Source organism: Photobacterium kasasachensis (assembly GCF_050336885.1).
Taxonomy (GTDB): domain Bacteria; phylum Pseudomonadota; class Gammaproteobacteria; order Enterobacterales; family Vibrionaceae; genus Photobacterium; species Photobacterium kasasachensis.
The window spans coordinates 1-57,671 of the sequence record NZ_JAKJSH010000024.1 but is presented as its reverse complement, the minus strand read 5'-3'; the positions used below and the strand labels follow the sequence as shown (position 1 = coordinate 57,671).

The following is a 57,671-nucleotide window of genomic DNA, read 5'->3' as shown; positions in this document are numbered from 1 at the left end:
CGGTCATCCGCCGATGTTGTTGCTGCAGGTGCAGCAGGAGCCGCGACAGGTGCCGGGCCACCGGTAAAGCGCGTGTCTTCGAAAATGCTGGCCGGGGCACTTGCAGCCACGGCAGGAGCCGGAGCAGTAACAGGCGCAGCTTGTACTGGCTGTGCTAACTGTGCTGCTGGCGCGATAGACGCTTCCGGCTGGCGAAGGTCGTCAATATTGCAGACGCCGTAGCCGACCTTGCGGACATTGAGCAGGTTCATCGGGCCGACGTTATCTGAGCTCGAGCCGCCGCCAAGAGCGCCGCAACCTAGGGTCAGAGCCGGGATCAGGTTGGTTGTCGCACCAATGCCGCCAAGGGCTGCCGGGGTGTTTACCAGCATCCGGAATACCGGTTTTTCCAGTGCGAACTGGCGCACGATGTCCTGGTTCTGGGTGTGGATCACCAGGGTGTGGCCCATGCCTTCGTTGGTCAGCAGTTCCACCACGCGGTCACACGCCGAACGCCAGTCTTCCTCGATGTACAGGCCCAGTACCGGGCAGAGTTTTTCACGGGAATACGGGTTTTGATGAGATACGCTGTCCTGGCGCGAAATCAGTACCTTGGTGTTAGCCGGTACACTGAATCCGGCAATCTCTGCCAGTGATTGTGCGCACTTGCCGACGATAACCGGGTTAATCATGCCGTTCGGACGCAGCAGGATATTCGCCAGTTGTTGCGACTCCTGCTCATTCATGAAGTAAGCGCCCTGAGCCAGCAGCTCCTGATGCACCTGCTCATAAATGCAGCGTTCGGCGATGATGGATTGCTCGGAAGCACAGATCACACCGTTATCGAAGGTTTTACTGGTAATGATGTCGCTGACAGCCTGCTTGATATCGGCGGTACGCTCGATAAAGGCCGGACCATTACCCGGACCACCGCTGATTGTCGGTGTGCCCGATGCGTAAGCCGCACGCACCATGCCTTCGCCACCGGTTGCCAGGATCAACGAGACATCTTTGCTGTGCATCAGCTCTTTGGTGGCTTCCATCGTCAGCAGCGTCACGCCGTCGACGATACCGGCAGGGGCTCCGGCTTCCAGCGCAGCACGCTTGACCAGCTCAATGGCTTTCTGGCTACACGCCTTGGCATTCGGGTGCGGCGAGAAGATGATCGCATTACCGGCTTTGAGCGCGATCAGCGTCTTGTAGAAAATCGTTGATGTCGGGTTGGTCGACGGAACCAGCGCGGTGATCACCCCAAGAGGTACACCCACTTCCATCACCTTGTTCACCGGATCATCGGAAATGATGCCAACCGTTTTGATCGGCTTGATATGCTCGTGCACCTTGGTCGACGCAAAGGTGTTCTTCAGTACCTTGTCCTGCCAACGCCCGAAGCCGGTTTCCTCATGGGCCAGTTTCGCCAGCTCTTCGGCATGGCGAGCCGCTTCGGCAGCAATGTGCGCGACAATGCTGTCGACTTTTTCCTGCGAGAACTGCGCAAACTGGGCTTGTGCCTGTTTGGCCTGTTTTAGCAGCTCACGGGCTGCCTGGATGGATTGTAAATCCTTGTCTAAAGTCATGATCTCTAGTCCTTCACTAATGCGTGAATGAGGGGTAGAAGGATTGCCTTACAACAATTGGGTAAGGCAAACTCGCCCCGGCATCTTGCACAGCGGCAACGTTAGGCCTTGTGCTGGGATGCAATTTTCTCGATGTCATTGTGTGGGCGGGCAATCACGCGAGATGACACCACTTCACCCACTTTCTGAGCCGCTTCAATGCCTGACTCAACGGCAGCGTTTACCGCACCGACATCGCCTTTCACCATGACTGTAACCAGACCGGAACCGACATTTTCGTAACCAATCAGCTCGATATTGGCGGCTTTGCACATGGCATCAGCAGCTTCAATACTTGGAACCAAACCCTTTGTTTCGATAAGACCAAGTGCATCTTTCATAGAACTTTCCTTTTATTCAGTCACGGTGTACTGAGAGACAATTTTTTCGATATCGTTATGCGGACGGGCAATCACCAAAGACGTGACAACCTCACCGACGCGCTGCGCCGATTCCACACCGGAGTCCACTGCAGCCTTCACCGCACCGACATCACCACGGACCATGGCCGTTACCAGGCCAGAGCCCACGTTTTCATAGCCGATCAAATCTACGTTGGCGGCTTTGCACATCGCATCAGCGGCTTCGATACACGCAACCAGTCCCTTAGTCTCGATAAGCCCTAAAGCATCACTCATTGTCAGATCCTCCGTTAACGCTCTTATGCTTTGTGTTTAATAACGATTTTGTTGATATCGTTATGCGGACGAGCAATCACTAGCGAAGTCACCACTTCACCCACGCGCTGTGCCGATTCCACACCAGAGTCAACCGCCGCTTTCACCGCGCCGACATCGCCTTTCACCATCGCTGTTACCAGACCTGAACCGACGTTCTCGTAACCGATAAGTTCTACGTTTGCTGCCTTGCACATTGCATCTGCAGCTTCTACACAGGCAACCAGCCCTTTTGTTTCAATCAAACCTAATGCATCACCCATATTTATTTCCTCCGTACATAGGTCTCGAGTAAGCGTTATTGAGAAAAGGCCTCCAGGCCTTTTTATGTGGTTTTCTTATGGTTTTATTGGCCTGTTCCAACCACGAAAAACACTATATTCCTCATCAAAAACAAATGGCATTAAACTCCAAGAATATGGGCAACTTAGTTGTTTATTCTTCTGCAAGAGCGAGTTGACGCCCTGATTCACATAACTATCCTGATATTTATCTTTTAGCGATATTGGCAATTAACCTGAATAAGCAGCAAAAACGGAGCTAAATCACAGTAATGACAACCTTCGTTATAACCGAATAGTCAGCATGAAAATTCCGGCATGTTTACCCGGTGAAAGTGTTACCAATAAGCTAGGTCAAAAGCTAAAGCGGAAATAAAAGCAGCAGAGAGAGTAAATATTCATCAGAGAGATGAATTAAAAGAACCCAAAATAGAAGTAGAAGTAGAAGTAGAAGTAGAAGTAGAAGTAGAAGTAGATAATTAATTTGAAGGGTAAGCAAGGAAGAGGTTATACCGAAAGTCGGCCGTCAACAGGATATGTATACCCATCGACAAACAGTAGATTATTGACGGCAATAGATTCGTGAATGCCTGGCATCAAACCTGGCATTAACCACTTAGAGATTAAGCCCTAGATATAAATGCAATTAATAGCTGGAGATTGAATAATACAAATAAGAAAGAACTGGTCGCTCTATTTGTCACTTAGCGCGCAGACAAATAAAGGCGAGTTAATCGAGCTCAGCAATACGGTTCTGTAGCTAAGCTTTTCTACTTTGATCAGCAATTCGTTATGACTGTCAGACATTTCACGCATGAAATAATCAAACAGCACATCGGGAGATTCATCGATTGAGGATTTGGTCGAAGACCAGCTATGCACCTGATAATGGCGTTCATACCCTGAGACACGCTCACTGGTATACTCGAACTGAACATATCGTTGCAAATACAGCCAGCCCGCTTTGGAATCGGAATAGCCCTCGACAACCAAGGAGCCTTTGCCACGGTCGCCAAAGCGAAAATGAACATTCGCATTCACGGTTTCTGTCACCGTGTCTTCGAAGTGCATGATCGCCCGTGCCGTACAATTCAGATCACCAGATTGCGAGGGGATCACCTTTGAGACAAAGGGCAAAGTACAGAGGAAAAATAAAATCAGCGCGTAGAGAAAAAAAATCTTACCGCTTTTGCGTGTTAGCATTATTTCTTCCAAGAATAATAAAAATAGTTATCACAGTAGGCGTAGGGGTTATTTTCGTTTTCAGCACATCGCGCAATGTAGGTTCGCCCTAACCCATTGCTTTGCAACTTATCCCCATAGAAAAAAATGAATCTTTCATGCTTGGCACAAGACAGACCCAGCTTGTCACGCACGGCTTTGAAGTTGGTGACGTATTTATCTCCCATCGCACTGTTTATCATCAGTTCAGGCGAAAAGAGCTCGCACAGACCACTCTCGACCTCAGTCAGGCTGACAATATGCAGCGAGCGCTCGGTGATGATGGCCGTCCAAAGCAAGCCCAACGCAGCGATAAAGAGTGTTGCACTGGCAATCATCCAGTTCCGTTCCTGCTGCTCGGTTTGAGGCGGGAACTCTTGTTCCTTGATGCCTTTTACCAATGGTTCGGGGGCTATCTCTTTGTCATCACTCGCCTGCTGCAACAAAGGGTGCAGATGATTATCATCAACAACCTCAATCACCAGCTCGGGATTAAACTCCAGCCGCCCACGCGGAATGGTTACAATCACATTTTCAATATCGTAGCTGCGAAAAGATTTTCTCAACAAACTCAGGTACTGATTCAAATTACTGTTTGATGAAATAAGGCCGTTGTCATCCCATACCTTTTTCATCACTTCATCGCGCGTCAGCACGCCCGGGTGCTGAATTAAAAAAAACAATAATGCATTGGCGGTAATAGAAAGCTGAGTATCATCTGCCGCTTGTCCTTCAAGCTTTAGCGTGCCATCTATTGCATCGTAATATAGAAACCCATTTATTTTATACTTCATTGGTATAGGCTAATTCCGCTCAAAATGACCGCAATTCCCGTATCCTGACTCCTTTCCATGACAATAAAATATACAACTGCCACCAACCCTGTATTTATCAGAGTAAAATGGACCGTGAATAATAACAATCGCAGAATCTAATTGGAGTGGGGAATTAATCGAAGGTGAATCATACCGCCGGGATGAGAACTCTATTTTTGATGCAGATCAAGAGAAGCTGGTCAGACAAGATCACATCGTTCTATTATGTCTACCAAGTCACATGAAACTATTCACACTGACTGAAAAACAATCCACCGGATATTTATTTTCTATAATGAAATATATCAATATTCTTTATTGTGAARAAGTAAATGATATAAGCGGTTATCGAGTTAATGAACAGTAACTAACAACTCTTTTTATTTCCGCTCGATATTTTCAACATTATAACTTAGTTGTTACTTTTGCTGATTATACTTAAGCAACATCAAGAAGCTCGTTTCATGGCCCAAACCTCGATAAAGGTTTGCCAAAACGTATTTCGCAGTGATGGCAGCGTCAGGTTTACCTGCAAAACAATCATACCCTGTCAGTATCATTATGGTTTACCTCCACCAGCAAAATCAGCGTGATGAAAAGCGCTTAGCGACGATTAAATCACCAGCTTCAGCGTAAAAAAGCCAAAGAAAATAATCTTGAGCCAGCACCGGGCCGAGGCTCATTTTCTAGCCCAATTTATCCGTACTGGAACATAGAGCACTCTGATAACACAAAAAGACCAATAAAAACATGATCTTATATTGATTGATTGCTATTTTTCCGAACGCTTATTGTCATACATTGACAACAGGGCATGAACGTTCAGCGATCTTGCTTCCAGTTTCTTGTTTGCCGCCTGATCTTATTTCGCCGTCAGAAATTTGTTCCATTTTTTACCCATCACTACAAATAGGTATATTCCTTTAACGAAATCAATCGCACTTTTTATGCTTCATAGCTCCCTTCGAAATCGTTATCAGTAAAATAGTTTATAACTTTTAAGAATGCCATTTGCATTTAAATTCTGTGAGCAGGAAGCTAGAGATTATGGAATATTTAGAGAGAATTAAGCGATTAGCTAAAATCCAGGGGATCAGCCAAAAACAACTTGGCGAGGCTTTAGATCTTCAGCAAGGTACAATGAGCCGCAAACTATCGGGCAAGTACGGTATCGAAGTCCGTGAGCTTGAGAAAATTGCGCAGACCCTGAGCACGTCTATCAGCTACCTGCTTACCGGACAAATTGATACCGGTACTCAGGCCACAACGGCGATCTCCGACGAGTCGACCCAAGGTTCAACTAGCACTTATATCCCGATCATTCACCGCAAGGATTTTATTTCCTACAGTCAGGGCGGCTCTGTGGATGTCGTTAGCAAACGTGCCATTCCGCAGCACCTTGATCGCGAAGAGTGCCTGGGGCTGCTGGTCGACAACGAGAACATCTCCCAGTGTGCACCGGTAGGCAGCTACGCGCTGGCAACACGCAAGGCTTCATATCGTCCGAAGCAACCGGTTTTTGCTTCTGTACGCGGCAGCGAGCCGGATTTCTATCACATGACCCAACTGGCAGACGGTGTTGTTTTTTCAACCTCACAGCCAGATTTTCCCAACCTGTTTGTGAATAACGACGAGTTCCAAATCCACGGCTATATCATCCAGTCTGACTGGGCATACGACCGTTAAGACTTCTCTGTCTATTTACGTGACTTCATGCTGGCAAACCGTAAAATAGCCGGGTGGAGGTAATCGTATGTCATCAGTTATTGTCGCCTCAGCGAACCCGGCCAAGATATCGGCCGTCGCTGAGGCTTTTTCAGCCGCATTCCCAGACCAGATCTTCTCTTTTGAAGGGATCAGTGTCGCCAGCGAGGTTCGCGATCAGCCAATGTGTGCTGACGAGACCTTGTCCGGTGCCCGCAACCGAATCACCAATGCCCGCCGCAGCAAACCTGATGCCGACTACTATGTCAGTATCGAGGCCGGCATCGACGGCAACTTCACCTTTGCCTGGATGGTGATAGAAAACGCCTATCAGCGGGGCGAATCCCGCTCTGCCTCCCTGCCGCTGCCACCCGAGGCCCTGGAGAAAGTCCATCAGGGGATCGAGCTGGGTGATGTCATGGACGAAATGTTCAACCAGCACAACGTCAAACAGCAAGGCGGGGCAATTGCCATGCTGACCAACCATAAACTCAGCCGCAGCTCGGTCTACCAGCAGGCACTTATCCTGGCCCTGATCCCGTTTATGAACCAGGAACTCTTCCCGGTATAAAAACCAACCGGTGCCAGGCTTCTAGGTACCAGAATTCTAGGTACCAGGCTTCTATAAGAAAGCAGATATAAAAAACCCTGCCGAGTGGCAGGGTGATGTGTCCATGCAGCGCACCAGCGAAAAGCTGACACTAGGCAATCAAAGCGCCTTCTTGGCACTCTGCTGTTGTAGCAAATCTGACAACCAGGCTTTGGTTGCCTCATCATGATGCTTCAACTCATTGGATCCGCGGGTGATCGTCGCGACCCCCACCCCCAGCAGTTCACTGATCTTACGCTGGCTACGATTTCCATTTAACAGTTCATAGAAAATATTGATGCGGGACAGCAGCACCGTGCGCTCATCCGGTGTCAGCAGCAATTTCAGCAAGGTATCGTCTTTTTGCTCGGTTGCAGCCTGATGCAAAATATCGATCACCTGCTGCCAGTCAGTAAATTCAGGTGTTTCTGGAGTAGAAGACATTTAAACCTCATCAATGAGTACAGTTCTCAGTCAGGATTCTACCGCGTTCTGGATACGCAACCAAGCCAAGGTGACATATCGACTAGTACATGGCTTCTAATTCATTCGGCTTAAGCAACGGGTTTTTATCGCCGGTCAGATCGCCATAGTAGACTTCAAACATCAGAATGTTCTGCACATAGCCCCGGGTTTCGGTAAACGGGATCGCTTCAATAAACTCAAACACATCCAGTTGTTCATCGGTTTCCTGACGCCAGCGTTTCACCCGGCTCGGGCCGGCATTGTAGGCCGCAAAAGCAAAGATGCGGTTGTTGTCGTAACGCTCCAGCATCATCTTCAGATACCCGCTGCCGAGACGAATATTCACCCCGGGATCAAACAGGCTTTTCTTGCCCTTGTAGTTGCGTCCGAGCTTTTGTGCGGTCTCCTTTGCCGTGGCAGGCATTAGCTGCATCAGGCCACGCGCACCGACCGGTGATACCGCCTCGACATTGAGGGCACTTTCCTGACGGGCCAGCGCCATCATAGTCGTAGCAGGCAAATCCCGCTTCTTGCTGAAAAAGTCGAACCACCATTTATGGGCTATCGGGAACCGCAGCTCGACATAATCCCACAGCTGACCGGAGATCGTCGCCTGCACCGCAAAGTGATGCCATTTGTTGGCCGCGGCATAGGTGGCAAGCATCACCACCTCGTCATTATTCATATGGTCCAACAGGTAGTGCCATTCCCTGTCCGCAGCGAAAATCTTATCCAGTGCAATCAGCTCCTTGATTCGCCGCAGTGTCTTGCCGTACTCGTAGGTCAGCGACATCGACTGGTTAGGGTTCTTGACCGGATAAACAATGGGCTTGTTCAATACCGTGGCGGCCGCAGCACTGTAGAAATCACGCTGGCCGAGAATCGAGCGGTACAGCTCCTCAGCAGCGGCCTCATTCCCCGCTTTGGCCTGTAACTTGGCACGCCAGAAGGTCCAGCGCGTTGAATCCAAGGCCGCCTCGGGCAGGCGATTTATCCAAAGCCCGGCTTCTTTCCAGTCAGCCTTGCGAATAGCCACCCGGATCCGGCGCTCCAGCAGATTGGTACTGTTACTGGTGGCCACCTTGTCATCTCGCCAACGCAGTAACGCCTCGTCATCGGTAGAGAACAGCCGGCTGGCAGTATAGTCGGCCAGCAACTGGCGCTTGGCCTTGGAATAATGCTGACCGTCCATGGTGCGCTGGTATTGCTTGACGGCCTCCCTGACATCTTTCCGTACCAGACGCTTGTAGGCCAGTACGGTCAGGCTCTGGTTAAACGGGGTTACCTTGCTGCGTTTGGAAAAAGCCGCCACGCCATCGGGATCATCGTACAACGCCAGAACTTCTCTCCCTTTGGCTTTCCCGCTTCCCGACAGCTGCTTGTTGAGATACTTGAGGCGATTTCGGTGGCCTTCTTCATACACCAGCAACATACGATCGAGGATCAGGGTATTGGTTCTCTGACCTGCTTTCTGCCACTTGTTCAAAAGCGGATCGCACGCATCACTTAGCGACTTGCCGGTCAGCCAGAGTGACTCCGCGCCCTGCCAGGCCACTTCGGTATTACCCAGTTTGCTTTGGGCATAGTAATAGTGGCACTTCAGCACCTCCCCGCGGGGCGGCATCGGCTGCACCTCGACAAAGTTCTGCCAGCGCTTGGTACCGGCCAGGTACTCAAGATAACGGGACTTGATGGTGGTACTGAACGGCAGGTTTTTGTATTCCTCAATGAAGTCTTCCACCTGCTTGGGCGTCTTCATAAACAACAAACGAGAAAAGTCACGATAGTCGAGATAAGGGGTAAGAGGGTAATCGTCCAGCTTGTCCCTGAGCTTGCGGTACTCGTCGATATTGTCCTCTTCCAGCGCGATACCAGCTTGCTCATACCAGTCGCGCTGCTGCTCAAGATCGGCAGCCAAAGAGGTGGGGGCGGCAACGATGCCTGCTGTGATAATTACAACCGAGAATGCCTTACGAAGAAAATAGCCAATCACAACACAATCCTATTCTGGCCCTGCCAGCAGTGCCAACATCTATCCAATACTATGCCTTATACCCAAGCTACCTCAAGGTGTTGGCTTCAGCGAGAATTACTTGACTACTAGGCTAGGCACCGGTTTGAAAATCTAGTGGCTCTAAATTAATAACCGGTAACAACGCATAGAAGTCAAGTAAACTCGCCCTCTGGGAGTGAGCCAGCGAACCCATTTCTGTGTCAAATAACGTTGAAAGGGGTTACCATTCCTACCGTTATTTTCCTTGAACTGAGCACGCTGGGCACACTCTGAATCCTACACATTGAGGTAGCTTGGGTATTCACACTCTGCCCAGCACTACTTTCTTGGTTGCTTTAACAACAAGTGATAACACGATCCAGGAACCGGCTGGTATTTATTCATCTTAAACGCTAATTATGAACAATGCTGTTAAACTTATGTCCAGAACAGGTAAAATACCCCTCCACTTTATATTAGAGATTGCAAACGGATATGGCTGAATACGTCTATACCATGTCGCGCGTGGGCAAAATTGTTCCGCCTAAGCGCCAAATTCTGAAAGATATTTCCCTTAGCTTCTTCCCGGGCGCCAAAATTGGTGTTTTGGGCCTGAACGGTGCCGGTAAATCAACCCTGCTTCGCATCATGGCAGGTATCGATACCGATATCGAAGGTGAAGCTCGTCCACAGGCAGGCCTGAAAGTCGGCTACCTGCCTCAGGAGCCGGTACTGGATGAAGAAAAAACAGTCCGCGAAGTGGTTGAAGAAGCGGTATCAGACGTTAAAGAAGCGCTTGTACGCCTTGACGCAGTTTACGCCGCCTACGCCGAGCCGGATGCCGACTTCGACGTGCTGGCCAAAGAACAAGGTGAGCTGGAAGCCCTGATCGAAACCAAAGACGGTCACAACCTTGAAATGCAGCTAGAACGTGCGGCCGACGCACTGCGCCTGCCTGAGTGGGATGCCAAGATTAAGGTACTGTCCGGTGGTGAGCGTCGCCGTGTGGCTATCTGCCGCCTGCTACTCGACAAGCCAGATATGCTACTGCTCGATGAGCCGACTAACCACCTGGATGCAGAATCTGTTGCTTGGCTGGAACACTTCCTGGTCGACTACAACGGTACTGTTGTGGCAATTACCCACGACCGTTACTTCCTTGACAATGCTGCTGGCTGGATCCTGGAACTTGACCGTGGTGAAGGTATTCCATGGGAAGGTAACTACACCTCTTGGCTTGAGCAGAAAGATGCCCGTCTGAAGCAAGAGTCATCGCAAGAGAAAGCCCGTCAGAAAACGATCGAGAAAGAGCTTGAGTGGGTTCGCCAGAATCCAAAAGGCCGTCAGGCGAAATCAAAAGCACGTATGGCGCGCTTTGAAGAGCTTAACAACAACGATCACCAGAAACGTAACGAAACCAACGAGCTATTTATCCCGCCAGGTGAGCGCCTGGGTGATAAGGTGCTTGAGGTGAACAACCTGACCAAGTCATTCGGTGACCGCGTTCTGATCGACGATCTGTCTTTCAGCCTGCCGAAAGGCGCTATCGTCGGTATCATTGGTGCCAACGGTGCGGGTAAATCAACCCTGTTCAAGATGCTAAGTGGCGTTGAACAGCCAGATGCGGGTACGATCGAGTTGGGTGACACAGTTAGCCTGGCGTCAGTTGACCAGTTCCGTGACAGCATGAATGACAAGAACACGGTATACCAGGAAATATCGGAAGGTGCGGAAATCATCCGTATCAACAACTTCGAAATCCCTGCCCGTGCTTACGCGTCGCGCTTTAACTTCAAAGGTAGCGATCAGCAGAAACTGATTGGCGATCTGTCCGGTGGTGAGCGTAACCGTGTTCACCTGGCGAAGCTGCTTAAAGCCGGTGGCAACATGTTGCTACTCGATGAACCGACCAACGACCTGGACGTAGAAACCCTGCGTGCACTGGAAGAGGCGCTGCTTGAATTCCCTGGCTGTGCCATGGTTATCTCGCACGACCGCTGGTTCCTGGACCGTATCGCAACGCACATTCTTGACTACCGTGACGAAGGTCAGGTTAACTTCTACGAAGGTAACTACACCGAGTACACAGACTGGCTGAAGAAAACTCTGGGCGCGCAAGCAGCCGAGCCACACCGTATCAAGTACAAGCGTATCTCCAAGTAAGGGCTATCCCCTTTATCTTGTCAAAAGGCTGCATAATGCAGCCTTTTCTTATAAATAGCCTCTGCGATCAGACATTTCAATTGATCTCACTGCCGGACTAGCACATTTTTGTGATCCGATTCCTGGAGAAATGTCGCATTTCTCATTACACTTAAGTTACTAATAATCAAAAAAGTATTGTTATGGCTGAACGACGTCACTTCATACGCATCCTCTACCGGACTCCGGCTAAGCTACAGCAGGCACAGGAACAGTGGTCTGCCGAAGTGCGTGATCTGTCGCTACAGGGGATTCTGCTAACTTGCCCGCCGGACTGGACACCCAGACCGGAGGAGAACTACTGCATCAGTTTCTGCCTGCATGACTGTGATATCGAGCTGAAAATGGATACCCGGCTGGTACATCACGACAGCGACTATCTGCGCATGCAGATCCTCCATATCGATATCGAAAGCGCCAGCCACCTCAAGCGCCTAGTCGAACTCAATATCGGCACGGATGAACTATTACATCGAGAACTAGAACAACTGGCTGATTTAAAAAAGCACCTTAACGAGTAGTAGTCATTCACCATGTCGGAAAATATCTGTATCTCGGTCTCCGATCACCGAGGCACCTCTCATTACTTGATCAATCGCTTCAAGAAGCGCTACCTGGCTCTGACGATGAGCCTGATCCTGGCCATCATTGTGGCTGGCAGCTTCAGTGTCTATCAGCTCTATCAGCAGAACCAGCTTTCCAGCCAAAGGCTTAACGAGCTCAACCTCCAGACCGAGCAGCTCACCACCTCGCTGTCCGAAGAAAATGCGGCCAACCAGGCGCTGACCCAGGAGCTGGCGACCAAGAAAGCCGCCCTTGGCATGCTGACCCAACGTATTGATGACGTCGAAACGATCCTCGGGCTGCAGACCGGTGACGGCGATGGACTGCCGCTGGAGCAGCGCGTCGACAGTGCCGCCATCAGCTCGGCAGTCAGGGGAACGCTCTTCAGGCTGCTGCCAAACGGCAGCCCGACACCGGGGATCAGAATGTCATCCGGTTTTGGTACCCGTATCCACCCGGTAACCGGAAAACGCAAGCGCCACCGCGGGCTCGACTTTGCCGCCAATACCGGCACACCTATCTATGCACCGGCCGATGGCGTTATCGAGGTCACCCGCCCGAGTAACAAAGGATCGGGAAACTTTTTGAAACTCAACCACTCACTGGGATTTGCCACCACCTATTCCCACATGAGCAAATTCAATGTCAAACGCGGCAAGTTTGTTCGCAAGGGGGATTTGATTGGCTGGTCGGGAAACACGGGGCTGTCGACCGGACCGCACCTGCACTACGAGATCCGTTTCCTCGGCCGGGCCCTGAACCCGCGCCCGTTTGTCGAGTGGACGCCGGAAAACTTCGAATCCTTGTTTGAAAAAGAAAAAACCGTGCAATGGGCCTCCCTGCTGGAGATGATCAACAATGTGGTCTCGATGCAGGTCCAGCTGACCCATGCCCCAGAGCCCCTCGCCCCGATTGAAACGGCGAGCAATCAGGCGTTGGCTTCCGGTGAGCAGCGCAAGCTGTAGTACCGAGCAGATTTAACCAGTACAAAAACGAGAGCCAGTTTGGCTCTCGTTTTTTTATCCGGTACAGTCAGAACACACCGCTACAACCAAACAACTACGACCAACAGCTACATGGCAACGCGCTCAAACGCCGTCAGTGCCTCCTGCAGATCCTCCACCGCAATGATTTCGATCCCGTTGACCTTCCGGCTGGCATTGGCCTTTGGCACGATAGCACGGGTAAAGCCCTGCTTGGCCGCCTCACGGATCCGCTCAAGACCGTTGGCTGCCGGACGAATATCGGCATTGAGGCCAATTTCGCCGAACACCAGGACATCCTGCGGAATCGGGGCATTCTTGAAACTGGAGAAAATTGCCAGCAATACGGCCAAGTCCGCCGAGGTTTCCTCGATCTTGATCCCGCCGACACAGTTAACGAAAATATCCATGTCCGAGAGCATCACCCCGCCATGGCGCGCCAGAACCGCTATCGACATCGCCAGACGGTTGGAGTCATAACCTACCGTCAGGCGGCGCGGATTCTCCGTCACCGAGTTATTACACAGCGCCTGTACTTCCACCAGCAAAGGGCGCGTTCCTTCCCATAGCGTGGTACACACCGAACCGGCGTGGTTCTTGTCGGAACGGCTCAGGAAAATCGCCGACGGATTTTTTACCTGCTTCATACCGGTTTCCGTCATCGCAAAAAAGCATGACTCGGAATCGGCACCAAAACGGTTTTTCGAGGTCCGTAACACCCGAAACTTCTCATCCGATGTTGATGACAGTGCAAACAGACCATCCACAATATGGATCAGCTGCATCGGACCGGCAACATTGGAATCTTTGTTGATATGGCCAACAATAACGAAGGTCACACCCTCCGTCTTGGCAAAACGGGTTAGTGCTGCCGCCGACTCTTTCACCTGACTCGGACTGCCCGCTGCCGATTCGTTATGGGCAACCGTCATGGTCTGGATCGAGTCAATAATCACGAACTCCGCTTTTTGCTGGGTCACATGATTCAACACCTGCTCAACGGAGGTCTCGGCAACCACGCTGATCTTATCGATATTCTGGGTCCCCAACCGCTTGGCACGCTGCGAGATCTGATGGATTGATTCTTCGCCCGACACATACAGGGCAGATTTGTCTGCCGCTACCGCGCCGATGCTCTGCAGCAGCAGGGTCGATTTACCCGCACCGGGATCGCCGCACAGCAGAAGAACTGAGCCCGGTACGATACCGCTTCCCAGCACGCGGTCCAGTTCGGAGATCCCGGAACTGAAACGGGGAAGATCTTTGCTCTCGACTTCAGAGAGCTTCTGAATTTTTGTTGCAGCCCCGGCATAACTGCTTGTGGCGGCCTGAGCCCCGGTCCCGATTGCCGAGCGGGTCTTCGGAACGGTAAATTCTGTAATGGTATTCCAAGCGGCACAGGCACTACACTGCCCCTGCCATCGAGGAAAATCCGCACCGCAATCACTACACACATAGGCACGTTTTGTCTTGGCCATGTTTCCCCTTTACTCGTTGATCGTCAGCACACTATTTGCTGCAGGAATACCTTTACTGGTACATCCAGCAAGAAATACTAACGACAGACTAAACTTTTGCTGCAAAATGCAGATAATAGACTAAGGACTAATGTATCAGAAAGAGCTATGTTGCTGGACGATTATAAAGGATTGATTGAACAACTTATCCCTGTCTATGACAGTGAGGATTTTGAGGACGTCTTTCAGATGATGACCCAAGAGGCCAGTGGCCCGGCACGGCTCCAGATCAAAATGGAGCTAAACCGGATCATGGCCCCGTGTCATCAGCTTGTCGATCTTCGCGGCCGGGTCAAAGGGGAATGCCGCCCCTATGAGTTAAACGGCCTCAAACACTGGCTCGATGACGTCGCAATCAATACCTACCACAAGCGGATCAAGGTCTTTGGCGGCAAGTATCGAATCGGGCTATACGAAGCCCTGATGAATACCCGCAACAACTTCCGCGTTCTCCACCAGCAGGAAAAGCAAGATACCAATACCGCAGAGCAGCCTCAGCGAGATACCCAGTTTGATGCCAACCTTATACGCTTTGGCCACTATCTGACCCGGGGCGAGAACCGTCTTCAAATCACCACCCAGGTTAACCTGGCACTACCATTCAATCAGTCGGTTCACGGCGTGACCTCAGATTTGTCCTACTCCGGCGCCAAATTTAAAGTTCCAGCGGCATTTAAGTACAACCTCGGCCAGACCATTGTCGCCAAGTTTCCGAAAATGGCCGAGAAGTTCAATGATCCCCGGCTTGACCTCGGTACCGAATACCGAATTCTCGGCATTGACGACCACAAGGAAAATGACAGCTTCAAGTGGCTACGGCTTAAAATCACCAGCGACAACACCGTCATCAAACAGGCGATTGACCGTAGCCAGCAAGTCTTGCAGCGCCGTACCCGCAGAAACCATGAAGACAAGGTTATCCAGGTCAGAACCAAGGGCTACGAGCACTGCTACCTCAAACACACCACCAGCATGCCGATGTTTTTTGCCGGTGACGAGCTGAAGTATTGCCTGCTAACCGATCATAACCGGCACATCTGGGATAGCTGGCATGATGAGAGAAACCAGCCGGTCATCAACCACCTGCTTTCCAAAGAGCGCATGGCCAGCCTTGGCAAGGCCGGGCTCAAACAGTGCAGCACCTTGATTTATAGCTTCGCTCACGAACATGACCGTAAGCACTTTTTCTACTCGGCCGCCTTGCCGGAAATGAGCATAGAAGAACGTCACCTGTTCTGGCACGTCGGGGCAACCAGAAAAAGCTGGCAGGTGACCCGCCTGACCGTTCACCCTATCAGTGAAGAAGACCTGAAACGACTGCAGGATATTGCCCCCGAGATGTTTGACCAGCTGAGCAAGCTGACCCACATCGGCATTTTGCAGGATATCACCAATGAACAGGCGCAGCAGGACTACCGCCTGCCGGTCAAGCCCAAGCTGCCGGGCAAAGCCCTCCAGGCCTTCCGGCACGTCAGGAACCCGGTGTCGACAGCCAAGGCGATCTATTTTGATCCCAAGCCCCAGCGCAGCGAGTCGCGGTTTAAGTTCCAGACCCCAATAGAGCTGCATCACCCGGACTTTCCGGCTGTTACCGGTATTACCCTCGATTTCTCGATTCGCGGCCTGAACCTCGATCTCAGCCAGCCGCTCCCTATCAAGCGCGGCGATGAGGTCACCATCAAGTTTGTCGATCTGCTCAAGCTCGACAAAAATGCGCCGCTTAGTCATATGCCATATAAGGTGGTCAGGGTAAGCCCCGACTTTAGCAATATCCAGCTCACCACTGGCAGTGGTGACTGCGCATTGAAGGGAGAGCAGTTTCTGCGCCGCCTGATCCAGCACAACGAAAGCAAATTCAAGCTGCTGGAAGAGATCCTCCCGACCGGCGAGCTGCTATTGGCGATGCACCAGATGCTGCTAACCCGCCTCAACTGCATTCCGTACTTTACGGAAAAGCTCGACCACAAAATAAAGGTCAAGGCCATCGGCTGCAACTTCCCGATACCGACACTGCCGAAACTGTTCAACCAGGTGGCCGGCGGGCAGGATTACTCGCTTGAGCCTATCTTCAAAAACCGCCTCAAGCGGATGCTGGCCGAGACCATGCGCCCAGTCGAGATCCGCAAACCCTATGTTCACGAACTCTATCTATGGATAGAGAAAAAGGGTAATACCATCACCCGTCTGGACAGCAAGCTCACCGAAGAGTTTGGCACCATTGATGAACGGATCAATTTCATCAAGGGTGCCAAGGCGAAAGGGGTATTCATGGCACTTCGGGTAACGGCCGTGCCGGTGCTGAATCCGATGACGGCCCTGACCGGTATCGAACTCGGTGAACTGGCCCGAATGGCTCTGCACCGTGCCCGTGCGCTGGAAGTGGAATTCAACTCGCTCATCGGCTGTGGTGAGATTTATGATATTACCGATGAAGTGCAGATAAGGCTGGAAATCGGCTAAAGAAAGCTCCTCCCACTTTTCAAGGGGGAGGCTGGGACCACCCTAACCCTCCCCTTATAAGGGGAGGGAACAAGAGCTACATAGAACCTGTGATATCTACCAGCTGATCCCCTGTGGCATCAGTGAGGCAGACAAAATACACATCACCCCACCCAAATCGGCTTGGCGGATCACCGCCGGAGCCTCGGCCTCGACTTTCGGCTTGGCATGGTAGGCAACGCCCAATCCTGCAGCCTTGAGCATCACAAGGTCATTGGCACCGTCACCGACGGCAACGGTATTGTGCAGGGCAATCTCGTGCTGATCCGCTAACTCGCGCAAAATATCGGCTTTGACCTGCGCATCAACCACGTCGCCCAGCACCTTGCCGGTCAACTTGCCGTCGACAATTTCCAGCGTATTCGACTGGGCATGATCAAGCTGTAACTCTTGTTTGAGGTAGTCCGAAAAATAAGTAAACCCGCCCGAGGCAATGGCGACTTTCCAGCCATAGTGGTGGAGGGTTGCAACCAGCTCGCGCAGCTCCGGCATCATCGGCAGTGTCGAGCGCACGGATTCCAGAATCGATTCATCAGCCCCCGCCAGTGTTGCCACTCGCTGACGCAGGCTCTGTTCAAAATCAAGCTCGCCCTGCATTGCCCGCTCTGTCACCTCGGCGACTTGCTCCCCGACCCCGGCCAGCACGGCAATTTCATCGATACATTCGATCTCAATGGCTGTCGAGTCCATATCCATCACCACAAGACCGGGCTCGGACAGATCCGGCAGATCGCTGGTAGAGGCATAGTCTAACCGGAAGTGGATCAGGGCCTGTTCCAGCAAGGCCGACAGCTCATCCCGGATCAGCAATGCATCATACGATCCCACCTTCCATGCGGCGACCACATCCAGATCATCACCGACATACGCCGCAATGTCCGCCAGTAGCTCAGGCGTTATGCGCCGCCCGTAAACCAACAAGCCGGCTTGTTGTCTTATCAGGTTAGAGGCTGAATTTATGCTGGGGAAGCGCTGTTGCAGCGAAGTGTGTTTTTTAACTTTTAGCACGCTATCTACATCCATGTTTAAGTTTGGTCATATTAATCCACTGCTACCAAAGTACCCTATTGCAATTTATTAGGGCAAGCCCCAATATGGCATTCGTGCATTTCGGCTTAGATTCCACTATATGTTGATATGATGATACTGAAAAAAACGCGACTACAGCGAACATGGCAACTCCTGGTATTGATAGCCTGCCTGGGCGGCTTGGTTACCATGCTGGAGTACGGCTCGGACTTAAATCTCCGCAGCTACCGGGCGCTCAGCGAGCAGACCCAGTCTTTGTCACGCATTATCGTTCGGCAAGCCGCCGGGACGGCAGCCAAAGATATTCTTGATAACAATCAGGACAAGCTTCAGGCGCTGGTTCAGCAGCTCTCCGAGGAGCCACTCATTCTTGATGCCAGCATCTACGATCTGGAGGGTATCGCTGTCGCCAAAACAGAAGAGGCGATGCCGTTGGAGCAGGTTACGGGGATTTCGACCCCGCTGTCTGTTGCCAGCTTTGGCCGCCAGCAAATTGTCGAGCCGGTGATGGCCGACAAGCAGGTGATTGGCTTTGTCCGTATTACCCTGGAGCACGGCAAGCTATTGGAAGATGCCGCCAGCCAGGTTGAATACATGACCAATATCATTCGGGGACTGATACTGGCTGCCTTGTTCATCGGCTTCCTGCTGGCCTTCACCTTCGGCCGCCGCAAAGATATCTGGCACTTCCCGTTCCTGCTGACGTCAAATGCCAAAGATTAACGATTGGCGAGTTACTCGTACCTAGCACCGATATTCACGCATAAAAAAAGACGGCCAAGGCCGTCTTTTTTACATATCCTATCAAGCGTGCTTATTCAGCATCACCTAGCAGAACAGATTCCAATGCAATTTCCATCATGTCGTTGAACGTCAGCTGGCGCTCTTCAGATGTCGTTGCTTCACCACGTAGGATGTGGTCTGAAACCGTACAGATAGTCAGTGCTTTAGCACCAAACTCTGCTGCCAGGCCGTAGATGCCTGCCGCTTCCATTTCAACACCAACGATGCCGTATTTCTTCATAGTCTGGAAGAAGTCGAAATCAGGGTTGTAGAACAAGTCTGCAGAGAAGATGTTACCCACTTTAACGTCGATACCCTTCGCTTTCGCCGCTTCTACTGCGTTTTGCACCATGCCGTAATCAGCCAGTGCTGCGAAATCGTGATCGCCGAAACGGATACGGTTTACTTTAGAGTCAGTAGATGCACCCATACCGATAACAACATCACGCAGGTTTACATCGTCACGTACTGCACCACAGCTACCAACGCGGATGATTTTCTTCACGCCGAAATCTTTAACCAGCTCGGTCGCGTAGATTGAGCATGAAGGGATACCCATACCGTGACCCATTACAGAGATCTTACGGCCTTTGTACGTACCTGTGTAGCCGTACATGTTACGAACGTTACACACTTCTTTTGCATCGTCCAGGAACGTTTCAGCAATGTACTTGGCACGTAGCGGATCACCCGGCATCAGAACTACGTCTGCGAAATCACCCATTTCTGCATTAATATGTGGAGTAGCCATCGAAATTTCCTTCCATTTCTCCGTCGGCCCGATTCTAACCAACGGCTGTCATTAGTATTAGGTTGCTGTTTCGAACTATAACAACTATAGAACGAAACAGCGGCAGGGATATGTTATATGCGTTACAGGAACGACTTACCGTATTCCATGTCCGACGTACCGAAGTACTCAGCCAGGGTCTGGCCGATATCGGCAAATGTCTCGCGGCGACCCAGTGAACCTGCTTTCACTTTAGGACCTGTTACAAGAACAGGGATATGCTCACGGGTGTGGTCAGTACCTTCCCATGTTGGATCACAGCCGTGGTCGGCAGTCAGGATCAAGACATCGTCTTCCTGAAGCAGCTCAATGATCTCAGGCAGGCGCTTATCGAAGTATTCCAGTGCAGCCGCATAGCCTGCAACGTCACGACGGTGGCCGTAAGCTGAATCGAAGTCAACGAAGTTGGTAAATACGATAGTGTTGTCACCCGCTTCCTTGATCTGCTCAAGTGTTGCCTCGAACAGTGCCGGAATACCAGTCGCCTTCACCTTCTTAGTGATACCGCAGCCGGCATAGATGTCAGAGATCTTACCGATAGAAACAACGTCACCGCCTTTCTCGTCAACCAGCTTCTGCAGTACAGTTGCTGCTGGCGGCTCAACAGAAAGGTCACGGCGGTTACCGGTACGCTCGAACTGGCCTTTGCCAGCACCGATGAACGGACGCGCGATCACTCGGCCGATGTTGTACTCTTCCAGCTCTTCACGAGCAATCTGGCAAAGCTCCATCAGGTTATCCAGGCCGAATGTCTCTTCGTGACAGGCAATCTGGAATACAGAGTCAGCAGAGGTATAGAAGATAGGCATACCTGTCTTCATGTGTTCTTCACCTAGGTCATCAAGAACCTGAGTACCAGATGCGTGGCAGTTACCCAGGAAACCTGGCAGGCCGGCACGCTCAAGAATGCGATCGGTCAGCTCTTTCGGGAAGCTGTTTGAGTGATCAGTGAAGTAGCCCCAGTCAAACAGTACAGGTACACCGGCGATTTCCCAGTGGCCTGACGGCGTGTCCTTGCCTGAAGACAGCTCTTTGGCATGGCCATACGCGCCGGTGATTTCAGCAGCCGCGTCAAGACCTTCAGGGAAAGTACCTGATGACTCTTCACACGCCTTACCCAGACCCAGCTTGTTTAGGTTAGGCAGGTTAAGCGGACCGCTACGGTCGCCGTTGTCAGCCTCGCCACGGGCACACTGCGCTGCAATATGGCCTAGGGTGTTCGAACCTACATCGCCGAAATCAACAGCATCTTCTGTTGCGCCGACACCGAAAGAATCGAGTACAAGAATAATTGAACGTTTCATTTTGACTCCATTAAACATCTTCAGGGCGAACGCGACGGTAAACCTCAGGAGTAGGCTCAGGCTTCTGCTCTGAAATCGTGATGTTCTCACGAACAGCCTTCGCCGCTTCTTCCCATTGCGCTTCGGTACGCGCATGGATAACCGCTAGCGGGGTATCAGCATTCACTTCAGTACCCAGTGCGATCATATCGCTCAGACCCACTGCATAGTCGATAGTGTCGGATGCAACGCGGCGACCGCCACCCATACCCACAACAGCCATACCCAGACCACGCGTATCCATCGCGAATGCATAACCTGTGCTCTCGGCATAAACAGGTTTCACGATTTCTGCTTTATCCAGGTAGTTGTCGTAGTTTTCCATGAAGTCAACCGGACCACCAAGACCTGCAACCATCTTACCGAAACACGCTGCGGCTTTACCGTTATCCAGTACTTCCTGCAGTTTCGCGTTCGCTTGTTCCAAATCAGTAGCCAAGCCACTGTTTACAAGCATTTCGGCACACAATGCCATGGTCACGGCAAATAAGCGAGGGTTACGGTATTCACCGGTCAGGAACTGAACGGCTTCACGAACTTCCAGTGCGTTACCCGCAGTAGAAGCCAGTACCTGGTTCATGTCAGTTAGCAGTGCGGTCGTCTTGGTACCTGCACCGTTTGCGACAGCAACAATCGATTTTGCCAGCTCTTCAGATGCTTCGTAAGTTGGCATGAAGGCGCCAGAACCCACTTTAACGTCCATAACTAGCGAGCCAAGACCGGCAGCCAGTTTCTTAGACAGGATTGATGCTGTGATCAGCGAGATGTTGTCAACAGTTGCGGTTACATCGCGAGTAGCGTATACACGCTTGTCCGCTGGTGCCAAATCGCCAGTCTGGCCGATAATTGCCACGCCAGCATCTTTTGTCACCTGACCAAATACTTCATTGGTCGGCGTAATGTTATAGCCAGGAATAGATTCTAGCTTGTCCAGCGTACCGCCGGTGTGGCCCAGGCCACGACCTGAAATCATTGGTACATAACCACCACATGCAGCCACCATTGGGCCAAGCATTAGCGATGTTACATCACCAACACCACCGGTAGAGTGCTTATCAACAATCGGACCGTCAAAATTCATGTGATCCCAGTTGATCACCATGCCTGAATCACGCATTGCACACGTTAGGGCTACACGCTCGTTCATGGTCATGTCGTTGAAGTAGATTGCCATCGCAAAAGCAGCAATCTGGCCTTCAGAAACAGTGTCTTTAGCAACACCCTGGATAAAGAAGTTAATTTCGTCTGCAGATAGTTCGATGTTGTCGCGTTTTTTTCTAATGATTTCTTGTGGTAAATACATGGTATTCCCCGGTCAGATAATAATGTAGGGCAGATGACAATTTACCTTGCGCAACCCTTTTTATTGGAAAAAGTGGCTCACAGTATGATTCTCAGCCGCACAGGTGCCGCTCGCGCCGCAGCCGGGCAAGAACCAAACAGTAAATAGTCACAGGCAAAAAAAGTAAGGTGGCAATAAATGCCACCTTACGGGATTAGATTAGTAGCCGCCTTCAGCAGCTTTTTCGCCTTCACCTAGAGTGTGAAGTAGGTTAGCTAGCAGGCTAGATGCACCAAAACGGTAGTGCATGTTGTCAGCCCACTCTGCACCGTGAATACGGTCAGCCATGTCTAGGTATTGCTGTGCGTCTTCAGCAGTACGAACACCACCTGCAGGCTTGAAGCCAACAGTTTTCGCTACGCCCATCTCTTTGATCACGTTTAGCATGATCTCAGCGTATTCTGGTGTTGCGTTAACAGGCACTTTACCTGTTGATGTCTTGATGAAGTCAGCACCGGCTTTGATAGACAGCTCAGATGCTTTCTTGATTAGCTCTTCTGTTTTCAGCTCACCAGTTTCGATGATCACTTTCAGCAGAATGTCGCCACAAGCTTCTTTACACTGCTTAACCAGCTCGAAGCCCACTTCTTCGTTACCCGCCATTAGGGCACGGTATGGGAATACAACGTCAACTTCGTCCGCACCGTAAGCAACAGCAGCTTTAGTTTCTGCTACTGCAATTGCGATGTCGTCGTTACCGTGTGGGAAGTTTGTAACAGTTGCAATACGGACTTCAGGTGTACCTTGCTCACGGAGTTGCTTCTTCGCTACAGGAATGAAACGTGGGTAGATACAGATAGCTGCTGTGTTGCCTACAGGTGTTTTCGCGTTCTTACACAACTCGATCACTTTTGCATCAGTGTCGTCATCGTTCAGAGTGGTAAGATCCATTAGTTTAAGTGCACGTAGTGCAGCAGCTTTTAAATCGCTCATGACTATCTCCAGTCCAGTTATTTTCTACCAAGCTTATAGAAACTGTTCCATACGCTTGACGGCAATCTGTTGCTATACCGTCAAACGGCCCGCCTACAGCGAACAGTTAGATGAGCGGACTTGGTTCCTTGAAGACTCAGGGAAACAATGCGAGATTGCCGACCTGATTGATATCCTTTTCACCGCGCAAGAAGCTCAGGAAACCTGAGCCCTTGCAAATTTTTATGCCGTCCAGCAAACCGTGACAGTACTCCCATCACGACGGGGAAACGCTGTAACAGCAATCGTCAGTTAATGATGGTGCTCACGTATAATACCAAGCTCCGGTACGCCTCACCATCAAAGTCGTGTTTCCAGTGGTGGATAATGTGTTTACCGCAAGAAAAGCCTGTAAACATATGTTATTACTCAAAAATCCTATTTAAGTAAAGAAACGTTCCACAATCCACTGATAAGCAATACCCCCTGCGTATACCCCGAAAATTCCCATCACTCCGGAGAGGACCGGTGGTGCCGGTATCGGCAGCTTTATCGCGGAAAATAACACCCCGACGATAAACCCAGCTATCAGCGCTAGTATGACTTCACTCATAACGTTTCTCTCTGTGTTTTACAGAAACAAACAAAGTGTAGCCTGCAGATACTGAGGTGTCGCTTGCAACGTAAAATGATGGTAGCAAAGGAATGTAACAGAAACCGGAGCGCAATCGATTTTATGATACAAAGAGTGAACGTGTTACAAGTTTTTACCGAATCTGTTGATCAATATTGAGGGGCTGAAGCCCTGGATTTTGAATCCGTGGAGAAGTATCGAGGGACCAGTGACACAACTCGAAAAAACATACCTATCTGGGTAAATAATTATTCAGTTAGTGGCGCATGAAATGCCCTGAATAAGTCTCAGGAAAAAGAGGTGAATTGCAGCTCGAAACCGACAGATACAAAAACGCCACGGCTATACCGTGGCGTTTATCATTCAGCTGAACGAGTCAGTGATTACATTGCGCTTAGTGAGAAGAACAGACCAGCGATAGTTGCAGACATTAGGTTAGATAATGTACCTGCCGCTACAGCTTTCATACCAAAGCGTGCAATGTCGTGACGACGGTTTGGCGCGATGCTACCAAGACCACCTAGTAGGATTGCTACTGAAGACAGGTTCGCAAAACCACATAGAGCAAAAGAGATGATTACTTTTGTCTTTTCAGAGATAACTGCAGGAGCAGCATCGCCTAGGTAAGGAACGTAGCTCAGGTAAGCAACAAATTCGTTCAGGATCAGTTTCTGACCGATGAAAGAACCAGCAATGTTTGCATCAGCCCATGGAACACCGATTAGGAATGCTAGAGGCTGGAATGCGTAACCAAGTAGCAGTTCCAGAGTTAGGTCCGGCATGCCGACCCAACCACCGATGCCACCTAGCATACCGTTAATAAGAGCAATCAGACCAACGAATGCCAACAGCATTGCGCCGATGTTTAGAGACAGTTGCATACCAGCAGACGCACCGCCAGCAGCTGCATCGATTACGTTAGCAGGCTTGTCGTCGCCCTCAGCTTCGTCACCACCAAGCTGCTCAACAGGCTCGTCTGTTTCAGGCTTGATGATTTTAGCAAACAACAGACCACCAGGTGCTGCCATGAAAGATGCTGCAATCAGGTACTCTAGAGGTACACCCATTGCTGCATAACCAGCTAGAACACCACCAGCAACCGAAGCTAGACCACCACACATTACGGCAAACAGCTCAGACTGCGTCATTTTTGGTACAAACGGACGCACAACTAGCGGTGCTTCAGTCTGACCAACGAAAATGTTAGCTGTTGCAGACATTGATTCTGCGTTAGAGGTTCCAAGTACCTTCTTCAGACCGCCACCAAGAACGTTGATTACAACCTGCATAACACCTAGGTAGTAAAGAACACTGATCAGTGCTGAGAAGAAGATTACTGTTGGCAGAACTTTAAATGCGAAGATAAAACCAATACCTTCAACAGAGAAGTTCACTAGGCTACCGAATAGGAATTCGATACCGATGTTACCAAAATCAATGACGCTCTGAACACCGCTACTCGCAGCACCAAGAACATCTTTACCCCAAGGTACATACAGAACAAATGCACCTAATGAAAATTGGATGGCAAATGCGCCACCAACAGTACGTAGATTAATAGCTTTACGGTTATCAGATAGTAGAACAGCTAGACCTAGCAGTACTAACATCCCAACCAGGCTCATAAACAGGCTCATAGTTTATGGCATCCCTTTAGTTAAGTTTGGCGTCTCGACAATTTGGCTCTTTAAGAGTCCGGCGCATTATACTAACGCAGCGGCGGATAAAGTAATGCCGCCATCACACTTTCCAAGGAAAGAGAGTGAAAGTTTAATCACAAACGTGACATAAATCACAAACGAAAACACAACTTACGCAACCGTTTCGCGCAATCGTTTTCTTTTAGATCTAGATCACATCAATATCCGAAAAAGTTCAGCCGCAGTTAAGCTGGTAGCTGAAGCTATTTCAGCTTCAGATTCCTCTCTGATCTCGACAAGTGATTGCATAATATTGAATAACCGATCAGGACGATTGGGCTCTCCCTGATAGCCGGCAACAGGCATATCCGGCGCATCGGTCTCTAGCATCAGTGCTGCCAACGGCAGTGCAGCTATTGTATTGCGAGTTTTGTTGGCTCGGCGATATGTAATCGTTCCACCTACACCAATTTTGATACCCAGATCGATTAATTGCTCTGCCTGCGGCAGGCTGCCACTGAAACCATGATAAACCCCACCCGCAATCGGCGGCGTTCGCTTCAATACACTCACTAGCTCGGGAAAGGCCTTCCGGCAATGGAGGATAACAGGCAGGCGGTATTGGTTTGCTAACACCAGCTGTGCCGACAGCAGTTCTATCTGCCGCTCCCGATTGGCACCCGCAATAGCAAAGTCGAGCCCACACTCACCCACGGCGACACATTTGCGATCCTTCTTCTCCTCTGTTCCGGCCACTTCTGCCAGTTGTTCGGATAACAAGGACATTGCATGCTGGCTGTGCTCCTGAGAAAAAAACGGGTGTAGCCCCAGTGCATAATACAAACCGTCAAACTGCTGGCTGAGAGATTTCACCGCCTGCCAGTTCCGCTCACCGACGGAGGGGATCACGATGGTCCCCACCCCGGCACGGCGTGCCAGCGTTAGGTAATAAGCAGGATCGGAGGCAAAAGGCTCAAAGTCAAAATGACAATGGCTGTCAATGAGCATTGGAAAAGCCCCTCATTGTGTCTTCTCGTTCTGCAGGCTACATGCAGGGCCCTGCGGCGGCTTGTCGTCCGGCCTTTGACGAGAGTGTCTCCGCATAGACGGGTTTCTCGGATCGTCATCCTCATAACGCACAGGTGCGCAGCTGCGGCGGTTCTCCGGGACCAACCCCAATCGCTCACACCATTTATCGTACTTGGCGATCCCTCGTTTTAGCCACTTCAGCATCAATCTCTCCTACCGGCTGGTTGATTTGGCAATCATGATTATCATACTACGCCCGGTGACCAAAATCGTATCGCCACGATATCTCGGCGCCTGCTCGATAGTATAGATATCACGGGGGCTTGGCTCCGCGGTATTGACCAGCAGGTGCCAGTCCCTGTCACCACAATCCGGCAAGGTGAACACCAGCGGGTCCCAGTAGGCATTGCAGATGACATATAGCTCATCCTCGCTGATAGGGTGAATCACGGTTGTTGCCAGCGAATGAGAATGTTCAGACCAGTCAGGTTGGTGCGGCTGAAGTCCATGCCAGTTGATCCCGACATTCTCGAGCACCGAGCTCAGCGACATATGCATGTTCCATTCAATGGTCGGCTCGGTGCGCCGGATCTGGTTCATTAACATCACGAACCGCAGCATATCGGCATGCTTATCGACCAGGCGCCAGTCAAACCAGCTGATTTCGTTATCCTGGCAATAGGCATTGTTATTGCCCTGCTGGGTGCGCCGGATTTCATCTCCCATCGAAATCATCGGTGTTCCCAGTGAGAGCAGCAGTGTCGCCAGCATATTTTTACACTGGCGGTTTCGCAGTGCCTCGACCTCGGCTATATCCGTCGGCCCTTCCACACCATAGTTGTTCGACAGGTTATGGTTGTCACCGTCCCGGTTGGCCTCGCCATTATCCCAGTTATGCTTTTCGCTGTAGCTGACCAGGTCATTGAGGGTAAAACCATCATGAGCACAGATGAAATTGACCGAGCGATGCGGCGAATGGCGGTTACTGCAGTAGATATCGGGCGATCCCAGAATCCGTGAGGCAAACGGGCTGATACTCCCACTGTCCCCGCGCCAGAAGGCCCGCACATCATCACGGTACTTACCGTTCCACTCGTTCCAGCGATCGCCAATGAACGAGCCGACCTGATACAGGCCGGCGGCATCCCAGGCTTCGGCAAAGATCTTGGTACTGCTCAGGATAGGATCCGAATCGATTGACCATAACAGGGGCGGCTCCCTCATCGGGTGGCCCTGGCTATCTCGCGCCAATACCGATGCCAGATCAAAGCGAAAACCGTCTACCCGCATCTCGGTTACCCAGAAATGCAGGGCATCAATGATCATCCGCCGCAGAACGCTGTGGTTGGCATTACAGGTGTTGCCGCAGCCGCTGTAATTGGCATATTGACCATTTTTCTTATCAACAATGTAATACGCCCCGTTCTGCAGCCCCTTGAAACAAAACGTCGGGCCGCTCTCGTCGCCTTCTGCCGTATGGTTGAACACGACATCCAGGATCACTTCAATATCGGCCCGGTGTAGCTCCCTGACCAGGGTTTTAAATTCAGTGATCGCGGCAAGCGGATCTTTCTCGACGCTATAGCCGGCATGAACAGCAAAGAAATTGATCGGACTATAGCCCCAGTAATTTTGCCGTCCCTGCGGCGCATCATCGACATCAAACTGCTGGATAGGCATCAGCTCAACGGCCGTCACCCCGAGCGACTTAAGGTAGGGGATCTTATCGATAACACCGGCAAATGTTCCCCGCCTGGCTTCGTCGACGCCCGACGACGGGTGCTTGGTAAATCCGCCGACATGCATTTCGTAGATCACGGTATCTGTCATTGAATGGCGCGGTGCCTGAGTGCCTTGCCAGTCAAAGGCCCGCTGATCAACAACAACACTTTTCATCCCGCTCGCCATATTCGGCCCGGGACCAATGGCGTTGTCACGACAATAGTGACGCCCGAAGCTAATCGCCTGGCTGTAGGGGTCAATGAGTATTTTTTCCTTGTTGAAGCGAAGCCCTGCTTCAGGCTTCCAGGGACCATCCACCTGAAAGGCATACACCTGACCGTGACCGATATTGGCAACAAACAAAAACCAGTAATGCCCCCGCTTGTGCATAACAGGATCAAGCTCAAATGAAAGAAACGGCGCGGTAGCATCCTGACTGTCGAACAAGTGCAATATCACTTGGGTTGCGTCTTTGGAATACAGGCTGAAGTTCACGCCCTGCTCTTTAATGGTGGCACCTAGCGGGTAGGGTTCCCCTGGCCATGAGTAAATATCCCTGCCGGTCGAAAATTCCATAGTCCCCATTCCTTCCATTGTTCTTTCAATACGCAACAGGAAGAATACTAGACCGAGAATAAGGGAATAAAAGAGAGGGGAGGCGGATTCGCCAGAAAAGGATAAAAAAAGCCGCCACAACTGTGACGGCCTTAGACTATTGTAGGCAGGCTCTCGCCCGGAAAGCGCGATTAGTGCTCGCGAGTCGCACGGAAGTCGACGTCAGGGAAGCGCTCTTTCGCCAAGTTCAGGTTCACCATGGTTGGCGCGATGTAACTTAGGTTATCACCACCATCTAGTGCCAGGTTTGTCTGGTTCTTGCGCTTGAACTCTTCCAGCGTCTTGGTATCGTTGCACTCTACCCAGCGTGCCGTGGCAACATTGACGCTTTCATAGATAGCTTCAACGTTGTATTCGGCCTTCAGGCGGGCAACAACCACATCGAACTGAAGCACACCAACCGCACCGACGATCAGATCGTTGTTCTGCAGCGGACGGAACACCTGCACCGCACCTTCTTCAGATAGCTGAACCAGGCCTTTTAGCAGCTGCTTCTGCTTCAGTGGATCTTTCAGGCGGATACGACGGAACAGTTCCGGAGCAAAGTTCGGGATACCGGCAAACTTGAGGCTTTCACCCTGGGTAAAGGTATCACCGATCTGGATGGTGCCATGGTTATGCAAACCGATAATGTCACCAGCATAGGCCTTTTCCGCACGTGAACGGTCACCGGCCATGAAGGTTACCGCATCAGAGATGCTGACGTTCTTGCCGGTACGGACATGGTTCATCTTCATGCCCTGGCTGTAGGTACCCGATACGATACGCATGAAGGCAATACGGTCACGGTGTTTCGGATCCATGTTCGCCTGAATTTTGAAGACAAAGCCCGAGAACTTCTCTTCGCTGGCTTCAACGTCACGCTCGTTGGCCTTACGTGGCATTGGCGTCGGCGCCCATTCAGTCAGGCCGTCCAGCATATGGTCAACACCAAAGTTACCCAGTGCCGTACCGAAGAAGACTGGTGTCAGCTCGCCGCTCAGGAACAGCTCACGGTCGAACTCGTGCGAGGCACCGATCACCAGCTCCAGCTCTTCACGCAACTGCTCAGCCAGAGAGTCACCAACCGCCACGTCCAGCTCAGGGTTATCCAGGCCTTTGATGATGCGAGCATCCTGAATCGTGTGGCCCTGGCCCGTCGAGTACAAAATCGTCTCGTCACGGTGAATATGGTAAACACCCTTGAACTCCTTACCACAGCCAATTGGCCATGATACCGGCGCGCAGGCCATGTTCAGCTCGGTTTCCACTTCATCCAGCAGTTCCATCGGATCACGGATATCACGGTCAAGTTTGTTCATGAAGGTGACGATCGGCGTATCACGCAGACGGGTAACTTCCATCAGCTTGCGGGTACGATCCTCGACACCCTTGGCCGCATCGATCACCATCAGGCAGGAGTCGACTGCGGTTAGAGTACGGTAGGTATCTTCCGAGAAATCTTCGTGTCCCGGGGTATCTAGCAGGTTAACCAGGCAATCGTTGTACGGGAACTGCATGACCGAGGTTGTTACCGAGATCCCACGCTCTTTTTCCATTTCCATCCAGTCTGACTTGGCGTGCTGGTTGGAGCCACGGCCCTTGACCGTACCGGCTTTCTGGATCGCGTTTCCGAATAACAATACTTTTTCGGTAATCGTGGTTTTACCCGCATCCGGGTGAGAAATGATCGCAAACGTACGACGTTTGTTCACTTCAGCTAAAAAAGACATAAGCGTTGATAATCCTGTGAGAGATTTCAATAATCGAGCAGTAGCCCATCAAGCGTGAGCTACCCAGCTCCTAATAAGTAGACCGGAACCAAGTCTCGCTGCGAGACCCAGCCGGGTTCCATCATCTGCAAGGCAGAAACAAAGGGTGATTTAATTACAGTGAATTACATGTTTGCCTCTATCCTACGCAGCATGATCGTTGACTAGTGGAGCCTGAAAGATGGCGGAATTATACGCAAACTCCGCAGAAAGAAACAGCAGTAACACGGTGCTGATTCAAGTACCTGGCCCGTCGAGAGCGGCTACATGATCAGATAGGTCATGATCAGGGCGTCTTCGCGTCCGGTTTCAGCCGGGTAGTAGCCGATCCGGCGGTTGATCTCATTGAAGCCGACCGCCTCGTATAACTGGTAGGCACGGGCATTGCTGGCCCTGACTTCAAGCCAGATTTCCTCGGCATTCATGGCCGAGAGCTGATCGATAAAGCCTTCCAGCAATATCTTGCCGTACCCCTTGCCCTGACAGGCGGGATCAACGGCAATGTTGAGCAACGTCGCCTCGCCCGCCACATTCTGGCCAAAACAGTAGCCAACCGTCTGCCCGTCGATCTCAAGGACAAAATTGGCGGCAATCTTGCCCGGTGCTTTGCGGATCATCGATTCTGCCCAGGGAAACGCATGAGCAGCCTGCTCGATACGCCAGACGTCATCGAGATGGTGTACGACTAAGGGAACAATTTTATGAGTCATAAGAACAAATCTGCTGCCATAAGGCTTTCTTGCTTGCTGGGTTGGTATGCATTTGTTTCAGTGATACTGATGTCAGCAACTGACACCCTGCCGGGTGCGCCGCCTGGCATCCGGCCAGCCAGCACCACGTTAAATGATGTTCACGGACCTGGTCCAGCGCCTGAGGAGGAAGTAACAGCGCCTGCTCGGGAGCCAGCTTCATACTCTTCAGGATCCGGCCAAAGAGCCAGCGGTCATGCTCATCCAGCGCCTCTGAACAGACAAACAGCAGCTTACAAGTCTCCGGAAGGTCAATCACAGGTACTTGCATATCAGGAAAAAAGGACGGCTTCCTTACCTGCCAGTAAGTCAGGCCCATCTCCTGCAATACCTGTATATCTCTCTGATTCATCGTATTACCATTTTCTGTCTGGTGGCATCACTTCGGCAGGCGATCCTACCAGATCATGTGACGAAATAGAGCCATCGGTATCCGAATATTTTCAGGACCAATAAAAATACCACCCGCAGGTGGTATTTGACGGGCTCAGAACCTGTCGGGATCAGAGCTCGGAAAATTCCGCACAGTATTCCACCAGCCCGGTAATACCGGCCAGAGAATCCGGAACCAGCTCCAGCACCATGAACGCCTCATCCGGCACCGACCAGCTACAGCGCAGCCCGTGCTCAGAGGCTTTGACAAAGCCAGCCTTCGGATAATAGTCGCTGTGGCCCAGCACGACAGTCACCGGGTATCCCAGCTCAGCCAATATGCTCTTAGCCTCTTCCATCAGCGCCTGGCCAATACCTTGTCGCTGGTGTTCCGGCTTCACGGCCAGCGGTGCCAGCCCCTGCCAGTTACTATCCTGTCCATCAACCGTGACCGGGCTGAAAAATAGGTGGCCAATCAACTCGCCGTCATCACTGCATGCCACCAAGGACAGAGTCCGGTGACCATTTTCACGCAGCTTCATCACCAGGTTTGCTTCCGCCTCGGTGTCAAATACGGCTTTCAGCAAACTGTCGATAGGAAGAATATCTGCCGGCGCTTCTGTTCTAATGAGCATTAATGACCTCTTTATCAGCCGCCATGTCCTGCATCCCTTTCTGGATGAAGTCTGCTGACTGCTGCAAAACAAATTTAACCGGGGCCGGAAGCAGCTCAAGATCAATACTGTCCATCAAGTTCTTCACTTCCAGTCCCAACTCGGTATCCCCTTCGATGCGAAGGCGACGCTGGAAGAAGAGTGTATCAGGATCTTCCTTGCGCGCGGCAATTAATACCAAGTCATTACATTCGCCGCTGAAACTGACATCTTCCTGTTCAGCGTGCTCCGAGACGACCAACTGCTCATCCTGGTAGCTGATATACCAGCGCAGACCAAGATCTCTGACCTCAACCTTTAGCCAGCGATCTTCCAGGAACTCAAAATCACCATCTTCCAGCGCTTCTTTAAACACCATCGCCAGACCATCAAGCATCACTTTTTTCTGAATGGCAAACGGGGTCATTTGGGCTGGCACGCGGATCAGAGCCGGGCCGTATTGCACCATGTGCTTTCGTAGTTGAGCAATCACTGTCTTATTATTCCTGTCTCTGTCGCAATTATTGACTGATTGTATGGCAATTATGGGGGAGCTTTTCATGCCTTGAGTCAAAAAAAACGCTTCTCTGAACGCAAAGTTTGGAATTACGGCATTATCACAGGTTATAGTACATAGCACTTAATTTACGGCTCCTCCCTGCCGGAGGGCAACGGATACGGATATACGCACCTTCAATGCCGACTGAGCAACTCAACTACTGGTTTCCGCTGCTGACCGATAACAGCCCTTTTCTGTTTGCAGTGCTAGATCCGGATCATAACTACCTGGTCGTCAACAATCGCTATTGCGAGATTAGCGGGCTGGAGCGCGAAGAATTAGTAGGCCAGAACGACAAAGACATTCTGGGTCAGGCATTCTATGACTCCCTTCGTCCCTATTACGAGCGCGCATTCAATGGCGAATCCGTCGAAGGCGAGGTGGTACTGAATGACAACCGTCATGATACCAGCATGCATTTCAGTCTGGCTCCGCTCAAAGATCAGGTTGGCGATATTCCCTATATCGTGCTGCACTCTGCCGATACCTCGGAGCGCCAGGTCCTGGTCAATTCACTGGCCGAACTGGAGCACCAGCTCAACCAGCTCAATGAATTAATCACCGACGGCAGTTGCCTGATCGAGGGAGAGATCATCATCTCGGCCAACCAGACCGCCGCCGATATGCTGGGTTTTGAATCCCCGCGAGATCTCATCGGCGAAGAGCTGGGACGGCTACTGATAGATAGTAGCAGCCAGCGCATTCTGGGCGAGCAGATCAACCAGCTGGGCAAGAACGAGCAGCGAAAGTGCCAGACCAGCCCTCGCTGCAGCACCGACAAGGCCCTGCAGGTATCATCGTCGGACATCACCCTGCTGGGTGCCCCGGCAAAACTTATTCTGCTGCAGGACACCTCCGAGCGAGCAGTCCAACAGGGCCAGGTTGAACTGCTTGTCCAAACCGACCCGCTCACCGGGCTCTATAACCGCCACGGCTTCAGCCGCCGGCTGGAGCAGTTGATCAACAACGAATCCCCGCTGGTGATGCTGTACCTTGATCTTGATAACTTCAAAAATATCAATGATTCACTTGGCCACCACATCGGAGACCGAGTACTGCAGGAAATCTCCCAGCGCCTGCGCCGCCTGCTGCCGGATACCGCCATTATCGGCCACCTGAGCGGCGACGAGTTTGCCATCATCCTGCAGGAACCCGAACATGACCGCAGCGGCGAGTTGATTTCGCAGCAGATCATCGCCCTGATCAACCAACCCTTTGACCTGCACCACTTCAGCAAGCATCTGGCCTGCTCGATAGGCATGGTGACCTACCCGGGCGACGGTAACGATGCCCGTATTCTGTTGCAAAATGCCGATACCGCAATGTACGAGGCCAAGAACCGTGGTCGCAACCGTCTGGTCAAGTTCAGCGAGGAAATGAACAAAGAAGCCCGGATGCAACTATGGCTGGAAATCGAGTTGCAAAAAGCGCTGCAGCAAAATGGCCTGGAGGTCTGGTACCAGCCAAAGGTCAATGCCAAAGACTATGCCATCGACGGTGCCGAAGCCCTGGTACGCTGGAAACATCCGGTAGAAGGCTATATCAGCCCGGCACAGTTTATCCCGGTCGCGGAGCGCTCCGGCATGATTGAGCAGCTCGGCCAGGTCGTGATAAGGGAAGTTTTCACCACGGTACGAAAATGGAAGCAGCAGGGTCTGCTATCCGGACGGGTGGCCATCAACCTGTCACCGCAGCAGTTTGGTAACCCGAATCTGATCAGCTTTGTTGAGAAGCTAAAGAAGGCAACCGGGGTCAACCCCAACGACATCACATTCGAGCTTACCGAAAGTGCCGTCATGAGCGACGGCGAGCATACTATCCAGATGCTCAATGCCATCAAGAAGCAGGGCTTTGCTCTCTCGATAGATGACTTCGGTACCGGCTACTCTTCCCTGTCCTATCTGGCGCGCTTCCCGCTCGACGAGCTGAAGATCGACCGGGCATTTATCAAAGATATCGAAACCATCCCCAAGCAAGTCACGCTCATCGAGAACATTATCAACCTCGGAAAGGCGCTAAGCATGAGTATTGTCGCGGAAGGGGTCGAGACCCGTCAGCAGGCGACCTTGCTGTCGAACCTCAATTGCGACTATATCCAGGGGTTCCATTTCTACAAGCCGCTACCCAAAAATGAGCTAGATGCCATTTTGCTCAAGCACAGCCGCCACAAGGATTAATCACTACCACTTTATAGCTATAAAAGCTAGAGAAAAAAGTTGTCCTAAATCAACAAAACCTGCCTGACATCAAAACAAGGGGGCACTAAGCCCCCTACTATTTGCTCCATCACTTTTATTCCCACACTGGTAGAAATAATAATATGGAGCTACTTTGCCCCGCCGGTAACCTTCCGGCGCTGAAAACTGCCATTGATAACGGTGCGGATGCCGTGTATATCGGCTTTAAGGATGACACCAATGCCCGCCACTTTGCAGGTCTAAATTTTACAGGCAGAAAACTCGAAAAAGCCGTGCAGTATGTGAAAGATCACAACCGCAAACTGCATGTTGCGCTCAACACCTTCGCTCACCCGGACGGCTTCGAGCGCTGGAAACGTGCCGTCGACAATGCCGCCGCGATGGGGGTAGATGCCCTGATTGTGGCTGATATAGCGGTACTGGACTACGCGGCAACCACCTACCCGGACCTTGAGCTGCACCTCTCGGTACAGGCATCGGCAACCAATACCGCCGCGATCGATTTCTACCAGCAGAACTTCAACGTCAAGCGTGTCGTGCTGCCCCGCGTGCTGTCTATCCACCAGGTCAAACAGCTAGCCCGCAACACCGATATGCAGCTTGAAGTATTTGCCTTCGGGAGCCTCTGCATCATGTCTGAGGGACGCTGCTACCTGTCCTCCTACATGACCGGCGAGTCACCGAATACCGTCGGTGCCTGCTCGCCGGCGAAATTTGTCCGCTGGCAGGAAACCCCACAAGGGCTGGAATCTCGCCTCAACGACGTGTTAATCGACCGTTACGAAGCAGGTGAGAACGCCGGCTACCCTACCTTGTGCAAGGGACGCTTCGAAGTGGACTTCGAGGGCGAGAGCAGACGCTATCACGCGCTGGAAGAGCCAACCAGCCTCAATACCCTGGAGATCCTGCCAGAACTGTTCAAAGCCAATATTGCCTCGGTGAAAATTGAAGGCCGCCAGCGCAGCCCTGCCTATGTCGAGCAGGTAACCCGTACCTGGCGCGCGGCTATCGATCGCTATCTGGCTGATCCGGAAGGCTACAGCGTCGATCCGGCGTGGAACGCCTGCCTGGGCAACGTTTCCGAAGGCAAACAGACGACCCTCGGCGCGTATCACCGCAAGTGGCAATAAAGGAAAACATGATGAAATATTCTCTAGGCCCGCTCCTTTACTTCTGGTCCAAGCCGGATGTCGAGAGCTTCTACCAGCAGGTCAAAGAAACCAATACCGATATTGTCTACCTGGGTGAGACAGTTTGCTCCAAGCGTCGTGAAATGCGCCCGGCCCATTGGCTTGATATCGCCAGAGATATCTCGGCTACGGGCAAGCAAGTCGTGCTGTCGACCATGGCACTGCTGGAGGCGCCAAGCGAAGTCAATGTAATGAAAAAGTACATTGATAACGGCGACTTCATCATCGAGGCCAACGATGTCTCCGCCATTCAGATGGCGCACGAGAAAGGCATACCGTTTGTCGTGGGGCCGGCAGTCAACTGCTACAATGCCCAGACCCTGAACCTGTTCCTGAAAAAAGGTATGGTTCGCTGGTGCATGCCTGTCGAGCTGTCCCGTGACTGGCTCCAGAATGTGGTTAACGAGTGCGAGAGAATGGGCATTCGTGATCAGTTCGAGACCGAGGTTTTCAGCTACGGCTACCTGCCGCTGGCCTACTCGGCCCGTTGCTTTACCGCCCGTGCCGAGGACCGTGCCAAGGACGATTGCGAAACCTGCTGCATCAAGTATCCAACCGGGATCACCGTCAACAGCCAGGAGTCGCAGAAGGTCTTCACCCTTAACGGTATCCAGACCCAGTCAGGCTACTGCTATAACCTGATCAACGATCTCAAGAGCATGGATAACCTGGTCGATGTGGTACGTCTCAGCCCGCTAGGCAACGAGACCCTACCGCTTATTGACACCTTCCGCAGCAACGAGCAAGGCGCCACGCAGCACAAACTGGCAGGCGGCCACCAGTGCAACGGTTACTGGCATAACCTGGCCGGACTTGATATTGCATAATGTCCTTGCCGTTATGACCCAAACAAAAAAGCCGCGTCTGAAGACGCGGCTTTTCTTTGTTTTTTTACCTTGGCTTCGCCTTAGCTATCACCAGCGGCAACCGGCTGCTCGACACTTGCTTCTGCCATCAGGCGGCTTAACTCCAGCAGCGAGAACCGATGCTCGACAAACTCGTAGACATTGCCGGCAAGCGCCAATTTATACAGCATCAACGCAGCCTGGAAATCTTTGTTGTAGTGATACAGCTTGGCCATGTAGAAATACGCTTCGGTCAAGCGCTGAGCCAGCATGTCGTTGTCTTCACTTTCGGCGGTGATCTGTGCAAGCAGCTCGCTCTCGGTCAGCTCGCCGACATACATCCTGACAATTTGCCATCCCCAGTCCTGCTTGTCGCTAACGTCATAGCGGCGTTTCAGCTTATCTTTGGCCGTCTCTGGCTCTCGTTCCAGGTCAACGAGGTACAGCCAGATCACCCGGTAGGGATCGTTCACATTCTGCTGGTAGTGGGCAATGAGATCTTCATGGGCCAGCTCGTAGCGCCCGCCGTAATATAGGGCAATGCCCCGGTTGCGCTGAGCAAACGGGTGGCTGATGTTCAGCTCGAGCGTAGAGTCAAACGCCTCATAGGCCGCATCAAAGTGCGCACTCTGAGTGAAATACACACCCAGAATATTAAAGACATCAGGTTGATCAGGCTTAAGCGACAGCGACTGGTTGAAGTCAAGGCGGGCAAGATCACGCAAACCAATGCTGTCGTGCAACAAACCGCGCTCGTAGTAGACCTGTGCCAGGGTGTCGTCATTAAGATCATTGCGTTTTAGTAACTGATCAATACGAGCCAGCTGGATCTGCTGTTGAATCGTTGGCTGGAACGGTACCGCCAGCGGCGGATTGGTCCAGTTTGACTGAGGGGCTGCCGTACAGCCAGCCAACACCATAATCATCGCAACGCATGCGATTGTTAACCTGTTTGCAATCAATGCAATTCTCCCTGAGGTGAAACTGACGAGTCTTCTTACTAGCTTATACCATCAGTACAAATAAGGCGGCTATCGATCGCTGCCGAATACCCGCCTAAGTAACTCATGAGTATAAAAAAGGGGCTGAAGAGCCCCCTTTATAACATGCTTTTAGAAGAAAGACTTAAGCTTCTGGCTTTTCGTCTTGAGCGGCTGCCGGCGCTTGCTCGGCGGCTGCTTCTTTCATGCTTAGACGGATACGGCCCTGACGGTCAATTTCAAGAACTTTAACCTTCACTTCCTGACCCATCTCTAGGTGATCAGCAACCTTCTCGATACGCTCCTGAGCGATTTGAGAAATGTGTACCAGACCTTCCTTCGTACCGATAACAGATACAAACGCACCGAAGTCAACGATACGCATAACCTTACCGGTATAGATACGACCAACTTCAACGTCGGCAGTGATTTCTTCGATGCGACGGATTGCTTCTTTCGCAGCAGTTCCTTCAGTCGCAGCAATCTTCACGGTACCGTCATCTTCGATTTCAATCGTAGTGCCAGTCTCTTCAGTTAGCGCACGGATAACCGCACCGCCTTTACCGATAACGTCTTTGATCTTCTCTGGGTTGATCTTCATGGTGTGGATGCGAGGAGCAAACTCAGAGATATCTTCACGGTGCGTGCCGATTGCATCGTCCATCACGCTCAGGATGTGCTTACGCGCACCTTTCGCCTGGTTTAGAGCGATCTGCATGATTTCTTTGGTGATACCTTCAATCTTGATATCCATCTGCAGCGCTGTGATACCGTCGTCAGTACCTGCTACTTTAAAGTCCATATCACCAAGGTGGTCTTCGTCACCCAGGATGTCAGAAAGAACAACGAAATCATCGCCTTCTTTCACAAGACCCATTGCGATACCAGCAACAGACGCTTTGATTGGCACACCAGCATCCATAAGAGCCAGAGAAGTACCACATACAGATGCCATTGAAGACGAACCGTTTGATTCAGTGATTTCAGAAACCACACGTACTGTGTACGGGAATTCGTCAACAGATGGCATTACCGCTGCAATACCACGCTTAGCCAGCTTACCGTGACCAATTTCACGACGCTTAGGCGAACCTACAAAACCCGTTTCACCAACACAGTATGGAGGGAAGTTGTAGTGTAGAAGGAAGTGATCTTTCTTCTCGCCTGTTAGGCCATCGATGATTTGCGCATCACGCTGGGTACCCAGTGTCGCGGTAACCAGTGCCTGAGTTTCACCACGAGTGAACAGAGATGAACCGTGAGTACGAGGAAGTACACCAGTACGTACATCTAGTGCACGAACCATGTCTTTTTCACGGCCGTCAATACGCGGGTTGCCGGCGATAATGCGGCTACGCACAACGTTCTTCTCAAGAGAGCTCAGCATGTCGCGAATTTCGCGCTCTTCCAGAGTCTCGTCTTCTGCAAGCAGAGCTTCAACAACGTCATTCTTGATCGCGCCAACTTGCTCGTAGCGAGACATTTTTTCAGTAATTTGGTACGCCTCAGACAGACGTGCTTCTGCTTTCTCGGCAACACGTGCTTTTAGCTCAGTGTTGACTTCAGGTGCAGTCCAATCCCATGCAGGCGTAGCAACTTCTGCCGCGAACTCGTTGATGGCATTGATTACTGTTTGCTGCTGGTCGTGACCAAATACTACAGCTTGTAGCATCTGCTCTTCAGACAGACGGTCAGCTTCTGATTCAACCATCAGAACCGCACCTTCCGTACCGGCAACAACAAGATCTAGACGGCTTTCTTCAAGTTCAGTATTGCTTGGGTTAAGAACGAACTGATCGTTAACGTAACCAACACGTGCAGCACCGATAGGACCATTGAATGGAATACCAGAAATAGCCAGTGCCGCAGACGTACCAATCATAGTAACGATATCTGGGCTTACATCTGGGTTTACAGAAACAACAGTCGCAATAACCTGCACTTCGTTTTTGAAATCATCTGGGAATAGCGGACGGATTGGACGGTCAATCAAACGTGCAGTCAGCGTTTCGCCTTCAGATGGACGGCCTTCGCGCTTGAAGAAGCCACCTGGGATTTTACCAGCCGCGTAAGTACGTTCTTGGTAGTTAACAGTCAGTGGGAAGAAGTCTTGGCCTTCTACTGCTGTTTTTTTACCAACTACAGATACAAACACAGATGTGTCATCCATGCTTACCATTACAGCAGCAGTTGCTTGACGTGCCATAACACCAGTTTCGATAGTAACCGTGTGGTTACCGTACTGGAAAGTCTTTACGATAGGATTCACGTGAATTTCCTTAATTATATTCCGCTTTCTATTTGCGTCGTTAAGTATATCTGACACAAGGAAAAGCGTCATGTGATGAAAGACACTTTACGGTGATTTCACGTATCGCGACTAATGAAAATTCTCTATGACTAGAAGAACTGTCATTAGCCGCGACCTAAAGGTCGACGAAAACGACTCGCGAGCTCACGGTGTAAAATATCAGTGATGGTTCATCAATCAACTCGCTACAGGATCATTCAATCAGCAGTGACGATGCAGGTATCGGATGAGACGGTAGAGAGGAGTATTAACGAACAATAAAAAAGAAAGGAGCCATCAGGCTCCTTTCTCAAAGCAATCTTAGCGACGTAGGCCTAGACGCTTGATTAGGTCTTGGTAGCGATCTAGGTTCTTACCTTTAAGGTAGTCTAGAAGCTTACGACGACGAGAAACCATACGTAGCAGACCGCGACGGCTGTGGTGGTCGTGTTTGTGGTTAGCAAAGTGACCTTGAAGGTGGTTGATTTGTGCTGTTAGCAGTGCAACCTGAACTTCAGGAGAACCAGTGTCGTTTGCGCCTTGCGCGTATTCAGCAACGATTGCTGCTTTAGTTTCTGCATTCAGAGACATAACTCATTCCTAATACAAAGTGTTTCTAAATTTGTGCCAGCCAATCTCTGATTCAGCCGACACCCGAGCCGCGAATTATACGTGTAGCCCTGCATGACTACAAGGAAAGATTCAAATAAGTGGCGAGATCATAGGAACGAGGCGCGAATGACAAGTTCCCTCCCCTTTTAAGGGAAGGGTGGGGTAACCCCTCCTAGCCTCCCCCTTGAAAAGGAGGAGGAGTTTTATGTGTACAGGCCGAATACATCATTTACAAAATAAAAAAGCGGAATGCTCTAACAAGCATACCGCTTTTCTCTGCTTCCGGAGCGAAGCGTCACCCGCCTCTCGCACCTTTAGAACCGTCAGTCTTGCTTGTTCGCCATCACACGCTTCGGTGCCAGCATGCCATCTTCGTCGATAACACCGACGCCGATAAACTCACGCTGTTCGCCAACCGTAATGCGAACCAGGGCCCCCGTCTCGGGAACACGGCCAGCCTGCACCGGATTACCGTTAAGGATATACACCGCCAGTGCTGGCAATATATTGACTTCCGGCAAGTCCTGTACCGCACTGTCAGTCGGCAGCAGCAACGGATCAAGCAATTCGCTTGGCGCAATGTCCTGCTCCTTGGCCTGATCCAGCAATGCCTGTAGCTGCTCCAACGTCACGATGCGATCCATCGGATAGTTGGACACCCCAGTACGACGCAGATAGGTCACATGGGCACCGCAACCTAGCATCTCGCCCAGATCATCAACAATCGTGCGGATGTAGGTCCCTTTCGATACATGCAGCTCCATTTCGACTTCGTTGTTGTCAAAGCGAAGAAGCTCGACAGAATACACAGTGATCTTGCGAGACTCACGAGGCACCTCGATCCCTTCACGGGCGTATTCATACAGCTTACGCCCCTGGTATTTCAGGGCCGAGTACATCGATGGAATTTGATCGGTTGTGCCGCGGAACTTGGCAATGCAGCGCTCTAGCTGACCACGGTCCACTTTCACCTCGCGAGTCTCAACGACTTCACCGTCAGAATCCGAGGTATCAGTACGTTCACCTAACTTGGCCACAACGCGATAGCGCTTGTCCGAGTCGAGCAGGAACTGGGAAAACTTCGTCGCTTCACCAAAGCAGATTGGCAGCATACCGGTTGCCAATGGATCAAGTGCCCCGGTATGACCCGCTTTCTGCGCGAAGAAGATACGCTTTACTTTCTGCAGCGTATCGTTCGAGCTAAGTCCGGTTGGTTTGTCGAGGAGGATAACCCCGTCGACCGGACGCCCCTTACGACGACGTGCCATGGATTACTCCTCGCCTTCTTCGGCATCATCACCGCGACGATCTTCATCATCACGGACAGCCTTGCTGACCAGGTTAGAAATACGCATACCTTCGGTCAGTGACTTGTCGAAGATGAAGTTAAGCTCAGGGGTAACGCGCAGACGGATCTGCTTGCCCAGTAGCGAGCGGATATAAGGAGCCAGTTCGCGCAGTGCTTCCAGGCTGTCCTCAGGCGTTTGCTCACCCACGGTCAAAAATGTCACGTACACTTTTGCGTAGCCCATATCGCGTGATACATCGACACTCGAGATGGTTGCCATTGCGATGCGCGGATCTTTGATTTCGCGCTGCAGGATCACCGCCAGCTCTTTTTGCAACTGCTGTGCAACTCGCTGGGTACGGCTGAATTCTTTTGCCATATTCGTTTTCTCTCTCTAAGAATTGAGCTCTTGAAAGAATGGGGAGCCGAAGCTCCCCATAAGATTAGTTGTTATAAAACAGCTTGTTGTCTTGAGTAATTAGTCAAGAGTACGCTGGATTTCAACAATTTCGTAAACTTCGATCTGGTCACCAACGCGAACATCATTGTAGTTCTTAACGCCGATACCACACTCGTAGCCGTTCTTAACTTCGTTCACGTCGTCTTTGAAGCGACGTAGCGATTCTAGCTCACCTTCGTAGATTACAACATTATCACGTAGAACACGGATAGGGTTGTTACGCTTGATGATACCTTCAGTAACCATACAACCAGCAATTGCGCCGATCTTAGGTGACTTGAACACATCGCGTACTTCTGCAAGACCGATGATTTCCTGCTTGAACTCAGGAGATAGCATACCGCCCATCGCCGCTTTCACTTCGTCAATCAGCTGGTAGATGATTGAGTAGTAACGCAGATCCAGGTTCTCGTTCTCAACAATACGACGAGCCGGAACATCAGCACGAACGTTGAAACCAAGTACGATAGCGTTAGATGCTGCAGCAAGTACTGCATCAGTCTCGGTAATACCACCAACACCAGAACCGACGATATTCACTTTAACTTCATCGGTAGACAGTTTAACCAGTGAATCAGCAATCGCTTCGATAGAACCCTGTACATCAGCTTTTAGTACAACATTCAACTCAGCAACGTCACCTGCAGTCATGTTAGAGAACATGTTTTCAAGTTTCGCTTTCTGCTGGCGAGCAAGCTTAACATCGCGGAATTTACCCTGACGGTAAAGTGCAACTTCACGTGCTTTACGCTCGTCACGAACAACGGTTGCTTCGTCACCAGAAGAAGGTACACCAGAAAGACCTAAGATCTCTACCGGGATAGACGGGCCAGCAGACTCGATGTCTTGACCAAGCTCATCACGCATAGCACGAACACGGCCATGCTCTAGACCACAAAGAACGATATCGCCCTTGCGTAGCGTACCTGACTGAACCAGAACAGTTGCAACCGGACCACGACCCTTATCAAGGCGAGATTCAACAACCACACCGCTCGCCATACCTTCTTTAACTGCAGTCAGTTCAAGAATTTCAGACTGAAGCAGGATAGCTTCTAGCAGGCCGTCAATGTTAGTACCTTGTTTCGCAGAGATGTGAACAAACATGTTCTCACCGCCCCACTCTTCAGGGATAACATCGTACTGTGCCAGTTCGTTCTTCACGTTGTCTGGGTTAGCGTCTTCTTTATCGATCTTGTTTACAGCAACAATCAGAGGTACACCGGCCGCTTTTGCGTGCTGGATAGCTTCAATTGTCTGTGGCATTACACCATCATCTGCAGCAACAACCAGTACAACGATATCCGTCGCCTGAGCACCACGAGCACGCATAGCGGTAAACGCGGCGTGTCCAGGAGTATCAAGGAAGGTAATCATACCGTTGCCAGTTTCAACGTGGTATGCACCGATATGTTGGGTAATACCGCCAGCTTCGCCAGAAGCAACGTGTGCTTGACGAATGTAATCCAGTGTTGATGTCTTACCATGGTCAACGTGGCCCATGATAGTAACAACAGGTGCACGAGATTCAGTCGCGGCATTCTCGTCACGATCAGACATGATCGCTTCTTCAAGTTCATTCTCTTTGCGAAGAATAACTTTGTGACCCATTTCTTCAGCAACTAGCTGTGCTGTTTCCTGGTCGATTACCTGGTTGATGGTAACCATAGCGCCCATTTTCATCATCACTTTGATGATTTCTGTCGCTTTCACTGACATTTTGCTAGCCAGTTCAGAAACAACAATGGTTTCACCGATCACAACGTCAGATTTAGCAACGGTTGCTGTTTTGTCAAAGCCATGCTGCATCGATGTAGGTGCATTAACCTGAGACTTTTTCTTACCACCGCGACCACGCTGGTTACGAGAGCCACGACCTTTGTTACGGTCATCAGCTTTCGCAGCAGGTTTTTTCTTCTTACGACGACCGCCTTCTTCTTTGCGGTCGGCTTCATCTTCAGCTGCGCGAGCGTAGCTAGAAGTTGTTGTATGGTAATCTGATTTTTCCATGCTCGTTGTCGCCTGATCAGGTTTTGACCAGTTTTTCTCGTTCTGTTCTGCCATTTTGCGTGCCTCTTCTAGCTGGCGCTGACTCTCTTCTTCGGCTTTACGCTTGGCTTCCTCTTCCCTGCGACGTTGTAGCGCCTCAGCTTCTTTCTTAGCCTGTTGGTCAGCGGCGGCGCGCTTAGCTTTTTCGTCAGCTAAACGCTTGTCCTCAGCGTCACGATCCAGCTTGTCCTCAGCGTCACGATTGGCCTTATGTCCTGCATTTTGCTTAGCTTTCTCTTCAGCTAAGCGCTTTTCTTCAGCGGCACGCTTAGCTGTTTCTTCAGCTTCGCGTTTCGCCTGCTCTTCTGCTTCACGCTTGGCAGCTTCTTCGGCTGCGCGCTTAGCGGCTTCTTCAGCTTCACGCTGAGCCGCTTCTTCAGCTTGGCGTTTCGCTTCTTCAGCTACGCGCTGCTCTTCTTCAAGGGCAGAACGTTTTACATAGGTGCGCTTTTTGCGCACCTCTACCTGAACACTTTTATTCTTGCCGCCAGAGCCCGAGACACTCAGAGTGCTTCGGGTCTTGCGCTGCAGAGTAAGGCGTGTAGGAGCCTCACCAGTCGTGCTGTCGCCACCATGTTCTTTCTTAAGGTGAGACAACAACGACTGCTTTTCTTGTTGGCTTACGCTTTCTTCAGCTTTCTTGCTGATACCAGCATCGGCAAACTGTTGAAGCAAACGATCAATCGGAGTACCAATTTCCTCGGCTAATGCTTTAACTGTAACCTCTGACATGCTGCTCCTCCCTTGCTTTTTAAAATTACGCTTCGTCGCTGAACCAGCAAATATTACGTGCGGCCATGATTAGCTCGCCCGCTTTAGCTTCGTCCATACCTTCGATGTCGGTCAGGTCATCAGTGCCCTGATCCGCCAGGTCTTCAAGCGTGCTTACACCTTTCGCAGCCAGTTTGAACGCCATTTCGCGCTCAAGGCCGTCAAGACCAAGCAGGTCATCAGCGGGTTCAACACCTTCAAAAGACTCTTCTTGAGCAAGAGCAAGCGTTGTCAGTGCTTCTTTAGCACGGCTACGAAGTTCGTCGACCATGTCTTCATCAAGACCGTCAACAGCCATCAGCTCGTTAACTGGTACGTAAGCGATTTCTTCAAGTGTGGTGAAACCTTCTTCAACCAGTACGGTTGCGAAGTCTTCATCAATATCAAGATGCTTGGTAAACACCTCGATAGATTCCTGTGCTTCTTCCTGATGCTTTTTCTGCAGATCTTCTACAGTCATTACATTCAGTTCCCAGCCGGTCAGCTGAGATGCCAGACGCACGTTCTGGCCACTACGGCCGATTGCCTGAGCAAGGTTATCCTTCTCGACAGCAATATCCATAGTGTGGTTGTCTTCATCAACGATGATCGAGCTAACTTCTGCCGGCGCCATAGCATTGATAACAAACTGTGCCGGGTTCTCATCCCAAAGCACGATGTCGATACGCTCACCGCCCAGTTCACCAGATACAGCCTGAACACGAGCACCACGCATACCCACACAAGCGCCGACAGGATCGATACGCTTGTCATTGGTTTTCACAGCAATCTTGGCACGAGAACCTGGATCGCGAGCTGCACCCATCAGTTCGATAAGCTCTTCACCGATTTCCGGCACTTCGATACGGAACAGCTCAGAAAGCATCTCAGGCTTAGAACGGGTCATGAACAGCTGGAAGCCACGCGCTTCAGGGCGAACAGCATACAGCAAGCCACGAACACGGTCACCCGGACGGAAGTTTTCGCGCGGCAGCTGATCGTCACGCTGGATAACGGCTTCAGCATTGTTACCCAGGTCAATGATAACAGCATCACGGTTTACTTTTTTGACCACGCCCGTGATTAGCTCACCTTCGTTGTCGATAAACTGTTCTACGATTTGCGCACGCTCTGCTTCACGTACTTTCTGTACGATAACCTGCTTCGCGGTTTGCGTCGTGATACGGTCGAAAGTAACAGACTCGATCTCGTCTTCGACGAAACCGTCAAGTTCGATGCTTTCATCTTCGAACTGAGCCGCTTCAAGGGTAATTTCAAGCGTCGGCTGAGTCACTTCCTCAACAGCTTTCCAGCGACGGAAAGTCTCGAACTCACCGGTTTTGCGATCGATAGCGACACGCACGTCGATTTCAGCTTCGTGCTTTTTCTTTGTCGCTGTTGCCAGTGCGATCTCTAGCGCTTCGAAGATACGCTCACGAGGAACAGCTTTTTCGTTGGATACCGCTTCAACGACAGCCAAGATTTCTTTGTTCATTTCTAATGCCCCAATTTTAGCGGTTAGAATTTTGGAACCAGATTGGCTTTGGAAATATTGCTCAGCGCAAATGTTTCTTCATTGCCATCAACTTTCAGAGTGACTAGCTCGCCTTCAACAGCAATGATGTCACCTTTCCACTTGCGACGATTGTCCATCGCCATTTTTAATACCAAGCTGACCTCGTGGCCAATAAATTGCTGGTAATGTGCAGCTTTGAATAGCGGCCTTTCCAGACCAGGGGAAGATACCTCCAGGTTGTAAGCCACAGTAATAGGATCTTCTACATCCATTACCGCGCTGATTTGGCGGCTAACTTCGGCGCAGTCGTCAACCGTAATGCCGTTTTCATGGTCGATGAAAACACGCAACGTCGAGTGCTCGCCTGCACGGATAAATTCCAAACCGACTAATTCATAGCCCAAAGCCGTTACCGGCGCTTCGAGCAGTTCGGTTAATTGCATCTCTAAAGCTGTCAAAACAACCCCCTGGAAACAAAAAAAGGGCACTAAAGCCCAGTAGATACCTGAATGGTCATTTTTCAGATAATAAAAAACCCCGAATTACGGGGTTTTTTATCACTGGACCCTGATTGCCACAGCCTTGGCTATGACAGAAAAAACATACTTCCTTAATAGGATAGTCGTTTTTTCGGAAAGTGGTTGCGGGGGCTGGATTTGAACCAACGACCTTCGGGTTATGAGCCCGACGAGCTACCAAGCTGCTCCACCCCGCGTCCGTAATCTGAGGCGATTATATCGCTCAGATGTTGCCCTTTCAAGCAACGAATAATGGTGCCGAGAAGGGGACTTGAACCCCTACACCTTGCGGCACTAGCACCTCATGCTAGCGTGTCTACCAATTTCACCATCTCGGCTAAATCTTTAATTACTGAGGAATGTCACTGTTTACAGGTGCACTCTCAATTTTTTCTACAACTTGCTCAGTCGCTGGAGCACTCAAGTCTTCCCAGCCACTTGTTTCCTGCGCTTGCTTAGCACTCATGTTGCCAAGAACAAGACTAATTGCAAAGAAAACAGTTGCACAAACTGCAGTCATTCGGGTCAGAAAATTTCCAGAGCCGCTAGCGCCGAACAATGTTCCTGAAGCGCCAGCCCCAAATGAGGCTCCCATATCTGCGCCTTTACCTTGCTGAACCAAAACTAGGCCGATAACACCAAGCGCAGCCAACAGATAAATCACAAGTAGAATTTCGTACATGGGTTCCACCTATGGTTAAATTGTTGTGCCGGCTTTGCTACAGCAGTGCCAGCGCACCCCCTTCAATCAAGGAGCGAATGCATACTAGCGAAAGCCTAAACCTGTGACAAGTAAAATTTCAACAAAAAGCTATATCAGTGAATCACTTGACCAAGTTTTAAACAAAGCCGACGATAAAATCACCGTTTCCGATGAATCAAATTAGCAGTTATCTTTTACTGCCTGAGCAATAGCTAATGCAGATTCTTTAACTAAATCAGCATCTTCGCCTTCAACCATCACACGAATCAGCGGCTCGGTGCCCGATTTGCGCAATAATACCCGGCCGCTATCACCCAGTTTAGCCTCAACCGCCGCCTGTGCCGACAATACCGCATCTGATTCCAACGGATTGGACTCACCGGCAAAGCGAACATTCTCCAGCACCTGCGGGTACATTGTCATTCCGTCGCACAGCTCTTTCAGCGACATCTTGCTACCAACAATCGATGCCATCACCTGCAGGCCTGCGACAATGCCGTCACCCGTGGTCACTTTATCCAGCATGATCACATGGCCAGAGTTTTCGGCACCGATCAACCAGTTCTGCTTGACCAGTTCTTCCATTACGTAACGGTCGCCGACTTTGGCACGGACAAACGGGATACCGAGATTTTTCAGCGCCACTTCCATACCGAGGTTCGTCATCAGTGTACCGACAACCCCGCCTTTCAATTCACCTCGGCGCAGCGCATCACGGGCAATAATGTAGGCAATCTGGTCGCCGTCAACCTTGTTGCCTTCCTCGTCGACCATCATAACCCGGTCGCCGTCGCCATCAAGGGCAAAACCAAAGTGTGCTTTTTCCTCCAGCACCTTGGCTTGCAGGGCTGCGACATCCGTTGCCCCGACTTTATCGTTGATGTTGGTACCATTTGGCTCACAACCTATAGTGATCACCTCGGCACCCAGCTCTTTAAGCACATTAGGGGCAATGTGGTAAGTCGCACCATGTGCACAGTCGACAACGATTTTATAACCGGCCAGGCTCAGTTCAGATGGGAAGGTACCTTTACAGAACTCGATATAACGACCGGCCGCATCGGCAATTCGTTTCGCCTTACCCAGCATCGCCGACTCCACACAAGTCAGCGGCTTTTCCAGCTCTTCTTCAATCGCCAGCTCAATCTCGTCGGGCAGCTTGGTTCCTTCCGAGGAGAAGAACTTGATCCCGTTGTCATAATAAGGGTTGTGCGATGCCGAAATCACAATACCGGCCTCGGCACGAAATGTCCGTGTCAGGTAGGCTACCGCAGGGGTAGGCATCGGACCGGTAAAAGCGGCCTGCAGGCCTGCTGCTGCCAACCCGGCTTCCAGTGCCGACTCCAGCATATAACCAGAGATACGGGTATCCTTACCGATGATCACTTTCTTGGTGCCCTGCTTAGACAACACGCGGCCAGCCGCCCAGCCCAGTTTCAGGACAAAGTCCGGGGTAATTGGGGCCTGTCCGACCAAGCCACGGATCCCATCGGTACCAAAGAACTTACGTTCAGCCATTTTCAGCTCCTAGCTATTATTTATTTTATTCCTGCTCTAATGTCATCCGACACACTTTCAAGACATCAACGGTTTCTTGTGCGTCATGGACACGAATAATCTGCGCCCCTTTCATGGCAGCAATGGCTGCACATGCCAGGCTTCCAGCCATACATTCGGCAGGTTTTTTATCAAGTAACTTAAATATCATTGATTTACGCGACATACCAACCAGCAGGGGTAAACCAAATTGGTGAAATTTATCCAGATACGCGAGCAACTGATAATTATGCTCCAGGGTTTTACCGAATCCGTACCCCGGATCCAGCAACAACTGTTCGCGGCGGATCCCGGCCGCCTCGCATGCCTCGACCCGCTCGGCGAGGAACTGGCCGACATCGGCAATCACATCTTGATAAGTCGGTTGCTGTTGCATTGTACGCGGCTGCCCCTTCATATGCATCAGACAAACCGGCACATTGGCCTTCGCCGCTGCCGCCATCGCCCCCCGCTCTTGCAGAGCGCGAACATCATTGATCAGATCAGCACCTGCTGCAACCGCTTCGGTCATCACCTGCGCCTTGCTGGTATCGATAGAGATCCAGCAGTCAAACCGTTGGCGGATCGCCTCAATCACCGGAACGACCCGATCAAGTTCATCATTCAGCACAACATCGGCAGCACCCGGACGGGTTGACTCCCCCCCGATATCAATAATACTGGTTCCGGCAGCCAGCATCGACTCGACATGGTAAAGCGCATTATCAAGGCGATTAAATTTCCCCCCATCGGAAAATGAGTCCGGGGTCACATTGAGGATCCCCATTGCATGGGAGTGCGAAAGATCGAGGGTTTTGTCTTTACTGGTCAGAATCATCACAGTGTCCATTTGCTACAAACCACAGAATAAAAAAAACCCCGAGCCAGCTCGGGGTTTCATTTTCAGAACAACAATTATGCTTGTGGCTTGTCGTCTTCTTTATCTTCAGTCTTCGGTGCTTCAGCACTATCAGACACCGGCTTTTCTTCAGCAGGCGTGTCAGCCTTTTCCGCATCAGAATCCGAATCGACATCAGACGCCTTCAATGTATCACCTTCATCAGTCCAGCCTTTCGGCGCACGGATTTCAGCTTTACGGGCCATCAAATCATCGATTTGACCAGCATCGATTGTCTCATACTTCATCAATGCTTCTTTCATCGCATGCATGATGTCCATGTTCTGGCTCAGAATTTCACGCGCTCGCTCGTAGTTACGATCAATCAGCGCACGAACTTCCGTATCAATGGCACGGGCTGTTTCATCAGACATATGTTTAGTCTGTGTCACCGAGCGGCCAAGGAATACTTCACCTTCGTCTTCTGCATACAGCAGCGGACCTAGCTTGTCAGAGAAGCCCCACTGGGTCACCATCTTACGGGCGATGTCAGTCGCACGCTCGATATCATTCGATGCACCAGTCGATACCTTATCAACACCGTAGATAAGCTCTTCCGCCAGACGGCCACCGTAAAGGCTCGAAATCATCGACTCGAGGAACTCACGCGAATGGCTGACTCGGTCTTGCTCAGGCAAGTACATAGTCACACCCAGCGCACGGCCACGAGGGATAATCGAAACCTTGTAGACCGGATCATGGTCCGGTACCAGGCGACCGATAATTGCGTGACCGGCCTCATGGTAGGCGGTTGACTCTTTCTGCTCGTCCGTCATCACCATTGACTTGCGCTCTGCGCCCATCATGATTTTGTCTTTGGCCAGCTCGAATTCCACCATAGAAACGGTACGCTTGTTACCGCGAGCCGCAAACAAGGCAGCCTCGTTGACCAGGTTAGCCAGATCGGCACCAGAGAAGCCCGGCGTACCACGTGCAATCAGTGATGGTTTAACATCGCCGTCCAGCGGTACTTTACGCATGTGCACTTTCAGGATTTGCTCACGACCACGTACATCCGGCAGACCAACCACGACCTGACGGTCGAAACGGCCCGGACGAAGCAATGCTGGGTCCAGTACATCTGGGCGGTTAGTCGCGGCAATAACGATGATACCTTCATTACCTTCGAAACCATCCATCTCAACCAGCATCTGGTTAAGCGTCTGCTCACGCTCATCGTGACCACCACCGACACCAGCACCACGCTGACGGCCGACGGCATCGATTTCATCGATAAAGATGATACAAGGTGCCGCTTTCTTCGCCTGCTCAAACATGTCACGGACACGGGATGCACCCACACCGACGAACATTTCTACGAAGTCAGAACCCGAAATGGTAAAGAAAGGAACCTTCGCTTCACCGGCAATCGCTTTAGCCAGCAAAGTTTTACCCGTACCAGGAGGACCAACCATAAGAACACCCGTCGGGATCTTACCACCCAACTTCTGGAAGCGGCTCGGATCACGCAGGTAATCCACCAGCTCCTTCACGTCTTCTTTGGCTTCGTCACAACCAGCAACGTCGCTGAAGGTCGTTTTGATCTGATCTTCACTCATCATGCGTGCTTTAGACTTGCCGAACGACATGGCACCTTTGCCACCGCCGCCCTGCATCTGGCGCATAAAGAAAATCCAAACACCAATAAGAAGCAGCATTGGGAACCAGGAGATGAAGATTGAAGCCAGCAGGCTCGGCTCTTCAGGTGGTGTACCCATCACCTTCACATTAGCGTTAATAAGGTCGTCTAATAGCTTTTGATCGTTGTAGACAGGCAGATAAGTGACGTATCGCGTGTTATCACGTTTATATACGGTGATCTCACGATCATTGAATCGCGCTTCCCTTATCTGATCCTGACCGATTTCACGGACAAAGGTTGTATAGTCGACTTGACGGCCAGCACTATCACCGGGACCAAAGCTCTGAAATACAGACATCAGAACCACAGCGATGACCAACCACAAAATCAAGTTTTTTGCCATGTCACTCAAGGTGTTAACCTCGCGATAACTTAAAGATGAATTTAGGGTACTACAGTTTGTAACCTGTAGCTACAATATAGACCTCACGAGAGCGATCTCGTGACGAATCCGGTTTACGAATTTTAACCACTTTGAACATGCTACGCACGTCAGCCAGGTACTGGTCAAAGCCTTCACCCTGGAAAACTTTTACCGCAAAGCTGCCGTTCGGCGCAAGTACTTGCCTACACATATCTAATGCTAGTTCAACAAGATACATTGCTCTAGGTTGATCTGACGCCAAGTTGCCGCTCATGTTAGGCGCCATATCTGAAAGTACCAAATCAACCATGTCTGGCTGAATACGATCCAACAGTGCATCCAACACAGCCTCTTCACGGAAATCACCTTGCAAGAAGCTTACTCCCGGCAGCGAATCCATAGGAAGAATGTCACAGGCAATCACCTGTCCTTCATCACCGACGACTTCAGCAGCATATTGTGACCAGCCCCCCGGTGCCGCACCCAGATCGACAACTGTCATACCAGGCTTTAGCAGCTTATCCTTATTTTGAATCTCTTCAATTTTAAAGATAGCGCGAGAACGGTAGCCTTTCTTCTGTGCCTCCTGAACATATTTATCATCAAAATGCTCTTTCAGCCAACGTCCGGAGCTCCCCGATTGTTTTTTTCGACTCATGATTTACCTAATGAGTTAGCGTACTTATAAAGTATACTCGACCACTTTACAGTGACGTATACTAAACAAATTAGTCTTCTAGACTAGATGGCGTTAGAATACCGTGTTTTCAACCCTTATCATCAAAAAATAGAGTCTCCATGAACCTAAGCACCAAACAGAAGCAATACCTGAAGGGTCTTGCCCACAACCTAAAGCCTGTTGTCCTTATGGGTGCAAACGGCCTGACAGAAGCGGTTCTGGCCGAAATCGAACTCGCGCTTGACCACCATGAACTTATCAAGGTTAAGGTTGCTGCAGAAGAACGCGAAACAAAAGTTTTGATCGTCGATGCAATTGTTCGTGAAACGAAAGCAGAAAAAGTACAAGTTATCGGTAAGACACTTGTTCTTTACCGCCCGAGCGAAGAACGTAAAATCGAACTTCCTCGCAAATAAAAAAGGCCGCCGACGCGGCCTTTTTTACACCGGAATAATGGCACGGAACGCCACTGTTTGCTGCAAACCGTTACATTCACTAACAATAAAGCGCATCTACTGCCAATTAGACGTACGACACTTCCGCAATTTCGAACTCTTTTTGACCACCAGGCGTGGTAATGACCACTTCATCATCCTGCATTTTGCCAATTAGACCGCGAGCAATCGGCGAATTGACCGAGATCCGGCCTGCCTTGATATCCGCTTCATCATCACCAACGATCTGGTACTGAACTTCATCTTCGGTATCAACGTCAATAAGCGTCACAGTCACACCAAAAATAACCTTACCGGTATTTTCCATCTTGGTGACATCGATCACCTGAGCCACCGAAAGCTTATATTCGATATCACGGATCTGCGCTTCACAGATCCCTTGCTCTTCGCGTGCAGCGTGGTACTCGGCATTTTCCTTGAGATCGCCCAGCTCACGTGCTTCACCAATCGCCTGTGAAATGACAGGGCGACGCTTCATTAATGTTTCCAGTTCATCACGCAGCAACTTCTCGCCGCGTACCGTCATTGGAACCTTATCCATAACTTTACTTACCTCAAACCCCGTATAGTACCTAGCACTATTTTGGGCAAAAAAAAGCTAGTCCAGCTCCATGCTGAACCAACATCGTTAATAGGGAACAGAATTCATTTTAAACAAAGATGAGCAAGAGATCACCCTAGATACTGTCTCCAGTAATACAAGGCTTTTCTTCCTACAGGAACCTGACCAATTTTAATGTGGATTAGTTCACAAATATAATCAAACTTACAAAATAAGTACCACAATAAAATATCAATCATTTCTAAAGACAACTAAAAGCTCATCTCGGCAGAGAACTTTCCCACTCAAATGTAAACACCTAATAAATAAGGTCTTTTAGAACCAAAAAACACCAAAAAGTATTCCGGAAAAGTATTTTTCAGTTTTTTTTACTAACTGTCTGCCCGCAATAAACAGTAAAAAGAACACCATGCATTTAGCACTCTCATGCATACAACAAAATAATTCCAAAAGGATTCGACAATGAACAAGAAACTGATTGCTTTGGCAGTAGCAGCAGCATCAATCTCGGGCGCAGCAACCGCTGCAGAAGTCTACTCTGATGAAACTTCTAGCCTGGCAGTAGGCGGCCGTTTTGAAGCTCGTATGGTTATGGCTGATAACGAAGCGGGTGACAGCAAAGTGACTGACGCATCTCGTGTTCGTGTAAACATCGCAGGTAAAACTGATATCACAGAAGACATCTACGGTATCGGTTTCTGGGAAGGCGAATACAAAGATGGTGAAGATGTCGATAACCGTCACATCAACGCAGGTATCGGCGGCGAGTTCGGCCAGGTTCGCTACGGTAAGACTGACGGCTCTCTGGGCATGCTGACAGACTTCACTGATATCATGGCTTTCCACGGTAACGAAGCGGGTAACAAACTGGCCGCTGCTGACCGTACAAGCAACAACCTTGCTTACGTTGGTTCTTTCGACCTTTCAGGCAACAACCTGACAGTTAAAGCAAACTATGTGTTCACTGGCGAAAACGAAAACGCTAACGGCACTTACGATGTTGACGGCTACTCTCTTGCTGCAATGTACGCTATGGACATGGGCCTGGCATTCGGTGCAGGTTACGGCGAGCAGGACGGCCAGGCCGCACTTAACACTGAAACTGGCAAACAGGCATTCGGTGCAATTTCTTACACTATCGGTGACTTCTACTTTGCAGGTCTATACCAGGACGCAGAAAATACTGAAGTACACGGCCTGAACGTTGAAGAGTCTAAGGGCTATGAATTTGCTGCATCTTACACGATGGGCAACACAGTATTCATCGCGACTTACAACTACCTGGAAGACTCAAACAACGACAAGGATCTACGTGATTCTATCGCTGTTGACGCAACTCACTACTTCAACAAGAACTTCCGTACTTACGCTTCATACAAGTTCAACAACCTAGACACAGACTCTACTGTTGGCATTACTAAAGCGAAGACATCTGACGAGTTCGTACTGGGTGCACGTTACGACTTCTAATCGCGACTGGATTAGCAAGGCTACATGCTAATAAGGGCGCTGACCTTCGGGTCGGCGCCTTTTTGCGATATGATGGTTAAACGACTTTCATATGGTTATTAACTTAATGCTCCGTGTATTTCCCCTATTGCTAGGCCTGCTGCTTAGCCAGCCCGTATTGGCCAACTTTTCTCCCCAGCCTGCTATCAAACACTTACCCGGTGGCCAAGATACCGCCCTGATTGTTGTCGATCCGGCTAGCGGCCAGGTGAAGTACTCCCAGCGAGAAAAACAGCTCCAGGCACCAGCCAGTACCCAAAAACTCATCACGGCACTGGCAGCCAAACTCTACCTTGGTGACAGCTTCCGCTTTACAACCGATTTAGAGCGCAGCGGTGACGATATTATCGTTCGTTTTAGCGGCGATCCGACCCTGTCTCGCCCTCAGCTGGCCGCTCTGCTGGCCCAGCTAAAAAAAGCTAAAATCAACACGGTAAAAGGAAACATCGTGCTCAATGGGGCTGTATTTAACGGCTATGAGCGAGCACCAGGATGGCCCTGGGATATTCTCGGGGTTTGCTACAGTGCCCCTGCCAGCAGCATCTCACTGGAACATAATTGCGTACAGGGTGCCCTATACAGCAACAAGGCTCTTGGCCAGACAACTCGCGTCAATATACCTGCCCACCAGCCTGTCAGGGTCACAACAGATGCGGTGATTATCAGCAAGGAACAACAAAAAACACGCTACTGCGACTTAACTCTGGTTGCCGATAATAGCAATAGCTACCAGCTAAGTGGGTGCTTACCTAAACGCAGCCAGCCATTGCCGCTTAACTTCGCGGTGCAAAATACCGAGCTCTATGCCGGGGCAGTGATCCGCAGCGAACTCAAACGCGTAGGCATTGGCTTTGAAGGTAAAATCGTTCGTGATGATACGGCTCGGGGCAAACGCATAGCCCGCCATCAGTCCGACCCATTGCCTTTGTTACTCGATACTATGGTCAAGGACTCCGACAACCTGATCGCAGACAACCTGGCCAAGACACTTGGCGGCCAATATTTCAAGCAGCCGGGCAGCTTTAGCAATGGTGTGGCCGCTATCAAGGCGATCTTGAATGATAAAGCGGAGATTGATTTGAGCAAGGCCGTACTGGTCGACGGTTCCGGACTGTCTCGCAATAACAGGGTTTCGGCTGCCCAGATGATGGAAGTGATCACTTACCTCTACCAGAATGACAAGCAGCTTGGCTTGCTCAGCACATTGCCGGTAAGCGGAAAAAGCGGGACCTTGCGCTATCGCCAGAGTATCCGCCATCAGCCGCTCCAGGGCAAGATAGCAGCCAAGAGCGGCTCGCTGTTCGGCACCTACAACCTCGCCGGGCTCATTACGGCCCAATCAGGGAAGCAGTTGCTGTTCGTGCAGTTTGTGACCAACTACCACCCTGAAGAGCCGGTAGAAGAGGCCCCGAAAGTCGCACCGCCCATTGAGCATTTTGAAAGAGAATTGTATCGAAGCTTGTATGAGAGTTTCTAACAGCGTGTTCAGAACATTTTCAACACTTTCAGAGAACAAAGAATGCTCCTCCCCATTTTCAAGGGGGAGGGTAGCTTTACCTTAAACCCCACCCTAACCCTCCCCTTGAAAATGGGAGGGGC

Annotated in this window: 51 protein-coding genes and 2 tRNA genes (1 of these 53 running past the window's edge); 13 read left to right on the top strand and 40 right to left on the bottom strand. The window is 50.7% G+C overall.

What is annotated here, in order from left to right; all coding sequences use genetic code 11:
• The 6 genes from L4D19_RS25535 to L4D19_RS25510 all read right to left on the bottom strand — a co-directional run.
• Positions 1-1,556, bottom strand: the 5' portion of a protein-coding gene (locus L4D19_RS25535) for an acetaldehyde dehydrogenase (acetylating) (RefSeq protein ID WP_428454774.1). It extends 133 nt beyond the left edge of the window; only the first 1,556 of its 1,689 coding nucleotides appear in the window; its start codon is at positions 1,554-1,556; the stop codon falls past the left edge of the window.
• 101 nt (positions 1,557-1,657) lie between these two features.
• Entirely contained in the window at positions 1,658-1,936 is a 279-nt protein-coding gene (locus L4D19_RS25530) for a BMC domain-containing protein (RefSeq protein ID WP_075762482.1), read from the bottom strand.
• Between the two features lie 12 nt (positions 1,937-1,948).
• Positions 1,949-2,233, bottom strand: a complete 285-nt coding sequence (locus L4D19_RS25525) for a BMC domain-containing protein (RefSeq protein ID WP_075762483.1) — start codon at positions 2,231-2,233, stop codon at positions 1,949-1,951.
• A gap of 23 nt (positions 2,234-2,256) precedes the next feature.
• Positions 2,257-2,535 (bottom strand): BMC domain-containing protein, encoded by a 279-nt coding sequence (locus L4D19_RS25520; RefSeq protein WP_015670698.1) that lies wholly within the window; start codon positions 2,533-2,535, stop codon positions 2,257-2,259.
• A gap of 711 nt (positions 2,536-3,246) precedes the next feature.
• Complete coding sequence (locus L4D19_RS25515; RefSeq protein WP_428454773.1) at positions 3,247-3,756, bottom strand: FidL-like protein; 510 nt, start codon at positions 3,754-3,756, stop codon at positions 3,247-3,249.
• Positions 3,756-4,568, bottom strand: a complete 813-nt coding sequence (locus tag L4D19_RS25510) for a winged helix-turn-helix domain-containing protein (RefSeq protein WP_428454772.1) — start codon at positions 4,566-4,568, stop codon at positions 3,756-3,758. The genes L4D19_RS25515 and L4D19_RS25510 overlap by 1 nt, the downstream gene beginning before the upstream one ends.
• A gap of 1,068 nt (positions 4,569-5,636) precedes the next feature.
• Here L4D19_RS25510 and L4D19_RS25505 point away from each other — a divergent pair.
• Complete coding sequence (locus tag L4D19_RS25505; protein WP_075762488.1) at positions 5,637-6,275, top strand: helix-turn-helix domain-containing protein; 639 nt, start codon at positions 5,637-5,639, stop codon at positions 6,273-6,275.
• Positions 6,276-6,342: 67 nt separating this feature from the next.
• Positions 6,343-6,864: an inosine/xanthosine triphosphatase gene (gene yjjX / locus L4D19_RS25500; protein ID WP_428454771.1), complete on the top strand. Its 522-nt coding sequence runs from the start codon at positions 6,343-6,345 to the stop codon at positions 6,862-6,864.
• Positions 6,865-7,002: 138 nt separating this feature from the next.
• Here the strand turns inward: yjjX and trpR are convergent, their stop codons facing one another.
• Both trpR and sltY read right to left on the bottom strand, forming a co-directional pair.
• Positions 7,003-7,326: a trp operon repressor gene (gene trpR / locus L4D19_RS25495; protein ID WP_428454770.1), complete on the bottom strand. Its 324-nt coding sequence runs from the start codon at positions 7,324-7,326 to the stop codon at positions 7,003-7,005.
• Between the two features lie 82 nt (positions 7,327-7,408).
• Positions 7,409-9,340 (bottom strand): murein transglycosylase, encoded by a 1,932-nt coding sequence (sltY, locus tag L4D19_RS25490; protein ID WP_428454769.1) that lies wholly within the window; start codon positions 9,338-9,340, stop codon positions 7,409-7,411.
• 495 nt (positions 9,341-9,835) lie between these two features.
• Here sltY and ettA point away from each other — a divergent pair, with 495 nt between their 5' ends.
• The 3 genes from ettA to L4D19_RS25475 all read left to right on the top strand — a co-directional run bounded on the left by ettA (position 9,836) and on the right by L4D19_RS25475 (position 13,071).
• A complete protein-coding gene (ettA, locus tag L4D19_RS25485) occupies positions 9,836-11,503 on the top strand; it encodes an energy-dependent translational throttle protein EttA (protein WP_428454768.1) in 1,668 nt (555 codons plus the stop codon).
• 182 nt (positions 11,504-11,685) lie between these two features.
• Positions 11,686-12,063: a PilZ domain-containing protein gene (locus L4D19_RS25480; protein ID WP_075762493.1), complete on the top strand. Its 378-nt coding sequence runs from the start codon at positions 11,686-11,688 to the stop codon at positions 12,061-12,063.
• A 12-nt stretch (positions 12,064-12,075) separates the two neighbouring features.
• Positions 12,076-13,071 (top strand): M23 family metallopeptidase, encoded by a 996-nt coding sequence (locus tag L4D19_RS25475; RefSeq protein ID WP_428454767.1) that lies wholly within the window; start codon positions 12,076-12,078, stop codon positions 13,069-13,071.
• 107 nt (positions 13,072-13,178) lie between these two features.
• On the opposite strand, the gene radA is transcribed toward L4D19_RS25475, so the two are convergent.
• Positions 13,179-14,567, bottom strand: coding sequence for a DNA repair protein RadA (gene radA, locus L4D19_RS25470; RefSeq protein WP_075762495.1), 1,389 nt, complete (start codon positions 14,565-14,567; stop codon positions 13,179-13,181).
• Between the two features lie 147 nt (positions 14,568-14,714).
• Here radA and L4D19_RS25465 point away from each other — a divergent pair, with 147 nt between their 5' ends.
• Positions 14,715-17,066 carry a PilZ domain-containing protein gene (locus tag L4D19_RS25465; protein ID WP_428454766.1) on the top strand — a complete coding sequence of 784 codons (2,352 nt, stop codon included), beginning with the start codon at positions 14,715-14,717 and terminating at the stop codon, positions 17,064-17,066.
• Positions 17,067-17,162: 96 nt separating this feature from the next.
• Here the strand turns inward: L4D19_RS25465 and serB are convergent, their stop codons facing one another.
• Positions 17,163-18,128, bottom strand: a complete 966-nt coding sequence (serB, locus tag L4D19_RS25460; RefSeq protein ID WP_428454765.1) for a phosphoserine phosphatase — start codon at positions 18,126-18,128, stop codon at positions 17,163-17,165.
• A 114-nt stretch (positions 18,129-18,242) separates the two neighbouring features.
• Between serB and L4D19_RS25455 the strand changes: the two genes are divergently transcribed.
• Positions 18,243-18,857, top strand: a complete 615-nt coding sequence (locus L4D19_RS25455) for a YtjB family periplasmic protein (protein ID WP_075762498.1) — start codon at positions 18,243-18,245, stop codon at positions 18,855-18,857.
• Between the two features lie 91 nt (positions 18,858-18,948).
• On the opposite strand, the gene deoD is transcribed toward L4D19_RS25455, so the two are convergent.
• The 14 genes from deoD to ubiT form a co-directional block, all read right to left on the bottom strand.
• Complete coding sequence (deoD, locus tag L4D19_RS25450; RefSeq protein WP_075762499.1) at positions 18,949-19,668, bottom strand: purine-nucleoside phosphorylase; 720 nt, start codon at positions 19,666-19,668, stop codon at positions 18,949-18,951.
• 122 nt (positions 19,669-19,790) lie between these two features.
• Complete coding sequence (gene deoB, locus L4D19_RS25445) at positions 19,791-21,011, bottom strand: phosphopentomutase (protein ID WP_075762500.1); 1,221 nt, start codon at positions 21,009-21,011, stop codon at positions 19,791-19,793.
• 10 nt (positions 21,012-21,021) lie between these two features.
• Positions 21,022-22,353, bottom strand: a complete 1,332-nt coding sequence (deoA, locus tag L4D19_RS25440; protein WP_075762501.1) for a thymidine phosphorylase — start codon at positions 22,351-22,353, stop codon at positions 21,022-21,024.
• Positions 22,354-22,551: 198 nt separating this feature from the next.
• Positions 22,552-23,325: a deoxyribose-phosphate aldolase gene (deoC, locus tag L4D19_RS25435; protein WP_075762502.1), complete on the bottom strand. Its 774-nt coding sequence runs from the start codon at positions 23,323-23,325 to the stop codon at positions 22,552-22,554.
• 421 nt (positions 23,326-23,746) lie between these two features.
• The gene (locus L4D19_RS25430; RefSeq protein WP_075762504.1) at positions 23,747-23,917 is read right to left on the bottom strand and encodes a XapX domain-containing protein; all 171 of its coding nucleotides are present in this window, start codon (positions 23,915-23,917) and stop codon (positions 23,747-23,749) included.
• 404 nt (positions 23,918-24,321) lie between these two features.
• Complete coding sequence (locus L4D19_RS25425; RefSeq protein WP_428454764.1) at positions 24,322-25,575, bottom strand: NupC/NupG family nucleoside CNT transporter; 1,254 nt, start codon at positions 25,573-25,575, stop codon at positions 24,322-24,324.
• Positions 25,576-25,791: 216 nt separating this feature from the next.
• Positions 25,792-26,586: a TatD family hydrolase gene (locus tag L4D19_RS25420; protein WP_428454763.1), complete on the bottom strand. Its 795-nt coding sequence runs from the start codon at positions 26,584-26,586 to the stop codon at positions 25,792-25,794.
• Between the two features lie 12 nt (positions 26,587-26,598).
• Complete coding sequence (locus tag L4D19_RS25415; RefSeq protein WP_428454762.1) at positions 26,599-26,811, bottom strand: DUF5363 family protein; 213 nt, start codon at positions 26,809-26,811, stop codon at positions 26,599-26,601.
• 9 nt (positions 26,812-26,820) lie between these two features.
• Positions 26,821-28,905: a glycogen debranching protein GlgX gene (glgX, locus tag L4D19_RS25410; RefSeq protein ID WP_428454761.1), complete on the bottom strand. Its 2,085-nt coding sequence runs from the start codon at positions 28,903-28,905 to the stop codon at positions 26,821-26,823.
• 170 nt (positions 28,906-29,075) lie between these two features.
• Complete coding sequence (gene prfC / locus L4D19_RS25405; protein ID WP_075762508.1) at positions 29,076-30,656, bottom strand: peptide chain release factor 3; 1,581 nt, start codon at positions 30,654-30,656, stop codon at positions 29,076-29,078.
• A gap of 302 nt (positions 30,657-30,958) precedes the next feature.
• A complete protein-coding gene (rimI, locus tag L4D19_RS25400; protein ID WP_428454760.1) occupies positions 30,959-31,405 on the bottom strand; it encodes a ribosomal protein S18-alanine N-acetyltransferase in 447 nt (148 codons plus the stop codon).
• Positions 31,395-31,796 (bottom strand): DNA polymerase III subunit psi, encoded by a 402-nt coding sequence (locus tag L4D19_RS25395; protein WP_160649661.1) that lies wholly within the window; start codon positions 31,794-31,796, stop codon positions 31,395-31,397. The genes rimI and L4D19_RS25395 overlap by 11 nt, the downstream gene beginning before the upstream one ends.
• Positions 31,797-31,947: 151 nt before the next feature.
• Positions 31,948-32,451 carry a GNAT family N-acetyltransferase gene (locus L4D19_RS25390; RefSeq protein WP_428454759.1) on the bottom strand — a complete coding sequence of 168 codons (504 nt, stop codon included), beginning with the start codon at positions 32,449-32,451 and terminating at the stop codon, positions 31,948-31,950.
• Complete coding sequence (gene ubiT / locus L4D19_RS25385) at positions 32,441-32,962, bottom strand: ubiquinone anaerobic biosynthesis accessory factor UbiT (protein WP_075762512.1); 522 nt, start codon at positions 32,960-32,962, stop codon at positions 32,441-32,443. Before ubiT ends, L4D19_RS25390 begins: the two co-directional genes overlap by 11 nt.
• Positions 32,963-33,165: 203 nt before the next feature.
• Between ubiT and L4D19_RS25380 the strand changes: the two genes are divergently transcribed.
• The 3 genes from L4D19_RS25380 to L4D19_RS25370 all read left to right on the top strand — a co-directional run bounded on the left by L4D19_RS25380 (position 33,166) and on the right by L4D19_RS25370 (position 37,243).
• On the top strand, positions 33,166-35,205 hold the full coding sequence (locus L4D19_RS25380; RefSeq protein ID WP_075762513.1) for a sensor domain-containing protein: 2,040 nt from the start codon (positions 33,166-33,168) through the stop codon (positions 35,203-35,205).
• 143 nt (positions 35,206-35,348) lie between these two features.
• Positions 35,349-36,356 (top strand): ubiquinone anaerobic biosynthesis protein UbiU, encoded by a 1,008-nt coding sequence (gene ubiU, locus L4D19_RS25375; protein ID WP_075762514.1) that lies wholly within the window; start codon positions 35,349-35,351, stop codon positions 36,354-36,356.
• 11 nt (positions 36,357-36,367) lie between these two features.
• A complete protein-coding gene (locus tag L4D19_RS25370; protein WP_428454758.1) occupies positions 36,368-37,243 on the top strand; it encodes a U32 family peptidase in 876 nt (291 codons plus the stop codon).
• A gap of 80 nt (positions 37,244-37,323) precedes the next feature.
• Here the strand turns inward: L4D19_RS25370 and nlpI are convergent, their stop codons facing one another.
• The 15 genes from nlpI to rlmE all read right to left on the bottom strand — a co-directional run bounded on the left by nlpI (position 37,324) and on the right by rlmE (position 53,525).
• A complete protein-coding gene (nlpI, locus tag L4D19_RS25365; protein WP_075762516.1) occupies positions 37,324-38,223 on the bottom strand; it encodes a lipoprotein NlpI in 900 nt (299 codons plus the stop codon).
• A gap of 163 nt (positions 38,224-38,386) precedes the next feature.
• Positions 38,387-40,510 (bottom strand): polyribonucleotide nucleotidyltransferase, encoded by a 2,124-nt coding sequence (gene pnp / locus L4D19_RS25360; RefSeq protein ID WP_428454757.1) that lies wholly within the window; start codon positions 40,508-40,510, stop codon positions 38,387-38,389.
• 342 nt (positions 40,511-40,852) lie between these two features.
• Positions 40,853-41,122, bottom strand: a complete 270-nt coding sequence (gene rpsO / locus L4D19_RS25355; protein ID WP_007464817.1) for a 30S ribosomal protein S15 — start codon at positions 41,120-41,122, stop codon at positions 40,853-40,855.
• 344 nt (positions 41,123-41,466) lie between these two features.
• Complete coding sequence (gene truB, locus L4D19_RS25350) at positions 41,467-42,411, bottom strand: tRNA pseudouridine(55) synthase TruB (RefSeq protein ID WP_428454756.1); 945 nt, start codon at positions 42,409-42,411, stop codon at positions 41,467-41,469.
• A gap of 3 nt (positions 42,412-42,414) precedes the next feature.
• Positions 42,415-42,810, bottom strand: coding sequence for a 30S ribosome-binding factor RbfA (rbfA, locus tag L4D19_RS25345; protein ID WP_075762519.1), 396 nt, complete (start codon positions 42,808-42,810; stop codon positions 42,415-42,417).
• 99 nt (positions 42,811-42,909) lie between these two features.
• The gene (gene infB, locus L4D19_RS25340; RefSeq protein WP_428454755.1) at positions 42,910-45,672 is read right to left on the bottom strand and encodes a translation initiation factor IF-2; all 2,763 of its coding nucleotides are present in this window, start codon (positions 45,670-45,672) and stop codon (positions 42,910-42,912) included.
• A 25-nt stretch (positions 45,673-45,697) separates the two neighbouring features.
• Positions 45,698-47,185 carry a transcription termination factor NusA gene (gene nusA / locus L4D19_RS25335; protein ID WP_160649646.1) on the bottom strand — a complete coding sequence of 496 codons (1,488 nt, stop codon included), beginning with the start codon at positions 47,183-47,185 and terminating at the stop codon, positions 45,698-45,700.
• Between the two features lie 23 nt (positions 47,186-47,208).
• Positions 47,209-47,664 (bottom strand): ribosome maturation factor RimP, encoded by a 456-nt coding sequence (gene rimP / locus L4D19_RS25330; protein ID WP_075762522.1) that lies wholly within the window; start codon positions 47,662-47,664, stop codon positions 47,209-47,211.
• 180 nt (positions 47,665-47,844) lie between these two features.
• Positions 47,845-47,921 (bottom strand) — tRNA-Met (locus L4D19_RS25325).
• 56 nt (positions 47,922-47,977) lie between these two features.
• Positions 47,978-48,062 (bottom strand) — tRNA-Leu (locus L4D19_RS25320).
• 11 nt (positions 48,063-48,073) lie between these two features.
• Positions 48,074-48,406, bottom strand: a complete 333-nt coding sequence (gene secG / locus L4D19_RS25315) for a preprotein translocase subunit SecG (protein WP_428454754.1) — start codon at positions 48,404-48,406, stop codon at positions 48,074-48,076.
• A gap of 201 nt (positions 48,407-48,607) precedes the next feature.
• Positions 48,608-49,945 (bottom strand): phosphoglucosamine mutase, encoded by a 1,338-nt coding sequence (gene glmM / locus L4D19_RS25310; RefSeq protein ID WP_160649644.1) that lies wholly within the window; start codon positions 49,943-49,945, stop codon positions 48,608-48,610.
• A gap of 25 nt (positions 49,946-49,970) precedes the next feature.
• The gene (gene folP / locus L4D19_RS25305; protein WP_428454753.1) at positions 49,971-50,801 is read right to left on the bottom strand and encodes a dihydropteroate synthase; all 831 of its coding nucleotides are present in this window, start codon (positions 50,799-50,801) and stop codon (positions 49,971-49,973) included.
• Positions 50,802-50,878: 77 nt separating this feature from the next.
• Positions 50,879-52,855, bottom strand: a complete 1,977-nt coding sequence (gene ftsH, locus L4D19_RS25300) for an ATP-dependent zinc metalloprotease FtsH (RefSeq protein WP_217696617.1) — start codon at positions 52,853-52,855, stop codon at positions 50,879-50,881.
• Between the two features lie 40 nt (positions 52,856-52,895).
• Positions 52,896-53,525, bottom strand: a complete 630-nt coding sequence (gene rlmE / locus L4D19_RS25295; RefSeq protein WP_428454752.1) for a 23S rRNA (uridine(2552)-2'-O)-methyltransferase RlmE — start codon at positions 53,523-53,525, stop codon at positions 52,896-52,898.
• Positions 53,526-53,665: 140 nt separating this feature from the next.
• On the opposite strand from rlmE, the gene yhbY reads away from it, so the two are divergent.
• Positions 53,666-53,962 carry a ribosome assembly RNA-binding protein YhbY gene (yhbY, locus tag L4D19_RS25290; protein ID WP_007464838.1) on the top strand — a complete coding sequence of 99 codons (297 nt, stop codon included), beginning with the start codon at positions 53,666-53,668 and terminating at the stop codon, positions 53,960-53,962.
• 106 nt (positions 53,963-54,068) lie between these two features.
• Here yhbY and greA read toward each other — a convergent pair whose 3' ends face one another.
• The gene (gene greA / locus L4D19_RS25285; protein ID WP_428454751.1) at positions 54,069-54,542 is read right to left on the bottom strand and encodes a transcription elongation factor GreA; all 474 of its coding nucleotides are present in this window, start codon (positions 54,540-54,542) and stop codon (positions 54,069-54,071) included.
• A 483-nt stretch (positions 54,543-55,025) separates the two neighbouring features.
• On the opposite strand from greA, the gene L4D19_RS25280 reads away from it, so the two are divergent.
• Both L4D19_RS25280 and dacB read left to right on the top strand, forming a co-directional pair.
• Positions 55,026-56,033, top strand: a complete 1,008-nt coding sequence (locus L4D19_RS25280; RefSeq protein ID WP_428454750.1) for a porin — start codon at positions 55,026-55,028, stop codon at positions 56,031-56,033.
• A gap of 106 nt (positions 56,034-56,139) precedes the next feature.
• Entirely contained in the window at positions 56,140-57,549 is a 1,410-nt protein-coding gene (dacB, locus tag L4D19_RS25275) for a serine-type D-Ala-D-Ala carboxypeptidase (RefSeq protein ID WP_428454792.1), read from the top strand.
• Positions 57,550-57,671 lie beyond the last annotated feature (122 nt).

What these genes read in the sequence shown, in the direction of transcription:
- L4D19_RS25530 (WP_075762482.1), bottom strand. Translation starts at nt 1,936, where the DNA reads ATGAAAGATGCACTTGGTCTTATCGAAACAAAGGGTTTGGTTCCAAGT.
- L4D19_RS25525 (WP_075762483.1), bottom strand. Translation starts at nt 2,233, where the DNA reads ATGAGTGATGCTTTAGGGCTTATCGAGACTAAGGGACTGGTTGCGTGT.
- L4D19_RS25520 (WP_015670698.1), bottom strand. Translation starts at nt 2,535, where the DNA reads ATGGGTGATGCATTAGGTTTGATTGAAACAAAAGGGCTGGTTGCCTGT.
- L4D19_RS25515 (WP_428454773.1), bottom strand. Translation starts at nt 3,756, where the DNA reads ATGCTAACACGCAAAAGCGGTAAGATTTTTTTTCTCTACGCGCTGATT.
- L4D19_RS25510 (WP_428454772.1), bottom strand. Translation starts at nt 4,568, where the DNA reads ATGAAGTATAAAATAAATGGGTTTCTATATTACGATGCAATAGATGGC.
- L4D19_RS25505 (WP_075762488.1), top strand. Translation starts at nt 5,637, where the DNA reads ATGGAATATTTAGAGAGAATTAAGCGATTAGCTAAAATCCAGGGGATC.
- yjjX (WP_428454771.1), top strand. Translation starts at nt 6,343, where the DNA reads ATGTCATCAGTTATTGTCGCCTCAGCGAACCCGGCCAAGATATCGGCC.
- trpR (WP_428454770.1), bottom strand. Translation starts at nt 7,326, where the DNA reads ATGTCTTCTACTCCAGAAACACCTGAATTTACTGACTGGCAGCAGGTG.
- ettA (WP_428454768.1), top strand. Translation starts at nt 9,836, where the DNA reads ATGGCTGAATACGTCTATACCATGTCGCGCGTGGGCAAAATTGTTCCG.
- L4D19_RS25480 (WP_075762493.1), top strand. Translation starts at nt 11,686, where the DNA reads ATGGCTGAACGACGTCACTTCATACGCATCCTCTACCGGACTCCGGCT.
- L4D19_RS25475 (WP_428454767.1), top strand. Translation starts at nt 12,076, where the DNA reads ATGTCGGAAAATATCTGTATCTCGGTCTCCGATCACCGAGGCACCTCT.
- radA (WP_075762495.1), bottom strand. Translation starts at nt 14,567, where the DNA reads ATGGCCAAGACAAAACGTGCCTATGTGTGTAGTGATTGCGGTGCGGAT.
- L4D19_RS25465 (WP_428454766.1), top strand. Translation starts at nt 14,715, where the DNA reads ATGTTGCTGGACGATTATAAAGGATTGATTGAACAACTTATCCCTGTC.
- serB (WP_428454765.1), bottom strand. Translation starts at nt 18,128, where the DNA reads ATGGATGTAGATAGCGTGCTAAAAGTTAAAAAACACACTTCGCTGCAA.
- L4D19_RS25455 (WP_075762498.1), top strand. Translation starts at nt 18,243, where the DNA reads ATGATGATACTGAAAAAAACGCGACTACAGCGAACATGGCAACTCCTG.
- deoD (WP_075762499.1), bottom strand. Translation starts at nt 19,668, where the DNA reads ATGGCTACTCCACATATTAATGCAGAAATGGGTGATTTCGCAGACGTA.
- deoB (WP_075762500.1), bottom strand. Translation starts at nt 21,011, where the DNA reads ATGAAACGTTCAATTATTCTTGTACTCGATTCTTTCGGTGTCGGCGCA.
- deoA (WP_075762501.1), bottom strand. Translation starts at nt 22,353, where the DNA reads ATGTATTTACCACAAGAAATCATTAGAAAAAAACGCGACAACATCGAA.
- deoC (WP_075762502.1), bottom strand. Translation starts at nt 23,325, where the DNA reads ATGAGCGATTTAAAAGCTGCTGCACTACGTGCACTTAAACTAATGGAT.
- L4D19_RS25430 (WP_075762504.1), bottom strand. Translation starts at nt 23,917, where the DNA reads ATGAGTGAAGTCATACTAGCGCTGATAGCTGGGTTTATCGTCGGGGTG.
- L4D19_RS25425 (WP_428454764.1), bottom strand. Translation starts at nt 25,575, where the DNA reads ATGAGCCTGTTTATGAGCCTGGTTGGGATGTTAGTACTGCTAGGTCTA.
- L4D19_RS25420 (WP_428454763.1), bottom strand. Translation starts at nt 26,586, where the DNA reads ATGCTCATTGACAGCCATTGTCATTTTGACTTTGAGCCTTTTGCCTCC.
- L4D19_RS25415 (WP_428454762.1), bottom strand. Translation starts at nt 26,811, where the DNA reads ATGCTGAAGTGGCTAAAACGAGGGATCGCCAAGTACGATAAATGGTGT.
- glgX (WP_428454761.1), bottom strand. Translation starts at nt 28,905, where the DNA reads ATGGAATTTTCGACCGGCAGGGATATTTACTCATGGCCAGGGGAACCC.
- prfC (WP_075762508.1), bottom strand. Translation starts at nt 30,656, where the DNA reads ATGTCTTTTTTAGCTGAAGTGAACAAACGTCGTACGTTTGCGATCATT.
- rimI (WP_428454760.1), bottom strand. Translation starts at nt 31,405, where the DNA reads ATGACTCATAAAATTGTTCCCTTAGTCGTACACCATCTCGATGACGTC.
- L4D19_RS25395 (WP_160649661.1), bottom strand. Translation starts at nt 31,796, where the DNA reads ATGAATCAGAGAGATATACAGGTATTGCAGGAGATGGGCCTGACTTAC.
- L4D19_RS25390 (WP_428454759.1), bottom strand. Translation starts at nt 32,451, where the DNA reads ATGCTCATTAGAACAGAAGCGCCGGCAGATATTCTTCCTATCGACAGT.
- L4D19_RS25380 (WP_075762513.1), top strand. Translation starts at nt 33,166, where the DNA reads ATGCCGACTGAGCAACTCAACTACTGGTTTCCGCTGCTGACCGATAAC.
- ubiU (WP_075762514.1), top strand. Translation starts at nt 35,349, where the DNA reads ATGGAGCTACTTTGCCCCGCCGGTAACCTTCCGGCGCTGAAAACTGCC.
- L4D19_RS25370 (WP_428454758.1), top strand. Translation starts at nt 36,368, where the DNA reads ATGAAATATTCTCTAGGCCCGCTCCTTTACTTCTGGTCCAAGCCGGAT.
- rpsO (WP_007464817.1), bottom strand. Translation starts at nt 41,122, where the DNA reads ATGTCTCTGAATGCAGAAACTAAAGCAGCAATCGTTGCTGAATACGCG.
- truB (WP_428454756.1), bottom strand. Translation starts at nt 42,411, where the DNA reads ATGGCACGTCGTCGTAAGGGGCGTCCGGTCGACGGGGTTATCCTCCTC.
- rbfA (WP_075762519.1), bottom strand. Translation starts at nt 42,810, where the DNA reads ATGGCAAAAGAATTCAGCCGTACCCAGCGAGTTGCACAGCAGTTGCAA.
- infB (WP_428454755.1), bottom strand. Translation starts at nt 45,672, where the DNA reads ATGTCAGAGGTTACAGTTAAAGCATTAGCCGAGGAAATTGGTACTCCG.
- nusA (WP_160649646.1), bottom strand. Translation starts at nt 47,185, where the DNA reads ATGAACAAAGAAATCTTGGCTGTCGTTGAAGCGGTATCCAACGAAAAA.
- secG (WP_428454754.1), bottom strand. Translation starts at nt 48,406, where the DNA reads ATGTACGAAATTCTACTTGTGATTTATCTGTTGGCTGCGCTTGGTGTT.
- glmM (WP_160649644.1), bottom strand. Translation starts at nt 49,945, where the DNA reads ATGGCTGAACGTAAGTTCTTTGGTACCGATGGGATCCGTGGCTTGGTC.
- folP (WP_428454753.1), bottom strand. Translation starts at nt 50,801, where the DNA reads ATGATTCTGACCAGTAAAGACAAAACCCTCGATCTTTCGCACTCCCAT.
- rlmE (WP_428454752.1), bottom strand. Translation starts at nt 53,525, where the DNA reads ATGAGTCGAAAAAAACAATCGGGGAGCTCCGGACGTTGGCTGAAAGAG.
- yhbY (WP_007464838.1), top strand. Translation starts at nt 53,666, where the DNA reads ATGAACCTAAGCACCAAACAGAAGCAATACCTGAAGGGTCTTGCCCAC.
- greA (WP_428454751.1), bottom strand. Translation starts at nt 54,542, where the DNA reads ATGGATAAGGTTCCAATGACGGTACGCGGCGAGAAGTTGCTGCGTGAT.
- L4D19_RS25280 (WP_428454750.1), top strand. Translation starts at nt 55,026, where the DNA reads ATGAACAAGAAACTGATTGCTTTGGCAGTAGCAGCAGCATCAATCTCG.
- dacB (WP_428454792.1), top strand. Translation starts at nt 56,140, where the DNA reads ATGCTCCGTGTATTTCCCCTATTGCTAGGCCTGCTGCTTAGCCAGCCC.